Origin of the sequence: Ideonella sp. (genome assembly GCF_041918995.1) — a bacterium.
Lineage (GTDB): Bacteria > Pseudomonadota > Gammaproteobacteria > Burkholderiales > Burkholderiaceae_C > Ideonella.
Map to the genome: position 1 here is coordinate 1 of NZ_JAYRUN010000009.1, position 54,614 is coordinate 54,614.

Sequence of the window (54,614 nt, forward strand, 5' to 3'; positions counted from 1 at the left end):
GCCATTTCGTCGGCGCCTGGACGGTTTCGTCCGCGGCCGCGCCGTTCATCCGCCGCGCATGCGGTTCATCCTGCGGCGGCGACGGCCGGTCGCACGTGCGTGGTGCTGGACAGGGGGGCTGCCTACAGTCCACCCATCGACACACCGCACACGACCCCGAAGGAGCCGCACATGACCACCGACCGCACCCCCCGTTTCGTCACCGCCCTGAACGCCTCGCGCCGCATCGCCGCCGGCCTGTCGGTCGCGCTCACGGTGATGGTGCTGGCCGGCGTGGGCGAGCTGGCCGACCAGCACTACGACGACGCCGTCGCCGCCGCGGCGGACAGCCGGCCGACGCAGGTCGTGCACGTCACGGCCAAGCGCCTGCCGCGCGTCTGAGCCGAACACCGAGTTTCCGCTCCACTCCTCTTGGGCCCCGCGTGGGCCCTTTTTTGCGTCCGGACGATTCGTGTGCCACGTCACGGCCAGCGCCCGCGCGGCCTCCGGGCCTTCCCGCAGTGGCCGCCGCCTGCAAGCTGGCTTTCAGCTGGGCTGCCTAGCCTCGCGCGCCACGCCCACCTGCCGAAAGACGCCGATGAGAACCCGCCTGCTGCTCAGCCTTGCCCTGACCCTCGGCCCCGGCCTGCACGGCGTGTCGCAGGCACAGGCGACCGAGCCGCTGCGCGTCGGCTTCGTGTGCCCGCTGTCCGGCGGCTCGGCCGATTTCGGCCGCAGCGCCCAGATCGGCGCCGAGCTGGCCATCCAGGAGATCAACGAGGTGGGCGGCTACATGGGCCGGCCGCTGGCGCTCGTCTCGCGCGACGACAAGGCCACCCCCGACGAGGGCCGGCGCGCCGCCGAGGACCTGGTGCTCAAGGAGAAGGTGGCCTTCACCGTGGGCTACTGCAACACCGGGGTGGCGCTGAAATCGCTGGACGTCTTCCAGCAGCACCAGCACCTGCTCATGGTGGCGGTGGCCACCGGCTCGGCGGTGACCGCGCAGTTCCCGGCACCGGAGAGCTTCATCTTCCGCCTGTCCCCGCGCGACACGCTGCAGGCCGACTTCCTGGTGCGCGACGCGACGCGGCGGCGCGGCCTGCGGCGCATCGCCGTGTTCGCCGACCGCACCGCATACGGCGAAGGCGGCCTGGCGGACGTGAAGCGTTTCCTGGCCGAGCAGAACCTGCAGCCGGCCTACGTGGCGCGCTTCGACCTGGGCGTGGGCTCCCTGGTGGAGGAGGTGAAGGCGGCGCAGGCCGCGGGCGCCGACGCCATCATCGGCTACAGCGTGGGCCCCGAGCTCGCCACGCTGGCCGCCGCCCGCCAGCAGGCGCGCTTCACCGGCCCGCTGTACGGCCCCTGGCCCATGTCGTTCCGCACCGTGTGGGACAAGTCCGGCGGGGCCGTCGAGGGCGGCATGATGGTGCAGTCCATCGTGCCCGACCTGTCCAACGAGCGGCGCAGCTCGTTCATCGCGCGGCTCAAGCGCCAGGCGGGCAACGCGCCGGTGTCGTCGCTCATGGCCGCTGCGCAGACCTACGACGCGGTGCACCTGATGATGCGCGCGGTGTTCCAGACGCGCGGCGACACACGCGGCCCGGCGCTCAAGGCCGCCCTGGAGAACCTGGCGCAGCCTTACGCCGGCGTGGTCACCACGCACGACCAGCCCTTCAGCGCGCGCGACCACGACGCCTTCACGCTGAACATGATCTGGCTGGCCACCTGGCGCGGCGGCGCCCTGCAGTACGTGTACGCCGACGACGCCAAGAAGGCGGCCGTGATCCGCCGCAAGACGCAGTGAACCACGCCTGACCCCAGCTGGGGCGCGGCGGCGCGCTGCTCAGCCGCGGCCCACGAAGGGCATGGCGGTGGCCATGACGGTGGTGAACAGCACGTTGGCGCCCAGGGGCAGCGAGGCCATGTGCACCACCGTGTCGGCCACATGCTGCACGTCCATGCGCGGCTCGGCGCGCCGGCTGCCATCGGCCTGCGGCATGCCCTCGGCCATGGCCACGGTCATGTCCGTCGCGACATTGCCGATGTCGATCTGGCCCACGGCGATGTCGAAGGCCCGCCCGTCCAGCGCGCAGGCGCGTGTCAGGCCGGTCATCGCATGCTTGGTGGCCGTGTAGGGGGCCGAGTTCGGCCGCGGCGCGTGGGCCGAGATGGAGCCGTTGTTGATGATGCGGCCGCCGCGCGGCTGCTGGGTCTTCATCAGCCGGAACGCCTCGCGCGTGCACAGGAAGGCGCCCGTCAGGTTGGTGTCCACGGCGGCACGCCAGGCGTCCAGCGGCAGCTCGTCGATGGGCACGCCGGCGGTGAACACGCCCGCGTTGTTGAACAGCAGGTCCAGGCGCCCGAAGCGCTCGCGCACCGCAGCGAACAGCGCGGCGACGCTGGCCGGGTCGGTCACGTCGGCCGGCAGCGCCACCGCCCGGGACACCGCCGTCGCGGCGGCGCAGGCGTCTTCCAGCGCGGCGAGCCGCCGGCCCGAGAACACCACCGTCCAGCCGGCCGCCACCAGGGCCAGCGCGCTGGCGCGGCCCACGCCGCTGCCGGCGCCGGTGACCAGGGCGATGCGGGCGGCCGGGGCCGGCGCGGGCGACGGTGCGGCGAAGGGGCGTGGGGTCGTGGCGTCGTTCATGCGCGCAGCTTACGCGGCCACGGCCGCGGGGCGCAGGGGGTCAGCCCGGCCGGCCGTCGGCGCGAGGCGCCAGCATCCAGCGGCCGTAGCGCCAGGCCCAGGCGCCCATGGCGGCCAGCCAGGCCTGCGCGGCCAGCAGCGTGAGCGGCGTGCCGGCCGCCGGCCACAGCGCCGCGGCCACGCGGGCGGCCACGGCCAGCTGCAGCACCCAGAACAGCAGCCACACGGTGCGGTCGGCCACCAGCGCCCGGCCGCCGTGGCCGCACGCCACGCGCGTGGCCATGGCCAGCAGCGTGCTGCCCAGGTAGCCCATGGTGAAGGCATGCAGCGGCGCCAGGCCCAACGTGACGGCGCCGTCGGTCATGCCCTGCAGCACATGCGAGCAGCCCGACAGCGTGAACGCCACCGCCAGCCAGAAGAAGCCCATGTGCAGCATGGCGAGCAGCCGGATGCGCAGGCTCTGGCGCAGGCCCCAGCGCACCGACAGCCAGAACAGCAGCAGGCCGGCCAGCCACTCCAGCGCACCGCGCACCAGCGCGAGCGGCGCGGCCTGGCGCCCCAGCACCTCGGCCACGGAGAACGGCACCTGCAGCAGCACCATGGCGGCCAGCGCCAGCAGCACGGCACGCGGACGCCAGGCGGCATTGCCGGGCAGCGCTGCCGCGGTGAAGAAGGGGATCATGCGGTGCGCCACCGTGACGAACAGCAGGGCGAAGCCGCCCCACAGGCCGGCCCGCGTGGCGGCGCGCGCCGGCGCGTCCGCGCCCAGCGTCACGGCCAGTGCGGCCGCCCACAGCGACAGGGCCGCCACGCCCAGGGCCACCAGGATGAAACGGGCGTGCTCGCGGTCGGTCACGGGGCTGGCGGCCAGCAGCAGACCGAACTGCGCGGTCATCAGCATCAGGCCCAGGCACACCGCCCCCAGGCCCAGCCCCGCCAGCGGCGCGGACAGATGAAAGCCGGCGAGCGCCACGACCCATCCCGCGGCGATGAGGCCCACGCCGGGCAACAGCGCGCGCACGGGCAGCGCCTCCACCCCCAGCCAGCGCGGGCCGGCGGTGAACAGGAAGCCCAGCACGAACAGCGGCATGAAGCCGTGGCCCATCGCCAGGCCATGCGCGACCGCGGGCGAGACGGCCCACGGCACCGCCAGGCCGCCATGGCGGGCCACGAGCATGGCCGCCCACCAGGCCGCCGTGAGCGCCAGCGCCAGGCCACCGGTGAAGAACCCCAGGCGGTGCGGCGCCGCCATCAGCCAGTGCCAGCCCGTGGCCCGGGTGTCGACGCGGCGGCGGGGGCCGCCGAAGCTGCGGGAGGGCAGGCCGGCGGGAGCGGGTTGAAGCGGGATCATGGCGCGGCAGCGGGAAGTCCCCGGGGCCTGGTGGCGGACGGCCGGCCAGGCGGCGGGGTGGGGAACGGGAGGTGGGCGCCGCGCCCGGGGAAACCGATGCGCAGGGCGGTTCGGCAGGCTAGCCACAGCGACGCCCCGCGCCATTGATCGGGGTCAACCCTCGGTCGAATCGCGGGCCCCGCTCCCGCCGTCGGCGCCATGCCGCTGCCGTTGGCGCGTGCCGGGCGCCGTCGGTCGCACGGCGGTGGCCCGGCCCGTCGGGACGGCCGAGCATGGGGCCACTTCGCTTCCCCCTGGAGACTGCCATGACCGGTTCCTTCCTGCGTCCCCGATCCGCCCTGGCTGCCGCGGTGCTGCTGGTGGCGGGCACCGCCCCCGCACTGGCCGCCGACGGGCAGCGGCTGACGATCGAACTCACCTCGCCCGGCGGCGAGGGCGAGCTCATGGTGGCCCTGTTCGACGACCCCACCCGCTGGCTGCGCACGCCGCGCGAAGGCGCACGCCGGCCCCTGCCGCCCGCCGGCGAACCGCTGCGCGTGGAGTTCTCCGGCCTGCCCGACACGCCGGTGGCCGTGTCGGTGTTCATCGACCGAAACGGCAACGGGCGGCTGGACAGCAATGCCCTGGGCATCCCCATTGAACCCTTCGCCTTCTCGAACGACGCCGCCGGCAGCTTCGGGCCGCCGCGCTTCGAGCAGGCCGCCGTGGACCCGCGCACCACCGCGCACATCCGCATCCAGCTGCCCTGAGGCGCCCGGCCATGCACCCCGCTGCCCTGCTCTCTCGCCGCCGGTTCCTCGCGGCCGGCGCCGCGCTCGCTGCCGGCCCGGCCATCCCCTCGTGGGCGGCCAGCCCGGCCTGGCGGGCCGCCGCGCCCTTCGGCGACCACCCGGCGCTCGCGCCCCTGCGCGGCCTGCACGGCCAGGACATGGCCTGCGAGGCGCCGGCCATCGTGGGCCGCTGGCCGGCCGGGCTGCGTGGCACGCTGTACCGCAACGGACCCGGCCTGATGGAGCGCGCCGGCCAGCGCTACCGCCACTGGTTCGACGGCGACGGCCTGGTGCAGGCCTGGCGTTTCGACGGCCAGGGCGGCGCCTCGCACCGCGCGCGCTTCGTGCAGACGGCCAAGTTCCGCGCCGAGCAGGCGGCCGGCGAGTTCCTCGTGCCCGCCTTCGGCACGGCCATCGCCCCGAAACGCCCGCTGCGCGGGCCGGACGACATGAACGTGGCCAACACCAGCGTGCTGGCGCTGCCGGGCCGCCTGCTGGCGCTGTGGGAGGGCGGCTCGGCGCACGACCTCGACCCGGACACGCTGGCCACCCGGGGCCCGGTGGCCTGGGCGCCCGAGCTGACCGGCATGCCGTTCTCCGCCCACCCGAAGGTGGAGCCGGACGGCACGGTGTGGAACTTCGGCACCGCGCACGACAAGCTGGTGCTGTACCAGTTGGACGCCGCGGGCGCACTGCGGCGCCACGCGGTGACGGCCATGCCGCCGTGCGCCATGGTGCACGACTTCGTGGTCACGGCGCGCTTTCTCGTCTTCCTGCTGGCGCCGCTCACGCTGGACATGGCGGCCGTGCGCGGCGGCGCCGCCTTCACCGACGCGATGCGCTGGCAGCCCGCCGGCGGGCCGCAGGCCACCCGCGTGCTGGTGGTGGACAAGGCGGACTTCCAACGCCAGCGTGTGCTGGAGGTCCCCGCCTGCATGGTGTTCCACTTCGCCAACGGCTGGGACGACGGCGACCTGATCACGCTGGACCTGGTGCGCGCCGCCGACTACCCGCGCCTGGATGCGCGGCTGCAGGACGTGGCGCGCGGCGAGTTCCACGGCAGCGAGCCGTCCCGCCCGGCGCTGCTGCAGCTGGACCTGCGCACCAGCGGCCACCGCTGGACCGTGGGCGAGGCCTCGGTCGAGTTCCCGGTGGTGGACCGCCGGGTGGTGGCCCGGCGCCACCGCCACACCTGGTGCCCGGCGGCACTGTCAGCGGGCTACGAACGCCGCTTCGGCTTCGACAGCCTGCTGGCGCTGGACCGTGAGCGCGGCACGCAGCAGGCCTTCACCTTCGGCCCGCAGGCGGTGGTGGAGGAGCATGTGTTCGTGCCGCGCCCCGGCAGCACGGCCGAAGGCGACGGCTGGCTGCTGGGCACCGGCTACGACATCACCCGCCGGCGCAGCTTCGCCAGCGTGTTCGAGGCCCGCGCCCTGGCCGACGGCCCGGTGGCGGTGGCCTGGCTGCCGTACGCGCTGCCGTACGGCTTCCATGGTCAGTTCGTGGCGGGCTGAGCCTGCTGCTCGCCGGGCTCGTCCGGCGGGGCGGCCCGCACGCGCACGGCGCAGTGCTTGAAGCCGGGGATCTTGGCCGTCGGGTCCAGCGCCGGGTGGGTGAGCAGGTTGGCCGCGGCTTCCGCGTACGCGAAGGGGATGAACACCGCGCCGGGCGGCGTGCCGTCGTCGCGCCGGGCGCGCAGGCTCACCTGCCCGCGGCGCGACGCCACCTCGATCCAGCCGCCCGGGGCCACGCCCAGCCGAGCCAGGTCCTGTCCATGCAGGCTGGCCGTGGCCGCCGGCTCCAGCGCGTCGAGCACCTCGCTGCGGCGCGTCATGCTGCCGGTGTGCCAGTGCTCCAGCTGGCGGCCGGTGATCAGCACGAAGGGCCAGTCGGGGTCGGGTGATTCGCCCGGCGGGCGCAGCGCCGCCGGCACCAGGCGCAGGCGGCCGCTGGGCGTGGGGAAGCGCTCGGTGAAGATCACCGGCTGGCCGGGATCGTCCTCGCTCACGCACGGGTAGGTCACCGCGCCGTCGTGCACCAGGCGCTCCCACGGCACGCCATCGAGCACCCCGTGCGCCTGCGGGCCGCGCATGGCCTGGCGCATCTCCTCGTACACCGCCTGCACGCCGGCGTCGGGGCCGGCGTAGTCCCAGCCCAGGCCCAGGCCGCGCGCCATCTGCTGGATGATCCACAGGTCGGGCCGCGCCTGGCCCGGCGGGTCGATGGCGCGCCGGCCGAGCTGCACCGTGCGGTCGGTGTTGGTCACCGTGCCGGTCTTCTCCGGCCAGGCGCCGGCCGGCAGCACCACGTCCGCCAGCCAGGCCGTCTCGGTGAGGAACAGGTCCTGCACCACCAGGTGGTCCAGCGCCGCCAGGCCGGCGCGCGCATGCGCCAGGTCCGGGTCGCTCATGGCCGGGTTCTCGCCCATGATGTACATCCCGCGGATGCGCGCCGGGTCGTCGGCCGGCCGCAGCGCATCGTGCAGGATCTCCACCACCGTGCGCCCGGGCTGCTCGGCCAGCGGCGTGCCCCAGAAGCGGCCGAACCACTCGCGCACGGCCGGCTCCGCCACCCGCTGGTAGCTCGGGAACATCATGGGGATGAGGCCCGCGTCGCTGGCGCCCTGCACGTTGTTCTGGCCCCGCAGCGGGTGCAGGCCGGTGCCGGGGCGGCCGATCTGGCCGGTGATGGCCGCCAGGGCGATGAGGCAGCGTGCGTTGTCGGTGCCGTGCACGTGCTGGCTCACGCCCATGCCCCAGAGGATCATGGACGCCGTGCTCGTGGCATAGGCCCGCGCCACCTCGCGCAGCGTGGCCGCCGGGATGCCGGTGACCGGCTCCATCGCCTCGGGCGAGAAGGCCTGCACCTGCGCGCGCAGCGCCTCGAACTCATCCACCCGCTCGGCGATGAACGCCGGGTCGGTGAGGCCCTCCTCCACGAGGGTGTGCAGCATCGCGTTGAGCAGCGCCACGTCGGCGTCGGGGCGGAAGTTCAGCACCCGCCAGCAGTGCCGCGCCAGGTCCGTGCGGCGGGGGTCGGCCAGCACCACCCGCGTGCCGCGCTCGGCCGCGTTCTTGATCCAGGTGGCGGCCACGGGGTGGTTCTGCGTCGGGTTGGCGCCGATCACCAGCACGAAGGCGGCGTGCTGCACGTCGGCCACGGGGTTGCTCACCGCGCCGGAGCCCACGCCCTCCAGCAGCGCCGCCACGCTGCTGGCATGGCACAGGCGGGTGCAGTGGTCCACGTTGTGGTTGCCGAAGGCCGTGCGCACCAGCTTCTGGAACAGGTAGGCCTCCTCGTTGCTGCCCTTGGCCGAGCCGAAACCGGCCAGGGCCGCCGTGCCGTGCGTGTCGCGCAGGCGCCGCAGGCCGCCCGCCGCCCGGGCCAGGGCCTCGTCCCAGCTGGCCTCGCGGAAGACCTCACGCCAGTCCCGCAGCGGCTGCCCGGGCGGGTGGATAGCGCCGGCGTCCTTGGCCACGCCCTCGCGGCGCACCAGCGGCACGGTCAGCCGCTGCGGGTGCACCACGTAGTCGAAGCCGAAGCGGCCCTTCACGCACAGCCGGCTGGCATTGGCCGGGCCGTCGCGCCCCTGCACGGCGACGATGCGTTCACCGCGGATCTGGTAGGTGAGCTGGCAGCCGACCCCGCAGTAGGGGCAGACCGAATCCACCTCGCGGTCCACCCGCCGGTCGCCCACGAGCGTGCGTGCGCTCAGGGCCCCCGTGGGGCAGGCCTGCACACATTCCCCGCAGGCCACGCAGCTGCTGGCGCCCAGCGGGTCGCCCAGGTCGAACACCACCTGGGTGGCCGCCCCGCGGCCGCGCAGGCCGATGACGTCGTTCACCTGCAACTCGCGGCAGGCGCGCACGCAGCGCGTGCACTGGATGCAGGCGTCCAGCCTCACCTGCATGGCGGGGTGGCTGTCGTCGGGCGCGGGCTGCGGGCGCTGCAGCGCCTGCAGGGCCGGGCGCGGCCGCACGCCCAGGCGCTCGGCCCACTGCGAGAGCTCGCCGTGCGGCCGGGTGGCATCGCCTTCGACCCAGGCCGCACCGTCGGCCGGCAGGTCGGCCAGCAGCAGCTCCACCACCATGCGCTGGCTGCGCCGCGCGCGTTCGCTGTCGGTGTGCACCACCATGCCGGGCTGCACGGCCCGGCAGCAGGAGGCGGCCAGGGTGCGTTCGCCCTGCACCTCCACCACGCACGAGCGGCAGTTGCCGTCGGGCCGCAGCCCGTCCGCATGGCACAGCCGCGGGATGGCGACGCCGGCACGGTCCGCGGCCTGCAGCAGCGTCTCACCGGGCTGCGCCTGGCAGGGCTGGCCGTCGAGCGTGAACGACACGGGTTCGATGAGAGTGTGCGGCGCGTTCATCGGGCCGCCTCCGCGCCGACCGGGTCGGTGCCCAGCTCGTGGGGGAAATGGCGCTGCACGCAGCGCAGCGGGTTGGGCGCCGCCTGGCCCAGGCCGCAGATGGACGCGTCGGCCATCACCTGCGCCAGGTCGTCCAGGGTGGCCAGGTCCCAGGCGGGCTCGGCCATCAGCGCCGCGGCCTTGGCCGTGCCCACGCGGCAGGGCGTGCACTGGCCGCAGCTCTCGTCGGCGAAGAACCGCATGGCGTTCAGGGCGACGTCGCGCGCCCGGTCGTGCTGCGAGAGCACGACGATGGCCGCCGAGCCGATGAAGGCGCCGTGCGGCTGCAGGGTGTCGAAGTCGAGCGGCACATCGGCCAGCGAGGCCGGCAGGATGCCCCCCGAGGCCCCGCCTGGCAGGTAGCCGTACAGGGTGTGGCCCTCGGCCATGCCGCCGCAGAACTCGCCCACCAGCTCGCGCAGGGTGATGCCCGCCGGCGCCAGCTTGACGCCCGGGCGGCGCACCCGGCCGCTCACCGAGAACGCGCGCAAGCCCCGGCGGCCGTGGCGGCCGAAGCCGGCGAACCAGGCGCCGCCGCGCTCGACGATGTCGCGCACCCAGTACAGCGTCTCGAAGTTGTTCTCCAGCGTGGGCCGGCCGAACACGCCGCGCTCGGCGATGTAGGGCGGCCGCAGCCGCGGCTCGCCGCGCCGGCCCTCGATGCTCTCGACCAGGGCGGATTCCTCGCCGCAGATGTAGGCGCCCGCGCCGCGCCGCAGCTCGATGTGCGGCAGCGGACACGGCGGCTCGGCGTGCAGCAGCGCCAGCTCGCGCTGCAGCAGGGCCCGGCAGCCGGCGTACTCGTCGCGCAGGTAGAGGTAGACGGTTTCGGTGCCCACCACCTGCGCCGCGATCAGCACGCCTTCGAGGAAGCGGTGCGGGTCGCGCTCCAGGAAGCTGCGGTCCTTGAAGGTGCCCGGCTCGCCCTCGTCGAGGTTGACGGCCAGCACGCGCGGGGCCGGCTGCTCGCGCACGATGCGCCACTTGCGGCCGGCGGGAAAGCCTGCGCCGCCCAGGCCGCGCAGGCCCGCGGCGTCCAGCTCGGCCAGCACGTCCTCGGCGGCCCGCTCGCCCTGCACCAGCGCGGCGGCCAGCTGGTAGCCACCGGCGGCGCGGTAGGCCGCATAGCCGGTGACGGCCGGGATGATCCCTTCGCCCGCGGGCAGCTCGCCAGGCGCACACGCCACCGGGTCGAAGGGCGTGGCCGCGTCGGGCGGCAGCGGGTGATGCACCTCGCCGGCGCGCACGCCGTCCACCACGGCCGGCACGGTGGCACGCGGCACCGGGCGCTGGCCGACCACCGCCACCGGCGCCTGCTCGCAGCGCCCCACGCAGGGCGCCGCCACCACGCGCACCGACGGGCCCAGCACGCCGCCCGCCAGCTGGCCCCGCAGCGCCGTGCCGCCTGCCTGCGCGCACGAGGGGCTGTCGCACACCCGCACGGTCAGCGTGGGTGCTGCCTCGCCGTCCGGCAGCAGCAGGAAGTGGTGGTAGAAGCTCGCGACCTCCACCACCTCGGCCATGGCCAGTCCCATCTCGGCGGCCAGGGCGACGAGCGTGGCCTCGTGCAGGGCACCGAGCGCGTCCTGCAGCGTATGCAGGTGTTCGATGAGCCGGTCGGCCGCGTGCGGCGCCGCGCCGATCAGCGCACGCACCCGCGCGCGCACGGCGGGGTCGGCCTGGCGGCCCTTGGGCTCGGCCCGCGGGCGTCGGCCCGCGGGGAGGATGGCGATCGGGTCAGGCATGCGGCCGAGTATGCGACATGCCCCGGGCCGGGGCGCCGCGCCGCTGCCGCCCGGTCAGCCGCGCAGGTCGCGCTTGGCGCGCAGGATGGCCGTCACCGTGGCGTTGGACGCCTGGGCGAAGGCCGAGCCGCCGCCCAGCAGGCGCTCCGCGTCCGCGTAGGCCCGCCGGTTCACCGCGTGCGCCACCTGGCCGGCCGCGCGGTGGAAGCCCGCATGCTCGTTCACGAGCGTCACGAACGCGGGGTGGTGCCCCCACCGGCCCCTGCCGCCGCCGTGCAGCCACTGGCCCAGCGGGCAGCGGTCGTCGCGGCACAGGGCGTCGGCGTCGAGCTGGCTGTGCTGGGCGATCGCCGAGCGCAGCTTCACCTTCCAGGCGCGGTGGGCCTCCACCGCGCTGTCGAAATCGAAGGCCTCGGTCGCCGGGGCGGGGGGCACGTCGAGCGTGGCCACGCCATCGGCGTCCGGCAGGCGGAACGCCGCCACGCGCCCGGCCAGGGCCGAGGCGCGGTCGCGCAGCGAGGCCGCCGCGGCGGCGGTCTGCTCCACGAGCGCCGCATTGCTCTGGGTGGTGCGGTCGAGCTCCTGGGCGGCCTGGCCCACCTGCTGCACGCCCGTGGACTGCTCGGCGGTGCCCACGGCGATCTGGCCGATGAGTTCACCCACGCGCTCCGCGCTGCCGACGACCTGGCCGATGGCCCCCTGTGCACGCTGCACCACCTGGCTGCCGTCCTGCACCTGCGCCACGCTGGTCTGGATGAGCGACTTGATCTCGCGTGCGGCCTCGGCCGAACGCTGCGCGAGGCTGCGCACCTCGCCGGCCACCACGGCGAAGCCGCGGCCGGCATCGCCGGCGCGCGCGGCCTCGACCGCCGCGTTGAGCGCGAGGATGTTGGTCTGGAAGGCAATGCCGTCGATCACCGTGATGATCTCGCCGATGCGCGAGGAGGACTGGCCGATGGTCTCCATGGTGCGCACCACCTCGTCCATGGCACGCCCGCCCTGCGTGGCGGCATCGGCGTTCTCGCGCGCGATGGCGGCGGCCTGATTGGCGTGCTTGGCCGTCGCGCGCACCGTGCCGGAGATCTCTTCCATCGACGCCGCGGTCTGCTGCAGGTTGGCGGCCGTCTGCTCGGTGCGCGAGGACAGGTCCATGGCGCCCGAGGCGATCTCGCTGCTGGCGTGCAGGATCTCGTCGCTGCCGCCGCGCACGTCCCGCACGATGGCACGCAGCGCGCGCTGCATGTCGCCCAGCGCCGTCATCAGCTCGGCGGCCTCGTCGCGGCCCCACGGGCGGGGGTGGGTCGTCAGGTCGCCCCGGGTCATGGCCATCAGGTGGCGGCGCGTCTCCTGCAGGCCGCCGTCCATCACGCGGAAGAACGAGGCGAAGAAGTACGCGGCCATCAGCAGGCCCAGCACCAGCACGGCGGCCACGGCGGTGGCCCGTGCGTCCGCACGGGCGACCCGCTCGCCGATCAGCCGGTCCAGCTCGTCCAGCATGCGCTGCTGCGTGACCAGCAGGCTGTCGGACAGCGCCTGGCCCGCCGGCGCCACCGCGGCGGACTGGCGCGCCTGCACCGCCTGCTGCAGCGCCTGCCAGCGCGCGCTGGCGCCGTCCATGGCCAGTGCCGCGCGCATGCCAGGATGGACCGCGTCGACCTTGGCCACCGCCGTCTCGAGCTGGCTGTGCAGCAGCGCAGCATAGGCCTGGGCCCGGGCGACGTCCACGGCGTCGGTCTCGGCGGCGCCCGCGAGCAGGGCCAGCCGGCCGGCGTCGGCCAGGTACTGCGGCACGCGCATGAGCGCACCGTCCATGAGGTAGTAGGTGTCGATGTCCGGGTAGAGCGTCAGGTTGGAGCCGTCGGTGGCCTGCGTCACCAGGGCGATGGCGGCCAGGGCGAGCTGCTCCTGCGCCGCGCGCAGGGCGTCGCCGGTGGCGGGCGGCGCGGACGCGGCCTGCTTCAGCGCCGCCAGGGCCGCCGCCGTGCCGAACTCGTCGGCGCTGGCCTGCTGCGCGGTGTCCAGCCGCGCCAGCAGCGCCTGCCAGGCGGTGGCATCGGGCGCCTGGCCCGCAGCGCGCTCGTGCAGCACCTGCGTCAGCGCCGGCATGGCCTGGCGCGCAAACGCCAGCCCGCGCTGCTCCTTGGTGGAAAAGGCCCGGGACTCGCTGTGCTGGGTGAACCAGGCCAGCGCCAGCACCGCCAGGGGCACCACGAAGCAGGTGCTGACGATCAGCGCCTTGGCCCGGAATCCCAGCCGGCGGAACAGCCGCACGCCGGGGCCCAGAAGCCGTGGTACCCGAAGAAGCTGTCTCGGCCGTCGCTGGCCGGGGTCCCGTCGTTCATGTGTTCCTACCTCGGAGTTTTGACTTGGAATCGCCAAACGCACCACAACAGTGCTTATCTCGGCACATCTAGCGAACTAATTGTTGGGAATTCGCAAGGGACATATCGGTGGATATGCCCCGGGGTTAACCCCCGATTCCCGCCGCCACAATCGCGCCATGGAAGAAACCGATGTGGTGGTGGTGGGTGCCGGCGTCGTGGGCCTGGCGTGCGCCCGCTCGCTGGCCCGCATGGGCCGCGAAGTGATCGTGCTGGAGAGTGAGCCGGCCTTCGGCAGCGCCACGAGCGCCCGCAACAGCGAGGTGATCCACGCCGGGCTGTACTACCCGGCCGGCTCCTGGCGGGCGCGCCTGTGTGTGCAGGGCAGGCAGATGCTCTACGCCTACTGCGCGGAGCGCGGCGTGGCGCACCGTCGCTGCGGCAAGCTGGTGGTGGCCACCGACGCGGCCGAGTTGCCGTGGCTGGACCGGCTGCGCGCGCAGGCCGAGGCCAACGGGGTGCACGACCTGCAGCCGCTCAGCGCCGAGCAGGCCCGGGCGCTGGAGCCGGAACTCGCCTGCCACGGTGCGCTGCTGTCGCCCTCCACGGGCATCGTGGACAGCCACGGCCTGATGCTGGCCCTGCTGGGCGAGGCCGAGTCACACGGGGCCGCGCTGGCGCTGAAGTCGCCTGTGCTGCGCGCCCGCGCGCAGGCCGGCGGCTTCGTGCTGGACGTGGGCGGTGACGCCGCCTGCACCCTGCGTGCGCGCGCCGTGGTGAACGCGGCCGGCCTGCAGGCCTGCACGCTGGCCCGCGCGATCGACGGCCTCGACCCCCGCCAGGTGCCCGTGCCGCACTTCGCCCAGGGTGCCTACTTCGCCCTCAGCGGGCGCGCGCCCTTCTCCCACCTGGTCTACCCGGTGCCCGGGGCCAGCAGCCACCTGGGCGTGCACCTGACGCTGGACCTGGCCGGCCAGGCGCGCTTCGGCCCCAGCTTCCGCTGGGTGGACAGCATCGACTACCGGGTGGACCCGGCCGACGGCGCCCACTTCGCCGCCGAGGTGCAGCGCTACTGGCCGGGGCTGGCCCAGCGTGGGCCGGGCGCCCTGCAGCCGGCCTACGCCGGGGTGCGGCCCAAGATCAGCGGCCCGGGCGAGCCGGCGGCCGACTTCCGCATCGACGGGCCCGCCGAGCATGGCGTGTCCGGGCTGGTGAACCTCTTCGGCATCGAGTCGCCGGGGCTGACCGCCGCGCTGGCGATCGGCGACGAGGTGGCCCGCCGGCTCCCCCGCTGAGCGGGCCGCGGCGGCAGACGGCGCCGCCGTCAGTGCAGGACGAGCAGCGGCAGCTTGCAGCGGCCCAGCACGGCCTTGGTGTGCGAGCCGAACAGCAGCTCGCCCAGGGCGCCGCGCCCGTGCGTGGCCATGACGATCATGTCGCAGCCGTGCTCCTCGGCCGCCTGCACGATGGCGTCGTCGATCTGGGTGGTGCGCACGTAGTGGCCCGAGAAGGCGACGCCGGCGGCCTGGGCCTTGGCGCGGAAGGCGTCGAGGATCTGGCGGGCGTGGCTGGCGGCGGCCGCCTCGGCCTGCTCCTGCTCACGCAGGACCACCGCAGGGTGGCGCCCCACGGCCGGCAGCACGGGGTCGGGTTCGGCAACGAAGCCGGTGATGGCGGCGTCCAGCCGGCGGGCCAGCGCGATGCTCTCGGTCATCGCGCGTTCGCTCAGCTCGCCACCGTCCACCGGCACCAGCAGGTGTTGGTACATGGCGCGTCCTCGGCAGGTGATGCGCGCCCTGCGATCCATGGCGGGGCGTCGCTTGCCGGCAATCTACGCCGGCCGCGCCGCGGCGGCTTGCGTGGCGTCAAGCCGCCATGCATGCGCTCACTGCGAGGCGGCCGAGGCGGCGGGCGCAGCCACCGGCTCCGACGCGGCCGGGGTGGCCGCCGGCGCAGAGGCCGTCTCGGAGGCAGCCGGCGCGTGGCTGTCGATGCCGTGCTTCTCGCCGGACATGTCGATGTCGCCCCCCTTGGAGAGCATGTACACGGCCAGGGCGGCGAAGACGACGAAAGCGAGCAGCAGTTTCCACATGATCGTTGGTTCCTGGTGGGTGGGTCCTTGAGGGGACGATAGGCGGGCAGTCTGACACGGTGCCTACGCAGCGCGGGCCATGCCCTGGCGGCGCGCGGGCACAAAGAAAAGGCGGCCCCGCGGGGCCGCCTGATGCCGGTGACGGCAGGACAGGCGCCGCAGGGCGCCCGGCCGTGCGTCAGTCCTTGGCGTAGATGTCCACGTCCTTGGTTTCCTTCACGAACAGCATGCCGATCACGAAGGTGGCCGCGGCGATGATGATCGGGTACCACAGGCCGTTGTACATGTTGCCGGTGGCCGCCACGATCGCGAACGAGGTGGTGGGCAGCAGGCCGCCGAACCAGCCGTTGCCGATGTGGTACGGCAGGCTCATGGAGGTGTAGCGGATGCGGGTCGGGAACATCTCCACCAGCATCGCGGCGATCGGGCCGTACACCATGGTCACGTAGATGACCAGCAGCGTCAGGATGGCCACGACCTTGACCTTGTCCACCTTGGCCGGGTCGGCCTTGGCGGGGTAGCCGGCGGCCTTCAGGCTGTCGGCCACGTCCTTCTTGAACGCGGCGATGGCCTTGACGCTGTCCTCGTCGAACTTGGAGTTCACCACGTTGCCGACCGGCGAATTGATGACCTTCTCGCCGATGGTGATGGTGGCCGGGCCGGTGCCCACGGCGTTCTCGTAGCTCACCGAGCTCTGCGCCAGGAAGCGCTTGGCGATGTCGCACGAGCTGCGGAAGTCGATCTCACGGGCGATCGGGCTACCCTGGAACGAGCACTCCTTCGGGTCGGCGGTGATCACCACGCGGGTCTTCTCCTGCGCGGCGGCCAGGTCCGGGTTCGCGGCCTTGGTCAGCGCGCCGAACAGCGGGAAGTAGGTCAGCGCGGCCAGCAGGCAGCCCGCCATGATGATGGGCTTGCGGCCGATCCTGTCCGACAGCGTGCCGAACACCACGAAGAACGGGGTGCCGATCAGCAGCGAGACCGCGATCAGGATGTTGGCCGTCGCGGCGTCCACCTTCAGCGCCTGCGTCAGGAAGAACAGCGCGTAGAACTGGCCCGTGTACCAGACCACGGCCTGGCCGGCGGTCAGGCCGACGAGCGCCAGGATCACGATCTTCAGGTTCTTCCACTGGCCGAAGGACTCGGTCAGCGGCGCCTTGGAGGTCTTGCCCTCTTCCTTCATCTTCTTGAAGGCGGGCGACTCGTTCATGGACAGCCGGATCCACACGCTGATCGCCAGCAGGAAGATCGACACCAGGAACGGCACGCGCCAGCCCCAGTCGGCGAAGGCGGCCTCGCCGAGCGCCGTGCGGGTGCCCAGGATCACCATCAGCGACAGGAACAGGCCCAGCGTCGCGGTGGTCTGGATCCAGGAGGTGTACGCGCCGCGCTTGCCGTGCGGGGCGTGCTCGGCCACGTAGGTGGCCGCGCCGCCGTACTCACCGCCGAGCGCCAGGCCCTGCAGCAGGCGCAGCACGATCAGGATGATCGGGGCGGCCACGCCGATGGAGGCGTAGGTGGGCAGCACGCCGACGATGAACGTCGACAGGCCCATGATCAGGATGGTGACCAGGAAGGTGTACTTCCGGCCGATCATGTCGCCGAGGCGGCCGAACACCAGCGCGCCGAAGGGGCGCACCAGGAAGCCGGCGGCGAAGGCCAGCAGCGCGAAGATGAACGCCGAGGTCGGGTCCAGACCCGCGAAGAACTGCTTCGCGATGATCGCCGCGAGGGAGCCGTAGAGGTAGAAGTCGTACCACTCGAACACCGTGCCGAGCGACGAGGCGAAGATGACCTTCTTTTCCTCGCTCGTCATCGGCGTGTTGGCTGCCGCTGTCGTTGCCATGGGGGGAGTCTCCTGAATCCTGAAGCCTGCGCCGCCGCCACCCGGCGACACATGGCGCGACTATTTGGCCCGGCTCTGACCCGTCTCTGACGGCTTGCTGATGCGAGGCTGACAAACTCCGGTGCAACCCTGAGGCATCGTTCCGCCATGCGGGAAATGGGCGGGTGCTACGGGTAAGACCCGAGGGGCCATCCCGCCTGCCCGGCGCGCCGTTGCTACAGTCGCCGGCCATTCCAACCACCTCTTCCGGGGAGCCCATGGCCACTGCATCCACCCACCGTCCGACCGGCGCCTTCATCGGGGCCTCGTGGGCCGCCCTGTGCGTGGGCGCCCTCACCTACCTGGTGGGCCTGTGGAACGCCCAGATGCCGCTGAACGAGAAGGGCTACTACTTCACCGTGCTGATGTACGGCCTGTTCTCCGCCGTGTCGCTGCAGAAGTCGGTGCGCGACCGGCTCGAGGGCATCCGCGTCACCGGCATGTACTTCGGCCTGTGCTGGGTCTCGGTGGGCCTGTGCGTCCTGCTGCTCACCGTGGGCCTGTGGAATGCCACCCTGGCGCCCAGCGAGAAGGGCTTCTACGCCATGTCCTTCCTGCTCAGCCTGTTCGGCGCGGTGGCGGTGCAGAAGAACGTGCGGGACCTGGCGCTGTTCGCCGAGCCGGACGCGCGCGACACCGCCGCCGAGGCCTGAGATGCCCGCCCTCGCCAACCGTCGCCGCTGGCTGGCCCTCGCGGCCATCCTGCCGCTGTCCGTCGCCGCCCAGGGAGCCCCCATGCCGACCACCGCCCGAGGTTCGTTCACCGTCCAGATGACGCCGCAGGGCGAGCCCGTGGCCGCGGACGGCGTCAGCACCGGCCGCATGGCGCTGGCCAAGCGCTTCGAGGGCGACCTGGTCGCCACCGGCCAGGGGGAGATGCTCACGGCGCTCACCCCCGAGAAGGGCTCGGCCGGCTACGTGGCCATCGAGCGCGTCACCGGCACGCTGCACGGGCGCAGCGGCAGCTTCGTGTTCCAGCACAGCGGCACCATGGACCGCGGCGCCCAGCAGCTGTCCATCACCGTGGTGCCCGGGTCGGGCACCGGGGCGCTGGCCGGCATCCAGGGCACGTTCCGGCTGCGCATCGTGGACGGGCAGCACCTGTACGAGTTCGACTACACGCTGCCCTGAGGCCTCCGGCCCGACCATGCGGCTGCAGCCTTTCGAGGCGGTCGACGGCGTGCCGTTCAGCGTGACGCCCGACCAGCTGCGCGCCCGCCATGGACGGCCGGGCCGCGAAGGGCGCAATGCCGTGGACCTGGACGAGCTGGATTACGGCCGGGTGGTCTACCGCTTCCAGGCCAGCGGCCGGCTGGAGGAGGTGACGACGCAGGCGCCCGTGCTGCACCTGGGCGCCGTGGCCGTGCCGTTTGCGGCCCTGGCGGCCTTCGTGCGGGCCGAGGACCCGGCCGCCTTCGAGCGCGCGGGCTTCGTCGTCAGCCCGCGCTTCGGCCTGGCCTTCGACCCGGCGGACCCGGCCTGGGTGACGGCGCTGGCCGCGCACTGCCTGCCGCAGTGGCGGGCGCTGCCGGAGTGAGGGGCGGCCCCGGCGCCGCTCAGTGCGCGCCCGCGGCGCCGCCGGCCTGCGCGGCCAGCAGGTCCTCGCGCAGCATGGGCAGGGCGTCCAGGCCCCAGTAGAGCTCACCCTGCGCCTCCACGGTCGGCACGCCGAACAGGCCGCGGCCGATGGCGGCGTCGGTGAGCGCGCGCAGCTCGGACTTCACCTCGGGGCTGTCCGGGTCGCGCACGGGCTGCAGCGTGGCGCGCAGGGCGGCCAGGCGCTGCGGGTCGTTGGGGTCGGCGCCCCCGGCGCACCAGGCATGGCGGAACAGCGCCTCGACGATGTGCCGGCCGGGCATGCGGCCGGCCGGGCCGCTGGCCAGGCCCAGTCGCAGCAGCGCCAGCGGGTTGAAGGGGTGCGGCTCAGGCCGCTGCCAGCCCGCCACGCCCTGGCGGGCGGCGAGCCAGTCGACCTGGCGGTAGGTCCACTCCCGCTTGCCGGGCACCTCCACCGGCCCCTTGTGCTGGTGGGCCTTGAGCAGCCCGGCGAACAGCACCGGCCGGTACTCCACGGCATGGCTGATGCCGGCCAGCGCCCCGGGCAGCGCCTCGAAGGCGAGGAAGGCGTAGGGCGAGACGACGTCGAAGTGGAAGACGATGGGGGTCATGGTCGCTCCGTATCGGTGGGCGCGGGGCCGGGGGCCCCGGTGCCGGTGGTGGTGGCCCGCCGCTGCGGCAGCAATGCCCAGACGCGGCGCTTGGCGTCGTCGTCCAGGCGGCTCCAGGCCGCGATCTCGTCGAGCGTGCGGGCGCAGCCCGCGCACCAGCCGGTGCGCGGGTCGATGCGGCAGACGCTGGTGCAGGGGCTCGGCACGCCGCCGGCCGCCGACGCGGCGGTGCTCACGCCTGCACCACATCCGCCACGGGGGCGCCGGTCAGCCGCTCCAGGTCCGCCGGGGCGACGCGGAAGACGCCGTTGGGGTGGCCCGCGGCCGCCCACACCTCGTCGAAGCGGAACAGCTCCCGGTCGATCAGCGTGACCGGCGCCGTGGCGTGGGCCACCGGCGAGACGCCGCCGATGGCATAGCCGGTGCGGGCCTTGACGAAGGCGGCGTCGGCGCGGCCGATGGGGCCCACCAGCGCGGCCACCTTGTGCTCGTCCACCCGCTTGTCGCCCGAGGCGATGACCAGCACCGCGGCCTCGTCGGCGCGGCGGCGGAAGATGACGCTCTTGGCGATCTGGCCCGTGGCCAGGCCCAGGGCCTCGGCGGCCTCCTGGCAGGTGCGGGCGGGCACCTCCAGCCAGCGCGGCGCGTGCGGGTGGCCCAGGTCGGCCAGGGCCCGGGTGACGCGGTTGAAGCCCTCGTGGGCCACATCGGGCGCCGCCGCGGCGGCAGGAACGGCAGGGGGTGCGGAATCGACCATGCCGGCATTGTCACCGCGCGACAATGCCCCGATGAACCCCACCGATCCGCCCACCGCGTCCCCCGGGGACGCCCCCGCCGACGACCCCGTGGCGGCCACCTGGCACTGGCTGGACGCGGCCGTGATCGGCCTGAACCTGTGCCCGTTCGCCAAGGCGCCGCGTGCCAAGGGCCAGGTGCGCGTGGCGCTGAGCACGGCCACCACGCCCGAGGACCTGCTGGCCGACCTGCACCGCGAGCTGCTCGACCTGTCCGCCGTCGACGAGGCGCAGACCGAGACCACCCTGCTGGTGCACCCGCACGTGCTGCAGGACTTCCTGGACTACAACGATTTCCTCGGCGTGGCAGAGGCCCTGCTGGCCGAACTCGGCCTGGAAGGCACGCTGCAGATCGCGTCCTTCCACCCCGATTTCCAGTTCGCCGACACCCCGTCCGACGACATCACCAACGCCACCAACCGCTCGCCGTTCCCCACGCTGCACCTCATCCGCGAATCGAGCATCGACCGCGCGGTGGAGGCCTTCCCCGAGGCGGAAACCATCTACGAGCGCAACATGGACGTCATGCGCCGGCTGGGGCCCGAGGGCTGGGCGGCGCTGATGCGGCGGCCGCGCACGCCCTGACGCGTCGGCGTCACTTCGCCGCCATGGCCACCGGCGCCACGTAGGCCTGGCGCGCGGTGCGCACCTGCTCGTGGTGGTCCCCGGCCCAGCGGATCAGCCCGTGGACCGGCGCCATGAACGACTGACCCAGCGGGGTCAGCGTGTAGTCCACCCGGGGCGGCACCGTGGCATGGACGGTGCGCGACACCAGCCCGTCCTGCTCCAGCCGGCGCAGCGTCTGCGCCAGCATGCGCTGGGAGATGTCCTCGATGCGGGCCTTGAGCTGCGAGAAACGCAGCGTGCCCCCTTCTTCCAGCGTCAGCAGCACCAGCGTCGTCCACCGGTCGCCCAGCCGGTCGAGCACATCGCGGATGGGGCAGCGGTCGGCAAAGTGCGCCGTGGACTTGTGCAGCGACATGGCGGGGTGACTTCCGGGTAACTGACTGACGCCCGGCTCCCTGCTTGTGGGCCGGTGTCCGGGTGGGCATCATGCCGCACACGGTTTCAAAAAGGAAGTGAGTACCGAAATGGAAGCATCGACCCCCCTGCTGCGCGGTCCCCTGCTCGTCACCGGCGCCGCCGGCCAGCTGGGCCAGCGCGTCCTGCACCACCTGCTGGACACGCTGCAGGCGCCGGCGCACCAGCTGATCGCCACCACCCGCGAACCGGCCCGCCTGGCCGCCTGGGCGGCCCGCGGCGTGGCGGTGCGCGCCGCCGACTTCGACCGGCCCGAGGGCCTGGCCGCCGCCTTCGCGGGCGCCCACCGCCTGCTGCTGATCAGCACCGACACGCTGGCCGGGCCGGGCCAGCGCCTGCAGCAGCACGTCGCCGCCGTGCGGGCCGCCGAAGCGGCCGGCGTGGACCACGTGGTCTACACGTCCATGCCGCAGCCCGATCGATCGGCCGTGCTCTTCGCCCCCGACCACGCCGGGACGGAGGCCGCGCTGGCCGCGAGCCGCCTGCCGGGCTGGACCGTCCTGCGCCACCACTGGTATTTCGAGAACCTGCTGGCCAGCCTGCCGCCGGCCCTGGCCAGCGGCCGGTGGGTCAGCGCGGCGGGCGACGGGCGCATCGCCCACATCGCCCGCGACGACCTGGCCCTCGCGGCGGCCACCGCGCTGGCATCCGGGCGCACCGGCCGCACCACCCTCACCCTCGGCGGCGCCCGGGCCCACAGCACGGCGGAGATCGCCGCCCTCGTCAGCCAGGCCACGGGACGGCCGCTGCAGGTGGTGCCGGTGGCCGTCGACGCCCTGGTGCAGGGCATGGTGGCAGCCGGCTTGCCGGAGCCGGTGGCGCAGGTCTACGCGTCCATCGACGTCAACACGGCCCAGGGCGGCCTGGCCGAGGTGACCGGCGACTTCGCCGCGCTCGTCGGCCGCCCGCCCCGCGCCTTCGAGGACTGGCTGGCCGAGCACGCGGCGGAGTTCGCCGGCGCGCCGGCGCAGGCCTCCTAGAATCGCCCGCCTCTCCACCGAGAAAGCCTGTTGCCGTGTCCGACCGCCTGCGTGTGCTGCCCCAGTACCTCCTGCCCAAGCAGGCCCTCACGCAGCTGATGGGCGCGCTCGCGCGGCGGGAATCGGGCGGCGCCACCACCTGGACCATCCAGCGCTTCATCGCCCGCTACGGCGTGAACATGGACGAAGCCGCCGAGCCCGACCCGGCCGCCTACAAGAGCTTCAACGAGTTCTTCACCCGGCCGCTGAAGCCCGGCGCCCGGCCGCTGGCCGATGCACCGCTGGTGTGCCCGGTGGACGGCGCCATCAGCCAGTTCGGGCCGGTGCAGGGTGACCAGGTGGTGCAGGCCAAGGGCCACTTCTACGGCACCACCGCGCTCGTGGGGGGCGACGCCGACCTGGCGCGCCGCTTCCAGGACGGCCAGTTCGCCACCATCTACCTCAGCCCGCGCGACTACCACCGCATCCACATGCCCTGCGCCGGACGGCTCACCCGCATGGTCTACGTGCCCGGCGAGCTGTTCTCGGTGAACCCCACCACCGCGCGCGGCGTCCCCGGCCTGTTCGCGCGCAACGAGCGGGTGGTGTGCGTGTTCGAGGGCACGGGCGCCGTGCGCGGCCCGTTCGTGCTGGTGCTGGTGGGCGCCACCATCGTGGGCAGCATGGCCACCGTGTGGCACGGCGTGGTCAACCCGCCGCGCTCGGGCCAGGTGCGCGAGTGGACCTACGCCGACCGCGACATCACCCTGGCCCAGGGCGAGGAGATGGGCCGCTTCCTGCTGGGATCCACCGTGGTGCTGCTGTTCCCGCGCGATGCGGTGGACGGCCGCGCGCCGGCGTTCGACGCCGGCTGGGCCCCGGGCAAGCCGGTGCGCCTGGGCCAGCGCATGGCGGGCTGAGCCCGCCGGCGCCGGCTCAGCGGCCGGCGGCGCCCGCCCGCGCCAGGAAGCCGTCCACCCAGGCGAAGTGCTCGGGCACGTTGAGCGCCGGCGCGTGGCCGCAGCCCGGCACCTCGATCACCTGCGCGCGCGGGCCGCGCTCGCGCATGGCCTGCGCCGTCTCGGGCTCCAGCAGGTCGCTCGCCTGCCCGCGCAGGCACAGCACCGGCAGGTCCAGCGTGTCCCAGGCCTCCCACTGGTCGTAGTCGGCCGGGTGGTGCACGAACTGCTGCACCATCGCGGGGTCGTAGTGCGGGGTCACGCGGCCGTCGGGCAGCCGGCGCGTCGAGGTCTCGGTGAGCCGGCGCCATTGGGTGTTGCTGAGCCAGCCATAGGGCGCGTAGACGGTGCGGAAGTAGGTCTCCAGTTCGCCGACGGTGGCAAAGGCCGGCGGCTGGCCGGCATAGGCGCGGATGCGCGCCACCGCGGGCGCCGCCAGCCGCGGGCCGATGTCGTTGAGCAGCAGCGAGCGCATGTGCCCGCGCAGCGGCCCGGCCGCGGCACGCAGCCCGATGGCGCCGCCCATGGACGTGCCCACCCAGTGGAAGCGGTCCAGGCCGAGCTGGCCCACCAGCGCCACCGCCAGCTTCACGTAGAAGGCCAGGCAGTACTCCTCGGCCGGCCGCGGGCTCCATTGCGAGAGCCCGCGGCCCAGCGTGTCCGGGCAGATCACCCGCCAGCGTGGCGCGAGGTGGGCCGCCAGGTCGTCCATGTCGCGGCCGGTGCGCGCCAGGCCGTGCCAGGCGACGACGGCCGGGGCGTCGGCCGCGCCCCACTCGGTGAAGTGGATCTCCCGGCCTTCGCAGACCAGGTAGCGGGAGCGGGGCTCGGCCACGGGCGGGTCTCCTTCGGGCGCGTCGTCAGTCCGGGATCTCCAGGGCACCGCCGCTGACGGTGATCAGGTCACCCGCGGCCGGCGCCATGGCGATGGGCGGCACGTTGGCGGCCGTCAGCGCGGGCGCCGCGCCGGCGACGCCGCCGCGCGGCACCGTGCGCACCACCTGGCTGGGCGGCAGCGGGGTGCCTTGCGTCAGGTGGTCCCACATCGCGTCCATGGCGCGGTTGAAGTACACGTGCAGCGGGATGTAGCGCGTGTCGTAGCCCAGGAACAGGCCGAGGGCGATGAACGAGTCGAAGTGCTGGCCGTTCGTCACCTCGATGTAGCGCACGTTGGCCGCCTTGTCGCTGCCTGCCGCGTCGGCCTGGTTCTTGGCGAACCAGGCACGCGAGGCGTGGTTGATGGGCAGCAGCGCGTCGCTGCGGCCGGCCACCACCAGGGTGGGCTTGCCATGCACGCGCGCGCCGAGCTGGGCCTCCTTGACGCCGGCGCGCACGCGGTCGGACATGGCCTTCATCGTGCCGGTGAGCCGCTGGCCCGTGACCACGTCGCGCCCGGTGACCAGCGCACGCTGGCACAGTGCGCCGTCGAGCGCGAAGTCGGCCAGCGCGGTGCTGGGGGACGTGGCGAGGAAGTCCAGCCGCGCGCCGCCCACCGAGTCGTTGTAGACGATGTTCACGCCCGTGGTGGGCGGCACGCCGTTGCCGGTGGAGAACAGACCGGCCTGCAAGGCGGCCAGCTGCGGCACCACGTTGCCCAGGGCGTCGGTGTTGGCCATGCTGAAGCCGCACAGGTTGTCCAGCACGCTGAACCGGCCGATCGTGTTGGTGTAGGTGACGGCGATGGCGTTGGTGGCGAAGCGGAAGTGCGACTGGTGCAGGAAGTTCGCCTCGGGCAGCCAGCCGTAGGCCTGCATCTTCGCCAGCGCCTCGTCGGCCTGCTCGGCCAGCGTGGCACCCTGCAGCAGGCCCTTGGCGGCCAGGGCGGCGCAGCGGTTCTGCGCCGAGGCGGTGTAGGCCGGCGGCCAGAACGCCGCATGCACCGCCAGGCCGCCCCCGGCCGCGGCCGACAGCGCGGCACACGGCTGGTACAGGTTGGCGAAGGTGAAGTAGTCCACCAGTGGCTTGCCCACGGCGGCCTGGGGGCGGCCGCCCTGGCGGATCACGATGTCCTTGGCGCCGCGTGGCTGCACGTGCGGTTCGGTCACGGCCACGCCGTCGATCAGCCCCTCGGTGTCGGCCTCGGCCGCCGCGAGTGCGGCACCGGCGCCGTTGGACACGCTGCTGGCGATGACCAGCGTGTTCTTCGCGTGCAGCGTGGCGCGGCGCACGCCCTTGCCGTCCACCTTGCCGAAGCGCTCGTTGAGCACGTAGAAGGCGAAGCGCACGGCGTCCAGCGTGTGGCGGCCCCAGTCCTTCTCGGGGTGCTGCTGCGAGTGGGCATGCTTGTAGGCCACGCGGTGCGGCGTGGCGGCATTGAACGCGGCGCGCTGCTCGTCCGACACGTCCGCGCGGAACTGCGCCTCGGTGCCCAGCGCATCGGCGTCCGCCAGCGTGCCGTTGCGCGCGGTGACCAGATCGGCCATGAGGTCGTGCACGCCGTTGCCGGAGCCCTTGTCGGCATAGGCCACCGCGCAGCCGCGCTTGAGGCCCCAGTCGCCCGCCGTGCCGATGGCGCCGTAGATGCCGCGCGAGCCGGAGGAGGTGGCGGTGACGATGCACGGGGCCGCCGGATTGAAGCTGTCGGGCACCTGCACCATCAGCGTCACGTTCTGCCGGCCGCTGCCGTCATCGTCCCAGGCGATGTACTCGCGGCCGGGCACCTTGCCTTCGCCGAGCGTGTCGTGCCCGTGGGCGTCGATGTTGGGACCGTAGAACACCGTGAAGCCGCCCGCGACGGTGTAGTCCACCAGCGCGCGGTAGTTGGTGTGGATGGCGTTGCGGCGCAGCTCCGCCGGCGTGGGCGCGAGCGGGTTCACGAACGCCGGGGCGGCGCCCAGCAGGCCGGTCTTGCCCAGGCCCGCGGTGAGCAGGTCGTCGCTCACGCCGTCGTACACGGCTTCGGCGATGGGTCCGCGCAGGAAGGCCGGGCGCACGTTGGGCGGCGCGGCCTGGGCCAGCAGCGGAGCGCCGGCCAGTAGCGCGGCGGTGGCCACGCAGGTCAGGGAACGGGTCACGGGAAGTCTCCTCAGGCCGGTTCGTTGGGGTTCCGCGCGCGCAGCCGGCCGACCACGCCACTCGGGAAGAAATACACGCACAGCACGAAGCCCAGGCCCAGCCAGAGCAGCCAGCGGTCGGGCGTGACGAGCGCGCCCAGCACCGGCACGCCGGCCAGCGCGCCGCCATCGCCGCCCACCCAGCGCAGGGCGTCCTGCAGGTAGTTCTGCGCGAAGACGAACAGCACCGTGCCGATGACGGCGCCGTAGAGCGTGCCCATGCCGCCGATGACCACGATGAGCAGCACGTCGAGCATGACCTCGAAGCTCAGCGTGGTCTCGGGGCCGGTGTAGCGCAGCCACAGCGCGAGCAGCGCCCCGGCCAGCGTGGCGAACCCGGCCGCCAGCACGTTGCCCAGCGTGCGGTAGGCCACGGTGCGGTAGCCGATGGCCTCGGCCCGGAAGTCGTTCTCGCGGATGGCCTGCAGCACCCGGCCGAAGGGCGAGTTCACGATGCGCAGCAGCGCCAGGAAGGCCAGCACGACCACCCCATACAGGCCCCAGTAGGCCAGGGTGCGGCCGTCGATCACCAGGCCGAACACCGGGGATTCGAAGGGCTCGAACGACGGTGACAGCGCCGCCGGCACACGGAAGCTGAGGCCGTCTTCGCCGCCGGTCAGCTCGGACAGCTGCGAGGCCAGGGTCTGGAAGGCCGCGGCGACCGCCAGCGTGATCATGGCGAAGAAGATCGCCTTCACCCGCAGGCTGAACAGCCCGATCACCAGGCTCAAGCCCAGCGACACCGCCAGCGCGCCGCCCAGGCCCAGGAGCACCGCGCCGAAGCCCGGGCCGTCCTCCCCGGCCAGGCGCGTGCAGGCGATGGCCACCCCGTAGGCGCCGATGCCGAAGAACATGGTGTGCGCGAAGCTGACGATGCCCGTGTAGCCCAGCAGCAGGTCGTAGCTGGCCACCAGCAGCACGAACACCAGCATGCGCGCCGCCACGTTCAGCGCCTTGGCACCCGGGAAGAGAAAGGGCTGCAGCAACAGCAGCAGCGCGATGGCCAGCAGCGCGGCGGCCAGCCAGCGGCTGCGCGGCAGGTCGTGGGACAGCAGGCGGTTCAGCATGGCCACGCGCCCCTCACCGGCTGGCCACCGGGTACAGGCCCTGCGGCCGCCACAGCAGCACCGCGACCATCAGCCCGATGGTGGAGAACAGCGCCACCTTGGGCGCGAGAAAGCCGGTGTAGTTGGCCACCAGCCCCACCGCCAGCGCGCCGACGAAGCAGCCCAGCGTGGAGCCCAGGCCGCCGATGATGATGACGATGAAGATGAGCGTGTTCACCTGCGCACCGATCTGCGGCACCACGCTCTGCTGGTACAGGCCCCACAGCACGCCGCCCAGGCCGGCCAGCGCCGAGCCGGCCACGAACACGCCCACGAACAGGCGCCGCACGCGGTAGCCCAGCGACTCGACCATCTCGCGGTCCTGCACGCCGGCACGCACGAGCAGGCCCACCTTGGTGCGGTTGAGCACGAGCAGCAGCGCGATGAAGACCAGCGCGCCGATGCCCACGGCGAACAGGCGGTACACCTCGATGGCCGCGTCGCCCCACAGCCAGGCGCCCTGCAGCGCGGCGGGCAGCGGCAGCGGGATCTGCGCCGGCCCCCAGATGACCTTGATCAGCTCCTCGCCGACGATCATGCCGCCCATGGTGATGAGGATCTGCTTGAGGTGCTGGCCGTACACCGGGCGCACCACCACGCGCTCGAAGGCCCAGCCCAGTGCCCCGGCCACCGCCATGGCGGCCAGCATCGCCGCGAACACCGCGCCCAGGTGGGCCAGCGCCGAGGCGCTGCCCGTCCAGTCGGCCATGCCGGCCATGACGCTGGTGGCCACGAACGCCCCCACGGCGATGAACACGCCGTGGCCGAAGTTCAGCACGTCCATCAGGCCGAACACCAGCGTGAGGCCCGAGGCAATGACGAAGATGATGAGCCCCATGGCCAGGCCGGCCACCGTCAGCGTGAGCCAGGTGGACCCCGAGCCGACCAGCGGCCATGCCAGCGCCGCCAGGGCCACCAGGCCCCACAGCGGGCGCGTGTCCAGGCGCTGGCGCGGCACGGCCGCTCCGGCGCTGGGGGCGGGCGACGCGGCGGCCGTCATTGGTGCGCCCCCAGCGACAGGCCGAGCAGCCGCTGCTGCAGCGCCTCGTCCTCGGCCAGCTCGGCCATGGCGCCGGTGTGCACCACGCGGCCGTCGTCCATCACCGCCACGCGGTCGCCCAGCGCCCGTGCCACCATGAAGTTCTGCTCCACCAGCAGCACGGTCGTGCGCTGCCGCTTCAGTTCGGCCAGCGCGCTGACCAGGTTGTGCACGATGGCCGGCGCCAGGCCCTTGCTGGGCTCGTCGATGAGCAGCAGCTCGCGCGGCTCGATCAGGGCGCGCGCCACCGCCAGCATCTGCTTCTGGCCGCCGCTCAGCTTGCCGGCCGGGTAGAGCCAGAACCGGTGCAGCGCCGGGAACAGGCCGAACAGCCAGTCCAGGCGCGCGCGATCCAGTTCCGCCTCGCGGCGGGCCGAGCGGGCCGCCAGCAGCAGGTTGTCGCGCACCGTCAGGTCGCTGAAGATGCCCATGCTCTCGGGCACGTAGGCGATGCCGCGGCGCGCGATCTCCGGCGTGTCGGCGCGCACGCCGGGGCCGCCGATGGCCTGGCCGTCGAAGCGCAGCTCGCCCTGGCTCGCGGGCCACAGGCCCATCACCGTGCGCAGCGTCGTCGTCTTGCCGGCGCCGTTGCGGCCCAGCAGCATGGTCACCTCGCCGCGCGGCACCACCAGGTCCACGCCGTGCAGGATGTGGTACGCCCCGATGTGGGTGTGCACGCCCCGCAGCTCCAGCAGCGGCGCGGCCGTCATGCGGGCTGCTCCACCGGCGCCGTGCCCAGGTAGGCCTGCTGCACCACGTCGGACGCCATCACCTCGGCCGGGTCGCCCTGCGCCACCAGCCGGCCCTGGTGCAGCACCACCACGCGGTCGGCCAGCTCGCGCACCACGTCCATCTTGTGCTCGACCAGCAGGATGGTGGCGTCGCGCCGCGCCTTGAGTGCGCGGATCAGGTCCAGCACCACGGGCACCTCGTCCACGCTCATGCCGGCCGTGGGCTCGTCGAACATGTACACGCGCGGCTCCAGCGCCATCAGCAGCGCCACCTCCAGCTTGCGCTGGTCGCCGTGGGGCAGGCTGGCCGCGGGGGCGTCCAGGCGCTCCAGCAGCCGCACCGTGGACAGGATTTCGCGCGCCTCTTCGATCCAGTCCTGCCGGTCCAGCCAGACACGCCACAGGTTCATGCCGCCGCCATGGCGCGCCTGCACCGCCAGGCGCACGTTCTCCAGCACCGACAGGCGCGGGAACAGCTGGGTGAGCTGGAAGGCGCGGCCCAGCCCGCGCGCCGTGCGCAGCGGCGCGGGCAGGCGCGTCACGTCCATGCCGTCCAGCCACACCTGCCCGGCCGTCGCGGCCAGCTGGCCCGACACCAGGTTGAAGTACGTGGTCTTGCCCGCCCCGTTGGGGCCCACGATGGCCGTGAGCGTGCCGGGCGCGAAGGCGCAGGACACGCGGTCGACGGCCACGTGGCCGCCGAAGTTCACGGTGAGTTCCCGGGTCTCGAGCATGGTGCGCCGGTGAATGTCGCGCCCGCTGCGTTCAGCGGCGGTTGCGGATCGGCACGTTCATTTCCTCGGGCTTGATCTCGCGCACCAGCTCCGGCACGCCCCAGGCGAAGGCGGGGTCCACCTTGATGCGGAAGTGGTACATCGCCTGCATCGCCTGGTGGTCCTCCTTGCGGAAGTGCATGCGGCCCTTGGGCGAGTCGAAGGCCATGCCTTCCATGGCGGCGATGAGCTTGTTCGTGGTCGTGTCGCCCGCGGTCTTCTTCAGCGCCTCCACCACCGCGATGGCCGCGGTCATGCCGCCGGCGGTGAAGAAGTCGGGCGGCGCCTTGAACTGCTGGTAGTGGTTGGCCACCAGCCATTCGTTCACCGGGTTCTTGGGGATGCCGAAGTAGTAGTAGGTGGCGCCCTCCATGCCGGGGAAGGCCTTGTAGGCGGCCATGGCGGGCAGGATGTTGCCGCCGCTGGCCACCTCGATGCCGTGGCGCTTGCCCAGCTCCTGCGCAGCCAGCGCCGCGTAGGGTGGCGTGCCGCCGGCCCAGATCACCTCCACCACCTTGCGGCCGGGCTGGTTCTTCAGCGCGTCCACCACGCGCTGGATGCCGGCGGTGAAGTCGGTGGTGTTCTGCGGCAGGTACTCCTCGTGGACGATCTTCGCGGTCTTGAGCGCGTCCTTGAAGGCCTTCACGCCATCACGGCCGAAGGCATAGTCCTGCGCCAGCGTGGCGATCACGGTGTTCGACTTGTCCAGGGCCACCGCGTTGCTGATCGCGTCCTGCGAGCTGTTGCGGCCGGTGCGGAAGATGTACTTGTTCCACTTCTCGCCGGTGATCGAATCCGCCACCGCCGGCTCCACCAGCAGGATCTTCTTGTACTCCTCGGCCACCGGCAGCATGGCCAGCGCCACGCCGGACGACGTGGGCCCCACGGCGATGTCCACCTTGTCGTCGCCGTAGGCGGCGGCCAGCAGGCTCTTGCCCTGGTCCGGCTTGCCCTGGTCGTCCTTCTCGATGACCACCAGCTTCCTGCCGGCCACGGTCATGGTGCCACCGGTGGCGTACTGCAGGCCCATCTGGAAGCCCAGCGCGGTCTGCTTGCCATAGGCCTCCAGCGGCCCGGTCTTGCTGTAGATGTGGGCGATGCGGATCTCGCCCGGCGCGGCCTGCACGGGGGCGGCGGCCAGCACGGCCATCGCGGCCGCCAGCGGCACGGCCAGGCCCAGGGCACGGCGGGTGAGGGACACGGGGCGAACGGCGGTGCGACGCGGCATGGGCGATGTCTCCGGGTGGGGAAGCCGGCGCCCGACGGCGCGGCGGCGATGGGCGACAGGGAGCGCAAGGCCCATGCCGCCGTCGGGGCGCTACGGGAAAGTCCGGAGAAACGTGCACCAGAGGCGGGCAGCCGACCGGCTGCATGGCGCCCGGTGGGGCAGGCGCGGGCCCATGGCCGCCGTCCGCACCGAACGGATGTTCAACTTCCGGACAGCGCGACGCGCCCGCGTCCGACTTTCAGACAGCCGATGCGCGGCCGCTTGTCAGCTTTTCGTACAGCGTCGCGCGGGAGATGCCCAGCAGCCGGGCCGCGGCCAGCTTGTTGCCGCCCGTGGCTGCGAGGGCCGCGCGGATGGACTCGGCCTCCAGCGCGGCCACGGCCACGGGCAACGGGGTGATGGCCGGCGGCGCCACGGCCGCCGCGGAGGTGCCGGCCGACCTCACCGGCGACGCCAGGCCGGCGTCGAGGCCGGTGCCGGCCCTGGCGCCCGGGTGCGACGGCACGGGCCCGTCCGCGGCCGGCACCCGGCCGCCCGCCGCCGCCAGCAGCGGCGCCACCTGCGCGGCGCCGATCACCAGCTCGTCGCCGAGCAGGCAGGCCTGCTCCAGCAGGTTGCGCAGCTCGCGGATGTTGCCCGGCCAGGCGTGCGCGGCCAGGCATTCCAGCGCGTCGGCGCCCAGGCTGCGGTGGGTGAGGCCACTGCGCCGGCCGATGTCGTCCAGCAGGTGGTCGGCCAGCGCATCCAGGTCGGACAGGCGCTCGCGCAGCGCCGGCAGGCGCAGCGGCAGCACATTGAGGCGGTAGAACAGGTCGGCGCGGAACTGGCCCTCGGCGACCATGCGCGGCAGGTCCCGGCTGGTGGCCGCGATCACCCGCACGTCCACCGGCTGCACGCGCTGGCTGCCGAGCGGCTCCACCTCCTGCTCCTGCAGCACCCGCAGCAGCTTGGCCTGCAGCGCCAGCGGCATGTCGCCGATCTCGTCGAGGAACAGCGTGCCGCCATCGGCCAGCTGGAACTTGCCGGGGCGCGCCTTGCGGTCCGCCCCGGTGAACGCGCCCGGGGCCACCCCGAAGAACTCGGCCTCCAGCAGGGTGTCGGGCACGGCGGCGATGTTCACGCCCACGAAGGGCCCGGCCGCGCGGTGGCTGCCCGCGTGGATGGCCTGCGCCATGAGCTCCTTGCCGGTGCCCGTCTCGCCCAGCAGCAGCACCGTGGAGTCGGTGCCCGCCACGCGCCGCGCCTGGCGCTTGAGCTCCACCACGCTGGGGTGGCTGCCCACGAAGCTGGCGATGGTGTACTTGGGCCGGCGCTCCGCGGCCAGGGCGCGCCGGGTGTCGTCCAGCTCCTTCTGCAGCCGGCTGAACTTGGCCATGAGCGGCTGCATGGTGCCGCCGCGGTGGTCGGGCGATTCGTTCAGCCACACCATGCCCACCGCGCCGATCACCTCGCCGGCGGCATCGCGCAGGGGCAGCCGGCTGACGAGGAAGGTGCCGGCCCGGTTGGTGAGCAGGTCCAGCACGATGGGCCGGCCCGCCTCGATGACCTGGTTCATCATCGTGTTCGGCACCACCTGCTCGACCGGGCGGCCGACGAAGTCCTCCTCGCGGGCGAAGCCGAGCGCCGGCAGGAAGGCCTTGTAGCCCTCGCTGATCCAGACCACCCGGTGGTCGCGGTCCACCACCATCATGCCCAGCGCGGCCTCGGCGAACACGCCGAACAGGCTGTGCGCCGCCAGCTGCAGCACCTGCTGGGCGTCCTGCGGCAAGGCAGCGGTGGGGGACAGGTGGGGGGCGGGCATGGCGGCGGTCCGCCCGCACTGTAGCGGCCGCCGCCGGCCCGCGGCACCCGTGCCATCCCGCCTGCCGCGCCGCGCACACCGATTGCCCGGGCCCCCGGGTCGCCTGCCCAGGCGTGAACTGCCGCACGGCGGACGCCACTGCGTGGCTCAACTTCATGGGGTGGCGCCCGGGCGGGGCCTTGGTTGTAATGGCGGTGACGATGTGTGTCCCCGCACGTCGTCTCGGACGGGATGCACACAGGAGAGGTCAGGATGGCCTGGACACGGATCGTTGGGGCGGCCTCGGTCGCCATGGTGCTGGCCGCGGCCAGCGCAGGTGCAGACGCGGCGCTCGTGAAGTACCGCATGACGGGCCTGGTCACCCAGAGCGGCGTCTTCGACGACGGCACCACCGTGCCCGAGGGCTCCCGCGTGACGGTGCAGCTGAGCTACGAGTCGCGCCAGCCGGCCTTCGAGATGCAACGCAACGAGGACGGCTCGGGCCGCGCGGCCTACGCGTTCGGCGCCCCCTTCCGCTTCCGCGTCACCGTCGAGGGCCACCAGGCCCGCGCGGCGGACTTCCAGGTGGTCCTGCACAACGACCTGAACCAGCCCTTCGGCGACGTGTTCGAGGTGCAGGCCCAGGGCGGCGCCTGGGTGGACGGGGTGTGGCAGGCCGGCACCCAGTTCTCCGTGTCGCTCATGAGCCAGGGCGGCCGGATCGACGCCCTGCGTTCGCTGTCGCTGCCCAAGCGGCTGAACGAGTGGTCGTTCGATGCCTTTCGGGCCGGCCGGCTGGCCGCGTCCGGCGACCGCACCCTGCTGATGTTCGACATCCTCCAGGTGAAGTCCACCGTCTGCACCGAGGCGCAGCCCGGCACCGACCTCTGCGCCGACTGAATCGGGCGCCGGCAGTGGTCAAATCGTCGGCATCCCGCCGACGATCTGCCGCCCCATGCCCGGCCACGTGCTCCTGACCGCCCCCGATGCCCTGGGCATCGCCCGACTGCAGTTCTCCCACCCCGGCAAGCTCAACGCCCTGTCGGTGCAGATGTGGCGCGACCTGCGCGACCTGCTCGACCGGCTGAATGCCACCCCGCCCGAACAGGCACCACGCGTGGTCGTCGTCCAGGGCGACGGCGGCCAGTTCGTCGCCGGTGCCGACATCGAGGAGTTCCCCGATTTCCGCTTCGACGCCGCCACCCTGGCGCACTACCACGAGGAGGTGGTGGCCCCGGCGCTGAACGCCCTGCTGGACTGCGAGCTGCCCCTGGTGGCCGAGATCCAGGGCGCCTGCGTCGGCGGCGGGCTGGAGATCGCCGCCTGCTGCGACATCCGGGTCTGCGGCCAGGGCAGCCGCTTCGGCGTGCCGATCGCCCGGCTCGGCTTCCCCATGGCCCCGCTCGAGGTGGAGATCGTCGCCCGCGTCGTCGGCGAGGCCGTGCTGCGCGAGCTGCTGCTCGAGGCCAGGGTGCTGGCCGCCGAAGAGGCGCAACGCCTCGGCCTCGTCAACCGCGTCGTGCCGGACGGGCAGGTGGCCGACGAGGCGCGCCGCACCGCCGAGCGCATGGCCGCGCTGTCGCCGCAGGCGCTGCGCCTGAACAAGCGCGCGCTGCGCGAGTTCGGCCGCGCCCAGGGCAGCCGCTGGGAGCAGCGTGCGCCGCACTACGCCTACGCCCCCACCGACGAGCACCGAGAGGGCCTGGCCGCGTTCAACGAGCGGCGCCCCGCCCGCTTCGCCGCCCCCTCCCCCACGCCGGCCACGGCCCCTGACGGCGACACCCCGCCGGCGCCGTCACCTGCCCCTGCCCCATGAACCTGTTCACCGCCCTGCGGGCCGCCTTCCCGGCCGACCTGGACAGCCGTGCGATCGAGCTGGCCGATGGCCCCGACGCCGGCCGCTTCCACACCTGGCGCGACCTGGACCGCGCCAGCGCCCGCATCGCCAACCTGCTGGACGCGCTGGGCCTGCCGCCGGCCAGCCGCGTGGCCGTGCAGGTGGACAAGTCGGTGGAGGCGCTGGTGCTGTACCTGGCGGTGCTGCGCGCCGGCCACGTGTTCCTGCCGCTGAACACGGCCTACCAGGAAGCCGAGATCGCGTACTTCATCGGCAATGCCGAGCCCGCCGTCGTGGTGTGCGCCCGGCGGCACTTCACCTGGGTCAGCCGGCTCGCCTTCCCGCTGGGCACGCGCCACGTCTTCACGCTGGACGACGACCGCACCGGCACGCTGCTGGAGCGCGCGGCCTTCCACGCCGACACGCACGACCCCGTCGACCGCGCCGACGACGACCTGGCCGCCATCCTCTACACCAGCGGCACCACGGGCCGCAGCAAGGGAGCCATGCTGTCGCACGGCAACCTGCTGTCGAATGCGCGCACGCTGAAGGACGTCTGGGACTGGCGCCCCGGTGACGTGCTCATCCATGCGCTGCCGGTGTTCCACGTGCACGGCCTGTTCGTCGCCACGCACGGCGCCTGGCTCAACGGCAGCCCGATGCTGTGGTTCTCGCGCTTCGACGCCCGTGCGGTGGTGGACCGCCTGCCGGACGCCACGGTGTTCATGGGCGTGCCCACGCTGTACGTGCGCATGCTGGCCGAGCCGGGGCTCACGCGCGAGGCGTGCCGGCACATGCGCCTGTTCATCAGCGGCTCGGCGCCGCTGCTCATCGAGACCTTTCGCGACTGGGCCTCCCGCACGGGCCACACCATCCTCGAGCGCTACGGCATGAGCGAGACCGTGATGCTCACGTCCAACCCCTGCCGGCCCGAGGACGGCGAGCGCCGCGGGGGCACCGTGGGCCGGCCGCTGCCGGGCGTGGGCCTGCGCATCCACGACGACCAGGGCCGCCCCGTGGCCACGGGGGAGATCGGTGGCATCGAGGTGCGCGGGCCGAACGTCTTCCGCGGCTACTGGCGCATGCCCGAGAAGACGCGCGAGGAGTTCACCGCCGACGGCTGGTTCCGTACCGGCGACGTGGGCCGGCATGACGCCGATGGCTACGTCACCATCGTCGGGCGCAGCAAGGACCTCGTCATCAGCGGGGGCTTCAACGTCTACCCCGCCGAGGTGGAGGGCTACCTCAACGAGCTGCCCGGCGTGGCCGAGAGTGCCGTCATCGGCGTGCCGCACCCCGACTTCGGCGAGGGCGTGGTGGCGGTGGTCGTGCCGCGTGCCGGCACCGTGCCGCCCGAGCCGGCCGCGCTGATCGCCACATTGAGGGGACGCATCGCGGCCTTCAAGGTGCCCAAGCAGGTGCTCGTCGTCGACGAGCTGCCGCGCAACACCATGGGCAAGGTGCAGAAGAACCTGCTGCGCGAGCGGCTCGCCGGCTGCTTCACGACACCGTCATGACGAAGCTTGACGGTTCGCACCCCTAGAACCGGCGGCAGCGGTGGCGGGGCGGCGAAGCGGCTCCCACAATGGCCAGCCCCAGGCATCGCCCACCGGCGACCGCCTTGACGACCACGCCACAGGAGACCCTCGTGATGCCCCGCGTGACCCGCCCCTTCCTCCGCACTCCCCTGGCCGCCGCCCTGGCCGCCACCGCGCTCTGCACCCTGCCCGCCGTCGCCCACGAGGCGAGCGCCTCGGCCGAGGGCGTGCAACTGCTGGCCCAGCAGGAGCAGGCCGACAACTTCTACCGCGCCTACTTCCCCGACGCCGCCACCGGCCGCCGCGCCGCCGTCACCTTCCACGGCCAGCTGCTGGAATCCAACTGGAAGGGCGGCTACCTCGTGCTGCAGCTCAGCGACGCCGACATCGCCACCCTGAAGGGCTTCCGCTTCCGCGTCGAGAAGGACGCGGCCTTCGCCGCCCGGCATGCCGAGATGACGCGCCGCCTGCGTGCCGCCGGTGCCCCCACCATCCTCGGCCAGGCCGGCGCACGCGCCGCGATGCAGGCCGCCGAGTCGGGCGAAGCCATCCCCAACTACCCCTGCTACGAGACGGTGGAGGAGACCTTCACCGAGGCCCAGGGCTTCACCACCACCTACCCGCAGCTGGCGGCATGGACGCCCATCGGCGAGAGCTGGCAGAAGACGCAGGGCCTGGGCGGCTACGACATCGCCGTGCTGAAGCTCACCAACAAGAACACCTCGGGCCCGAATGGCGAGCCCAAGCCCAAGCTGTTCGTCAACGCGGCCATCCACGCCCGCGAGTACGTGACGGCGCCGGTGGTGCTGGCCTTCGCGCGCGAGCTGCTCACCGGCTACGGCAAGAACGCCGACGCCACCTGGATCCTCGACCACCATGAGGTGCACCTGCTGCTGCAGCTCAACCCCGACGGCCGCAAGAAGGCCGAGACGGGGCTGCTCTGGCGCAAGAACACCAACCAGGCCTACTGCGGCGCCAACAGCAACAGCCGCGGCGCCGACCTGAACCGCAACTTCACCTTCAGCTGGAACAAGACCAACGGCCAGGGCTCCAGCGGCAACCCCTGCGCCGAGACCTACCGCGGCCCGTCGGCGGCCTCGGAGCCCGAGACCCAGTCCATCGAGGGCTATGTGCGCAGCCTGTGGCCCGACCGCCGCGGCCCCAACCAGGGCGACGCCGCCCCGGCGGACACCAGCGGCATCCACCTGGACATGCACAGCTACAGCCAGCTCGTGCTGTGGCCGTGGGGCTTCACCAACCAGACCGCGCCGAACGGCACGGCGCTGCAGACGCTGGGCCGCAAGTTCGCCTGGTTCAACAACTACACGCCCGAGCAGTCCATCGGCCTGTACCCCACCGACGGCACGTCCGACAGCATCAGCTACGGCGAGCTCGGCGTGGCGGCCTACACCTTCGAGATGGGCACCTCGTTCTTCCAGAGCTGCACCAGCTACGAGAGCACGATCAAGCCGAACAACCTGAAGGCGCTGTGGTACGCCGCCCGCGTGGTGCGCACGCCCTATCTCACGCCTGCCGGTCCCGACGTCACCACGCTCAAGCTCAGCGCCAAGGCCGTGAGCGCCGGCACGCCGGTCACCCTCACGGCCACGCTGGACGACACCAAGTTCAACCAGAGCAACGGCACGGAGCCCACCCAGGCCATCGCCGCCGGCGAGGTGTACATCGACACGCCGCCGTGGATGCCGGGCGCCACGCCCATCGCCCTGGGCGCCAAGGACGGGGCCTTCAATGCCAAGACCGAGAAGGCGACCACCACGCTGGCCACGGGCAGCCTGTCCAAGGGCAAGCACCTGCTGTACGTGCGGGGCCGCGACGCGGCGGGCAACTGGGGGCCGGTGAGCGCCGCCTACCTGAAGATCCAGTGAGGGCGGCCGGCGCTGCGTGACAATGCAGCGCCATGATGCCCGCCCGGTCGTTGCCGCCTTGCCGGGCCCCGCACGCCGGGGCCCGGTGGACGGCGCGCCTGGCCCTGGCAGGGCTGGCATGGGCCGGCATCGCCGCGGCGCCCGCCCAGGAGCCTGCCCGCGCCCCGGCCCCCGAGCGTGTGGCACGCTGCGGCGACGACACGGCTTGCCTGGCCGGCCTGGAGCGCGACGCCCTGCGCCAGGCCGGCGCCGCCGCCCAACGCCAGGGTGCGGAGCTGCGCCTGCAGTTCGGGGCCCACGCCCCGGCCCGCTTCGTCGACCAGCCCCCGGTCACCCACCTGTACCTCGGCCGCCTGGACGGGCTGGCGCTGCACCTGGTGCGCGCGGCCCAGCCCGGGCGCCTGCCGGCCTGGTGGCTGGTGGGCGAAGGGGCGCAGCCCCCGTTGCGCGTGGACGCGCTGCCCGTGGCCGGCCCGCTGGGCCGCCACTTCATCGTGGCCAGCGGCGCCATGCTGGCCCTGTACGAGCGGGCGGGCGACCGTTGGTCCATGCCCTACCGCTTCGAGGCCCCGGCGGGCCTGACCTGGGAGGTGCGCGGCTGGCGCGCCGACGAGGCGGCGGTGCGCCTCGGCTGGACCTGGCCGGACGGGCCGTCGGCCTGTGCGGGCCAGGGGGCGCAAGGCGCACTGCAACTGCGCGACGGGCCCTATGGCTGGGACCTCGTGCCCGAGGCGCCTCGGCGCTGCGCCCCGCAGGCCGTGCCGCCCGGCGCGTCGGAGCCTCAGCGCCGGCGCGACCGTGCGTGAGCCTGGCGGGGTGGCCCGGTGGGGACGTCGCCTGGGGGCGCCTGACCGCGGCGGCGGGCTGGCCTACTCTTCTTCGCCTTCGCCGGCGTCTTCCTCGTCGGCCATGTCGGCGCGCTGCACCGGCTGCGCACCGGGGCCGGACACCACCCCTCGGCCGGGCACGCCGCCGGGCGCCATGCCGGGCCGCGGCACGCCGCCCACGCGCGTGGGCGCCGAGACCGGGGTCGGCTCGGGCAGGGTGAGCTCGGTCGTGGCCGGCCCGCCGCGGGGACCGAGCTGCACCGAGCGCGGGCCCACCGACAGCAGCACCGTCTCGCCCTCGATCACGCTGCCGGTGCGCCAGGCCTTGGGCGGCTCGTCCCCCACGGCGATGAGCGCGACGCCCTGCGGCGAATGGCCGGCCCCTCGCGGCGCCACCACGCCCAGCAGCTGGAAGCGGCCGGATTCGTCGATGAGCTCGGACTCGCCGTCGTCCTCGAGCAGCGGCTGGCCGAGCAGGCGGTGCCAGTCGCCGCCCAGCGCCACGCCGCGTGCGGGCAGCTGCGCCTGAGCCGGCAGGGCCGTGCGCGGGGCAAGGATCTTCATTGCCCAGAACACGGTGCTTGCCGCGAGCAGCGCCCACACGGCCAAGGTCATCAAGCGCGAAGCCATGCGACGATTATGATTCATGCCACCTCATCGGCCGCACCCGCGTCATGCACCGTGCGGCTCGCCACGACCAGGACTGTCATGCCACGCCTTTCCGCTTCTGTCCGCCGCCGGGCCCAGGCCGGTTTCACGCTGATCGAGATCATGGTGGTCGTCGTGATCATCGGCGTGCTCGCCGCGCTGATCGGCCCCGCGGTGCTGGACCGCGCCGACGACGCCAAGGCCACCGCCGCCAAGGCCGACGTGGGCAACCTCATGCAGGCGCTCAAGCTCTACAAGCTCGACAACGGCCGTTATCCCACGGCGGAGCAGGGCCTGGACGCCCTCGTGCGGCGCCCCACGGTGGGCACCATTCCGCCGAACTGGCGCCCCTACGTGGAGAAGCTGCCGGCCGACCCCTGGGGCCACCCCTACCAGTACGCCAACCCCGGCGTGAAGGGTGAGATCGATGTCTTCAGCCTGGGCGCCGACGGGCAGGCCGGCGGCGAAGGCCGCGACGCGGACATCGGCTCCTGGCAGTGACGCCCGCGCCGGCGCGTCCGACCGGTCCCTGATGCGCGCCGTCATGGCCTCGCGCGCCGCGCGCGGCTTCACCCTGCTCGAGCTGATGGTCGTGACCGCCATCGTGGCGATCAGCGTCGGCATGGCGACGCTGGCCCTGCGGGACGCCAACGCCAGCAAGCTCGAGGAGGAAGGCGCGCGGCTGGCCGCGCTGTTCGAGGGCGCCCGGGCCCGCGCGCGGGTCGAGGGCACCGAGGTGCTCTGGCAGCCCGACCGCGAGACCGGCCTGGGCTTCCGCTTCACCGCGCTGCCACCCGACGCCCAGATCCCCACCCGCTTCCTCGACGAGCGCACCCGAGCCGAGGTCATCGGCGCGCCGGTGCTGCGCCTGGGGCCCGAGCCGGTGATCGGCGCGCAGCGCGTGGTGCTGCGCCTGGAGGACCGGCAGCTGGTGCTGGCCACGGACGGGCTGGGGCCGTTCGTCGTGGTCGCACCCGAGCCGGAGCGGCCATGAGGCGCCTGCGTCACCCGGGTGCCGCGCGGCGCCCTGTCTCGCCCGTTGGGCAGCAGGCGCTGGGCTTCACGCTCGTGGAGGTGCTGGTGGCGGTGGCCATCGTGGCCATCACGCTGGCGGCCGGCAGCCGCGCCGCGGGCACGCTGATCGACAACTCCCAGCGCCTGTCCGACGTCACGCTCGCCCAGTGGTGCGCCGACAACCGGCTGGTCAACATGAAGCTGGCCAAGCAGTTCCCCGACGTGGGGGAAACCCGCTTCGACTGCATGGAACTGAACCAGACCTTCAAGGTCACGCTCGTCGTGCGTGCCTCGTTCAACCCCAACTTCCGCATCGTGGACACGCGCGTGGAAGACAGCCGCGGCTACCCGCTCGTGCGGCTCAACGTCATCCTGCCGCGTTACTGATGCGCCAGCACCCCGCCGCCCGTCCGCCCCGCCCTGCCGCCGGCTTCACGCTGGTGGAGGTGATGGTGGCCCTCGTCATCATGGCGGTGCTGGCCACCATGGCCTGGCAGGGCGTGGACGGCATGGCGCGGGCGCGCGAAGGCGCCCAGCGGGCCAGCGAGGGCGCCTTGCGCCTGGGCACGGTGCTGAGCCAGTTCGAGCAGGACCTGCAGCAGATCCAGCAGAGCGCGGCGGCGCCGGGGCTCAAGTTCGACGGCGCCTCGCTGCGCATGACGCGGCGCAGCCCGGGCGGCATCCAGATGGTGGTGTGGACGCTGCAGGACCGCACCTGGTACCGCTGGGCCGGGCCCAGCGTGACCCGCATCCAGGACCTGCAGGACTGGTGGGTGCGCAGCTTCCAGTGGTCCGCCATCCGCGCCGACGCCCTGCCCATGCTCACCGAGGTGGACACCCAGCAGGTGTACTTCTTCCGCGGCACCAGCTGGAGCAACGCGCAGTCCACGGGCGACTTCGCCGAAGCCCCGGCGCCCAACGCCTCCTCCCCCATCGGGGGCGAGAACGAGCTGCTGCCCACCGGCGTGCGCGTGGTGCTCGTGCTGCCGGGCGGCACGCTGACGCGCGACGTGATGGTGAGGCCGTCGCAATGAGCCCCCACCGCCAGGGCTCGATCGACCGCCAGGGCGAGCGGGGGGCCGCACCCCGCCGGGCGCCGGGCCGCCCCAAGCCCGGCGGACACCCCCTCGGGGGGTCGATCGCCCGCGAGGGCGAGCGGGGGGCCGCACTCCTGCTGGCCATGCTCATCGTCACGCTCGTGGCCACGATGGCCGCGGCCATGGTCTGGCAGCAATGGCGGGGCATCGAGGTGGAAGGCGCCGAACGCGCCCGGGCGCAGGCGGCCTGGCTGATCGAGGGCGCCACCGACTGGGCGCGCCTGATCCTGCGCACCGACGCCCAGGACAAGGAGCGGCCCGGCGTGGATTCCCTCAACGAGCCGTGGAACACGCCGCTGAAGGAAGTGAAGCTGTCGGACTTCCTCGCCGCCGACAAGAACAACACCGAGGACACCGGCCTGGAGGCCTTCCTCTCCGGCCAGATCACCGATGCCCAGGCGCGCTACAACCTGGTGAACTTGATCAATGATGAAGAAGAGGCGGCGCTGAAGGAGCTGGCCACGCTGCGCCGCCTGTGCGACGCCCTGGGCCTGTCGGCCGAGACCGCCGTGCGCATCGCGGAAGGCATGAAGGGCGCCAGCCTGGCCGAGGAGCAGCTGAGCGACGAGGAGCGGGTGGCCCCCGGCGCGCCGCTGCCGCCGCAGCGCGTGGCCCAGCTCGCGTGGTTCGGCCTGGACGCGGAGGCGGTGCGCCGCCTGGAGCCCTACGTGACGATCCTGCCGGCCCCCACGCCGGTGAACCTGCTCACCGCGCCGCCCGAGGTGCTGAGTGCCGTGCTGGAGGGCCTGGACCGTGGCAGCGCAGAGCGCTTCGCGCAGCGCCGGGTCACGCTGGACGTGCGTGCCATCGCCGACGTCGAGACGCTGCTTCCGGAGCGCGTCCACGCCCAGCTGGACGACACGAATCGCGTGGGCATCAGGTCCGAGTACTTCGAGATCCTCGGCGAGCTGCGCTACCAGAACTACCTGCTGCGTGAACTCACCCTGGTCCGGCGTCAGAACCTGGAGGTGGTTGTCCTGAGGCGCCAGCGGCTCCCCCATGAATCACAATCGCCGCCCACGGGCGTGCCATGACCACACGCCACAATAAGCCTTCCCCTGCCGGACACGCCTGCCCATGTCGCTGCTGATCGTCGCCCTGCCCGTGCCGCCCCGCCTGTCGTCGCAACAGGCGGCGGGCGATGCGCAGCCGCCGGCCGAGTACGACTACGTCTTCAGCGCCGATGGCGGCCCGCGGCTGCAGGCCGGGCGTGCGCCCGCATCGGCACTGCCCAAGGCACAGGCGGTGGCTGCGGTGCTGCCGCCACATGGCGTGGGCTGGCACCGCGTCACCCTGCCCAAGGCGCCGGCAGCCAAGCTGCGTGCCGCCCTGGGCGGCGTGCTGGAAGACCAGCTGCTGGAGGACGACAGCGAGCTGCACCTGGCCCTGGCGCCCCAGGCCAAGGCCGGCGAGCCGGTGTGGGTGGCGGCCATCAACCGCGGCTGGCTGAAGGCGCAGATCGACGCGCTGGAGTCCGGCGGCCAGCCGGTGGACCGCGTGGTGCCCGCCTGGCCCCCCGAGGACGCGCCGGCCGGCCATTTCTTCCCCGGCAGTCCGTTGCCCGACGGCACCGACCCCGGTGCCCAGCTGGCCTGGCGGGATGCGGACGGCCCCCTGGTGCTGCCGGCCCAGAGCGATGCCGCCCGCGCCCTGCTGGCGCGCGACACCGGCGGCCTGCCCGTGCGGCTGACGGCCGAGCCCGAATGCGCGGCCGAGGCCACGCGCCTGGCCGGTGGCAGCGTGGCGGCGCTGTCGGGCCACGAGTTCATCTACGCCGCCGCGCGCGGCGAGTGGAACCTGCGCCAGTTCGACCTCGTGCCCAGCCGCCGGGGCAGCCGCGCGGCGCGCGAGGCGCTCACCCGCGTGTGGACGTCCCCCACCTGGCGTCCGGCGCGTTATGGCGTGGCCGCCCTGCTGGTGCTCAACCTGGTGGGCGCCAATGTCTGGGCGTGGCAGCAGCGCCAGGCCGTGGTGAAGCAGAAGGCGGCCATGGCCACGCTGCTGCAGCAGACCTTCCCGCAGGTGCGCGTCGTCACCGATTCCCCCGCCCTGCAGATGCAGCGGGAGATGGACCTGCTGCGCGCCAGCGCCGGCCGCCCCGGCGAAGGCGACCTGGAGCCGCTGCTGGCCGCGGCCGATGCGGCCTGGCCGCCGTCCCGCGCCGCGGCCGACGGCCTGAAGTACGAGCCGGGCCGGCTCACCATCACGAGCGCCGGCTGGAGCCCACAGGAGATCGACGGCTTCCGTGCGCGGCTGCGCCCCCTGGGCTACGACGCCGAGGCCGCCGCCGGCCGCCTGAGCATCGTGCCCGGCGCATCCCCCGCACTGGACGGCGCGCCGGCGGCCGCGCCGGCCCGCCCCGCCGCCCCGTCGCCTGGCAATGCCACGCTGCCGGCGGGCGCCCGCGCGGTGCCCCCGCTGCCCGCCGCGCCGCCCACGTCCCCCGCGCCCACCGGTGCGCCCACCCAGGCCCCGGCCGGTGCACGGCCCGTGCCGCCCCTGGAGCCGGGCATGGCCTCGCCTCCCCCACCGCGGCCCGCGGGCGCCGAGGGCGAACAGCCGCACCAGCTGGGCGCGCCCGGCCGCGTGAACCCACCGGTGGAGCAGTGACCCTGCCGCGCCGGCCCCCTTCCCGTCCTTCTGCTTGCACGCCCTGATGGCCACCCGTCTCGACACCCAGGATCTGCAGCGGCGCTGGGCCGCGATGAGCCCGCGCGAGCGCGGGCTCGTGGCGCTGGCCGGCGTGGCCGTGGCCGCGCTGCTGCTCTGGTACGTGGCCCTGCGGCCGGCGTGGGCCACCTGGCGCACCGCCCCGGCCCAGGTGCGCACGCTGGAAGCCGACCGCCTGCGCATGCAGCGCCTGGCCGCGGAAGCGCGCGAACTCAAGGCGCAGCCGCCGGTCAGTGCCGCGCAGGCCACCGAGGCCCTGAAGGCCGCCACCGAGCGCCTGGGCGCCAACGCCAAGCTCAGCCAGCTGGGCGAGCGCGCCACCCTCACGCTCACCGGCGTCACCGCCGAGCAGCTGCGCAGCTGGCTGGCCGACGCGCGCAGCGGCGCGCGTGCCCGGCCCCTGGACATGCAGCTGACGCGCGGCGAGAACGGCCTGTCCGGCCAGATCGTCGTCGCGCTCGGCGGCGCCTCTTGAGAAGCCCGCACCCCATGGCCCTCCGCCCCAAGCCGTCCGCCCGCTGGAGCCTGTCAACCTTCGACGACAGCATCCTGCTGGGCATGCGTCGCGCGGTGCGCGGTGCACCGGCGGCCCGCACGCCCGCGGCGGCGTCGGGCCGGCGCGGCCGCTGGGCATGGGCCGGCGCCCTGGCCGGCGCGCTGCTGGCCGGGGTGGCCTTCGCGCCCGCGGCGTGGCTCGCACAGGCCGTGGCCAGCGCCAGCGGCGACCGCCTTCTGCTGGCCGAGGCCCAGGGCAGCTTCTGGCAGGGCAGTGCCCTGCCGGTGCTGGCCGGCGGGCCAGGCAGCCAGGACGCTGCCGTGCTGCCCTCGCGCCTGGACTGGTCCGTGCGGCCCTTCCTGGGCGGCTTGCGGCTGTCGCTGGCGCAGGATTGCTGCATCGAGCCAGGGCTGACGCTGGAGTGGCGGCCGGGCTGGGGTGGCATGTCGCTGCGCGTGGTGCCGGCCGCCGGTGGGGTGGGCCACTGGCCCGCCGCCTGGCTCGAGGGCCTGGGCGCACCATGGAACACGCTGCGCCCCGGCGGGCGGCTGAACCTGCGCACCGACGGACTGGAGCTGCGCGCCCAGGGCGGCGCCTGGTCGCTGGCCGGGCAGGCCGAGCTCGACTGGCTGCAGGCGTCCTCGCGGCTGTCCACGCTGGAGTCGCTGGGCAGCTACCGCATCACGCTCTCGGCACCCGCCGAGGGCGGCAGCGCCGCCGCGCCGCAGCTGGGCCTGCAGACGCTCGACGGCGCGCTGCAGCTGTCGGGCAGCGGCCAGTGGGGGCCGCGCGGGCTGCGCTTCCGGGGCCAGGCGCAGGCGGCGCCCGGCTTCGAGCCGGCCTTGAACAACTTGCTGAACATCATCGGACGCCGCGCCGGCGCGGCGTCCGTCATTTCGATCGGGTGACCATGACCTTGCACCAACGCCCCCGCCAGACCCCCGACCGCCGCTGGGCGCCCCTGGCCCTGGCCGCGCTGATCGCCATCACCCCGGTGGCCCATGGCCAGTCCGACGACCCGCCCATGCCCGCCACGCGCGCGCGCGCCCCGGTGACGCTGAACTTCGTCAACGCCGAGATCGAGGCCGTCTCGCGCGCCATCGGCACCATGCTCGACCGGCAGATCGTGGTGGACCCGCGCGTGAAGGGCCAGATCAACGTGGTCAGCGAGAAACCGCAGCCGCCGCAGGAGGCCTGGCGCAGCTACCTCGCCGCGCTGCGCGGCATGGGCTTCACGGTGGTGGAGAACGCCGGCCTGCTGAAGGTGGTGCCCGAGGCCGAGGCCAAGCTGCAGGCCGGCACGGTGTCCATCGGCCAGCCCACGGTGCGGGGCGACCAGATCCTCACCCAGATCTTCCGCCTCAACCATGAGAACCCGAACAACCTCGTGGCCGTGCTGCGGCCGCTGATCAGCGCCAACAACACCATCAACGCCAACCCGGCGAATGGCACGCTGATCATCACCGACTACGCCGACAACCTGCAGCGCCTGGCCAAGATCATCAGCGCGCTGGACCAGCCCGCGGCCAGCGAGATCGAGGTCATCCCGATCAAGCACGCGCTGGCGGCCGACCTGGCGCCGCTGCTGCAGCGCATGACCGAAGGCGGCGCCGCGCCCAACGTGCCCGGCGGTGCCAACACCGCGGCGTCGGCCACGTCCATCGTGGTGGAGCCGCGCACCAACTCGCTGCTGGTGCGCACCGCCAACCCGGTGCGGATGAATGCGGTGAAGTCCCTCATCGACAAGCTCGACCGGCCCGTGCCGGGCGGCGGCCCGGCCGGCAACATCTGGGTGGTCTACCTGAAGAACGCCGACGCGGTGCGCCTGGCCGAGGTGCTGCGCGCGGCCATCGCCAGCGGCACCGCCGCCACCAGCAGCGCCGGCACGGGTTCGTCGTCTGCGGGCAGCTTCAGCGGCAGCAGCGGCGGCGCCTCCCCGCGCCCGGCCACCAACGTGGCGGGCACGAGCCCCTCGGCCCCGGGCAGCACGTCCTCGGGCATGGGCAGCGTGGCCACCACGCCGGTGTCCGCCACCGCCAGCCCGTCCACGGGCGGCCAGATCCAGGCCGACCCGGCGACCAACTCGCTCATCATCTCGGCGCCCGAGCCGGTGTACCGGCAGATGCGCCAGGTGATCGACCAGCTCGACACGCGCCGCGCCCAGGTGTACGTGGAGACGCTGATCGTCAAGATCGACGCGACCAAGGCCGCCGAGTTCGGCTTCCAGTGGCAGAGCGTGCTGGGCAACCCCAGCACCGAGCAGTCGGTGGTGCCGGTGGCCGGCACCAACTTCGGCTCGGTGGGCAACATCATCGACCTGTCGCTCTCCGGCGCCGGCACCGGCGGCACGACCGGCACCACCGGCACCGGCGGCAGCAGCCTGCTGGGCAACGGCCTGAACATCGGCGTGTTCCGCAAGATCGCCGGCATCTACACGCTCGGTGCGCTGGCCCGTTTCCTGGAGACCAACACCGGCGCCAACGTGCTGTCCACGCCCAACCTCGTGGCGCTGGACAACGAGGAGGCCAAGATCGTGGTCGGCTCGAACGTGCCCTTCACCACCGGCTCGTTCACCAACACCGGCACGGGCAACGGCGCGGTGAACCCGTTCCAGACCATCGAGCGCAAGGACGTCGGCATCACGCTCAAGATCAAGAGCCAGATCGGCGAAGGCGGCACGGTGCGCATGACGATCTACCAGGAGAACAGCTCGCTGCGCGACCGGGTGAGCCAGATCACCGACAAGAGCTCCATCGAGACCACCGTGGTGGTGGACGACGGCAGCATGATGGTGCTGGGCGGCCTGCTGAAGGACGAGTACGGCGACAACGAGAGCCAGGTGCCCATCCTGGGCAGCATTCCCATCGTGGGCAACCTGTTCAAGAGCGAGGGCCGCAGCCGCAGCAAGAGCAACCTGATGCTGTTCCTGCGCCCGGTGGTGCTGCGCACGCCGCAGGCCGCCGAGCAGATGATGGTGGACCGCTACGACGCCATCCGCGCGGTGCAGCAGAGCATCCAGCGCGAGCCCACCACGCTGCTGCCGGTGGACGGCTCGCTGGTGCTGCCCGAGCGCCCGCCGGGCGCCATGCCGGCGCAGCAGGTGATCGTGCCGCCCGCGGCCGCCTCCGGCGTGCCCGCCACCACCCCGGCGCCCACGCCGGGCCAGTGAGCGACCGCCCCCGGGAGCCCGACCGACATGGGACAACGCCACCCCCTGCCCTACGCCTTCGCGAAGGCCAATTCGCTGCTGCTGGAGGATGATGGCCGACAGCTCGTGCTGCACCACGCCGAGACGACGCCGCGCAGCGCCCTGACCGAGGTGCTGCGCCGCTACGCCGTGGACCGCATGGAGCCCGAGCCCGCGTCCACGCTGGACAAGCGCCTGGCCGAGGCCTACGCCGGCGGCGAGGCCAGCGCCGCGGCGGTGGTGGGCGAGGTGGAGAGCGCGGTGGACCTCTCCCGCATGATGCAGGAGCTGCCGGCGGTGGAGGACCTGCTGGAGGCCGCCAACGATGCGCCCATCATCCGCATGCTCAACGCCCTGCTCACGCAGGCGGCCAAGGACGGCGCGAGCGACATCCACATCGAGCCCTACGAGCGCAACTCCAGCGTGCGCTTCCGCGTCGACGGCACGCTGCGCCAGGTGGTGCAGCCCAACAAGGCGCTGCATGCGGCACTGATCTCGCGCCTGAAGATCATGGCCGAGCTGGACATCGCCGAGAAGCGCCTGCCGCAGGACGGCCGCATCTCGCTGCGCATCGGCGGCCGTGCCATCGATGTGCGCGTGTCCACCCTGCCCTCGGCCCACGGTGAACGCGCCGTGCTGCGCCTGCTGGACAAGACCGAGGCCAAGTTCAGCCTGGAGAGCCTGGGCATGAGCGGCGACGTGCTCACCGCCTTCCACAAGCTGGTGCAGCAGCCGCACGGCATCGTGCTGGTCACCGGCCCCACCGGCTCGGGCAAGACGACCACGCTGTATGCCTCGATGGCGCGGCTGGACACCTCCACCACCAACGTGCTGACGGTGGAGAACCCGGTGGAGTACGAGCTGCCCGGCATCGGCCAGACGCAGGTGAACCCGGCCATCGACCTCACCTTCGCCACCGCGCTGCGCGCCATCCTGCGCCAGGACCCCGACGTCATCATGATCGGCGAGATCCGCGACTTCGAGACCGCGCAGATCGCCATCCAGGCCTCGCTCACCGGCCACCTGGTGCTGGCCACGCTGCACACCAACGACGCGCTGTCGGCCGTCACCCGCCTGACCGACATGGGCGTGGAGCCCTTCCTGCTCAGCTCCAGCCTGCTGGGCGTGCTGGCGCAGCGCCTGGTGCGCAAGCTGTGCCCCGTGTGCCGGCGCGCCGACGAGCAGGGCCGCTGGCATCCCGTGGGCTGCCCCGCGTGCGCGCAGACCGGCTACAAGGGCCGCACCGGCGTGTACGAGCTGATGGTGGTGGACGACACGCTGCGCGCGCTGATCCACAACCGCGCGGCCGAGAGCCAGCTGTACGTGGCCGCCGAGGGCACCGGCTTCCGCACCATGCGCGACGATGGCCAGCGCCTCATCGATGCGGGCATCACCTCGCAGGAAGAGGTGTTGCGCGTGACCCGCGAATGAACCTGCGTCCCACCGCCTGATGCCTGCCTTCAAGTACGAAGCCCTGGACACCGCCGGCAAGACGGCCACCGGCGTGGTGGACGCCGACAACGCCAAGGCCGCGCGTGCGCAGGTGCGCGGCCAGGGGCTGGTGCCGCTGTCCGTGAGCGCCGTGATGGGCCAGGGCGACGCCGCCGGCGTGGGCGCCTCGGGCGGCGCCCGCACCGGCCTGGCCTTCGGCCGGCGGGCCTTCAGCACCAGCGGCCTCACCGTGTGGACGCGGCAGCTCGCGGGCCTGGTCGCCTCGGGCCTGCCGCTGGAGCGCGCCCTCACCGCCCTGGCCGACGAGGCCGAGGAGCCGCGCCAGCGGGAGCTGCTGGCCCACCTGCGCAGCGAGGTGAACGCCGGCAGCGCGTTCGCCCGCGCGCTGGCCACCAGCCCGCGCGAGTTCGACGATGTCTACCGGGCCGTGGTGGCGGCCGGCGAGCAGAGCGGTGCGCTCGGCGCCGTGTTGGAAAAGCTGGCCGACGACCTGGAGGAGCGCCAGGCGCTCAAGGCCAAGGTCTTCGGCGCCATGCTCTACCCGGCCATCGTGTCGGTGATCGCCATCGTCATCGTCACCTTTCTGGTCACCTACGTGGTGCCGCAGGTCGCCTCGGTGTTCGCCAGCAGCAAGCGGGCGCTGCCGGTGCTCACCGTGGTGATGCTGGCGATCAGCGCCTTCGTGCGCAGCTACGGCTGGGTCGTGCTGGTGGCGCTCGTGGGCGGCGGCGTGATGCTTGGCATGTCGCTGCGCAACGAAGCCTTCCGCGAGCGCTTCGACGCGGGCGTGCTGAAGCTGCCGCTGTTCGGGCGCCTGGCGCGCGGCTACAACGCGGCGCGCTTCGCCGGCACGCTCGCCATGCTGGCGGGCGCCGGCGTGCCCATCCTCAAGGCGCTGCAGGCAGCGGCCGAGACGCTGGGCAACCGGGCCATGCGCGCCGACGCCATGGCGGCGCTGGTGCAGGTGCGCGAGGGCGCCCCGCTGGCCTCGGCCATGGCCGCCAAGAAGCGCTTCCCCGGCCTGCTGTCCATGTTCGCCCGCCTGGGCGAGCAGACGGGCAAGCTGCCGGTGATGCTCGACCGCGCCGCCCGCCAGCTGGGCAGCGAGGTGCAGCGCCGCGCGCTCGCCATCGCCACCATCCTGGAGCCCCTGCTCATCGTGGTCATGGGCGTGGTGGTGATGCTCATCGTGCTGTCGGTGATGCTGCCCATCATCCAATTGAACACGTGGGTGAAGTAACCCCCTGGGGTTTTCTCGGGGAGCAGGGTTAGCCCACGGTGGCGCGGAGGGTGGGGCTCACTAAAGTGGTGGCTGGTTTATCGAACGGTCGTGCTTTTTTTGCGTGGCCGTGCCCTTCGATCCAGGAGACTGCATGCGACCTCCCCTCGCCCGACGATTCGCCTACGCCAGCCTGGCGCTGGCTGCCCTGCTGGCCGCCTGTGGCGGCGGTGAAGAAGCCGATACCACCCCGCGGGTCCAGGTGAGCAGCCTGCGCGTGATGGGCGACAGCCTGGCCGACGTGGGCACCTTCGGCATCCGCTTCACCATCCAGCCGAGCGCCGACAACCCCAACCTCACCTACCCCGAGCGCATCTCCGGCCTGTACGGCCTGGGCGCGGGCTGCAACTTCTTCGTCTTCACCGGCACCACGTTCGCGGCCAACCCGACCCCGGGCTGCACCAACTACGCCATCGGCGGCGGCGTCATCAACCCCGCCAGCGGCGGCCTGACCGCGGGTGACCCGCGCGCGATCGGCGTGCAGCTGGCCACGGCCACCGCTGCCGGCAACTTCGCCGCCGACGAGCTGCTGCTCGTGGACGGCGGCGGCAACGATGCCGCCTCGCTGGTGGGCGCCTACCTGGCCGCGGGCCAGGGCGACATCGCCGCCTACACCACGCTGCTCGGCTCCCTGCTGAGCGCCGAGGAGATCAACGCCGCGCTGGCCAACGGGGCCGAGGGCCTGGCGGCCATCGGGGGCACCTACATGGTGGCCCTGGCCGACCAGTTCAGCGCCACGCTGACCACCGGCGCGCTGGACAAGGGCGCGCAGCGCCTGGCCGTGCTGAACGCCCCCGACATCACGCTCACGCCGCGCTTCCAGGCCGTGCTCGACGGCATCGCCCTGGCCAATGGCGGCGGGGACGCCGGTGCCGCCGCACGCGCCCAGGCGCAGGCGCTGTTCTCGGGCTGGGTGGCCGCCTTCAACGCCCAGCTGGCCGCCAACTTCGCTGGCGACTCCCGCGTGGTGGTGGTGGACTTCTACACCGAGTTCCAGCGCCAGGTGGCCAACCCCGCACAGTACGGGCTGACCAACGCGAGCGACACGGCCTGCCCGGCCGTGGGCATCGGCGACGACGGCCTGCCGGTGTACAGCTTCCCCACCTGCACCGACGCCAACCTGCAGGCGAACCCGCCGGACGGCGTCAGCGGCACCCGCTGGTACGACACCTGGGCCTTCTCGGACGGCTTCCACCCCACCCCGTACGGCCACCAGCTGCTCTCGCAGCTGATCTCGCGCTCGCTGGCCCAGGCCGGCTGGCTCTGACGATGGACGACGCCACCACCCCGAAGGATTCCCGCATGGCATTCCGTCACACCGCCCTGGCCGCCGCTGCCGCCGCCCTGCTGCTCGCCGCCCCGCTGGCCCACGCCCAGCGTGCCGGCGACCTGATCGGCCGCGTCTCGGTCACCCAGATCAGCCCCGAGGTCGACAGCGGCGACCTGAGCCCGCCCGCCTTCACCGGCACCAAGGCCGACATCGGCAGCGACACCCAGCCCACCGCCGGCATCACCTGGATGATGACCGACCACTTCAGCGTGGACCTGCCGCTGGCGGCGGGCTTCACCCACGAGATCACCGGCGACGGCGCCATCGCCGGCGTCGGCAAGATCGGCGAGGTGAAGGCGCTGCCGGTCACGCTGCTGCTGCAGTACCGCTTCATGGAGCCGACCTCCACGTTCCGGCCCTACGTGGGCATCGGCCCCACCTACGCGAAGTTCTACGACTCGCGCGCCACGGCCGCGCTGTCGGGGCTGACGGGCGGCTCGCCCGACAACCCCACCACGCTGGAGGTGGAGTCCAAGTGGGCCGTCACGGCCCAGCTGGGCATGACCTACGCCTTCACCGACCGGTGGTCGATCGACGCGGCGGTGCTGAAGACCAAGCTGAAGACGCGCACCACGCTGTCCACCGGCCAGACACTGGACGCCACGCTGGACCCCTGGAGCTATTCGGTGGGCGTGGCCTACAAGTTCTGAGCAGGCGGCCGCCGCGGCGCGCGGCACCGTCCTCGGCCCGCCGACCTGGCGGGCTTTTTTTCGCCCGCTCCGGCGCGGCGCGGCATGATGGCCGCATGCAATTCGTCTACCTCGCGCTGGCCATCGTGGCCGAAGTCACGGCCACCACCGCGCTGAAGTCCACCCAGGGCTTCCGCGTGCTCGCCCCCTCCATCGTGGTGGTGCTGGGCTATGCGGTGTCGTTCTACTTCCTGTCGCTCACGCTGCGCACCCTGTCCATCGGCATCGCCTACGCCATCTGGTCGGGCGTGGGGCTGGTGCTCATCTCGCTGGCCGCCTGGTGGGTGCACGGCCAGAAGCTGGATGGGCCGGCACTGGCCGGCATGGCGCTCATCGCCGCCGGGGTGGCGGTGATCCACCTGTTCTCCAAGTCGGTGCAGGCCTAGCGGCCCGCCATGGCCGCCTGGGCCCGCAGGTACGCGTCGAAGGTGGTGGATCCGCGCCAGGGATCGTCGGGCGCATCGAACCCTTGCTCGATCATCGTGCGCGTCATCCGTGCGTAGGACCGCGCGGCTGCCGCGGAGAAGCCAATGGATTCGAAGGTCGCTTCGAGTCGTTGTGACGGCGTCACCTCGAGACGGACACGCCGCCCCAGCACCTCCTCGAAGCACTGCGCCACCTCGGCGGAGGTGAGCCGCGCCGGGCCTTCGACCGAGACGATGCCCACATCGTCCAGGCCCGACACCAGCCGCTGCGCGGCGGCGATGCCCAGGTCGTGTGGGGCGACCATCGGGATGGGCAGGTCGGCAGGGAACACGCTCAGCAGTTGGCCCGTCTCCCGGGCGCTGGCGATCTGGTCGTCCCAGTTGCTGTAGTAGTACGCGCCGCGGTTGATGGCGGCCGGCACGGCCTGGCTGGCGAGCCCCTGCTCCAGTTCCCACAGCACATTGAGATCGCCCAGATGGTCTCCCGGCTGGGCGCCGCCCGTGGAGGCGGCGACCACCTTCTCCAGGCCGGAGCCGTCGAGGGCCTCGAGGATGTTGCGCACCGAGTCGCGCTCGATCCGGTCACTGTCCAGGCGGACGTCGCCCGGCGGATTGAGCAGGAATGCGCGCTGGCCCAGCCTGAAGGCCGATCGCAGGGACTCGACGCTCCTGACATCGGCGTGGGCGCGCCCCGACCCACCCGGTGCAGACCGGTGGCTCAGCCCCAGCACGGGCTGTCCGAGCGCACGCAGCGCGTTCGCCACCGAGGCACCCACATGACCCGTCACGCCCATGACAATGTGCACCGCTGCTCCTTTGCGCCAAGCCGACCCCAGCGGGCAAGCGGCCTGCCAGGTGCCGGCTGCGACGTGTCGAAGGGCCGCGGCGGCGGGCGTGGCTCATCGCCGGTGGCGCGCACTCGCCGCCGCACGCGCGGACGCGTCCGCGCCATCGCGAACGCGCCCCGCCCCTGCCATCCTCACGACGGCAGGAAGTCGATCGGGTAGGTGGTGACCAGCGTGTCCACGTCCTTGGCGCCGAAGTCGAACTGGCGGATGCGCGCCAGCAGCTTCTGCTCCAGCTCGGGGGCCTTGAGCTCGCTGCTGCGCAGGTGCACGTCCAGCACCTGGCCGCTGGGGGCGATCTTCAGCTCCACCACCACCTTGCCCTGCAGCGAGGGGTCCTCGCGCAGCGCGCGGTTGTAGATGGCGTAGATGGCGCCCTTGTTGCGCTCGAAGACGAGGCGGATGTCCTCGATGGAGCGCGAGGCCTTGCCGCTGCCGCCCTTGGTGAGCGTGCCGCCCGCACCGCCGGGGCCCGCGCCGGTGCCCGTGCCGCCGGTGCCCTTGCCACCGCCGCCCCCCGGCCCGCCGCCGCCACCGCCGCCGGCCACGCCCTGCACCAGCGTGG

General features: G+C 73.2%; 53 protein-coding genes (1 of these 53 running past the window's edge). 30 read left to right on the forward strand and 23 right to left on the reverse strand.

Annotation, left to right across the window (positions count from 1 at the left end; translation table 11 throughout):
* Positions 1–171 precede the first annotated feature (171 nt).
* The gene (locus tag ACE3UN_RS09580) at positions 172–381 is read left to right on the forward strand and encodes a hypothetical protein (protein WP_374674707.1); all 210 of its coding nucleotides are present in this window, start codon (positions 172–174) and stop codon (positions 379–381) included.
* 196 nt (positions 382–577) lie between these two features.
* Positions 578–1,783, forward strand: coding sequence for an ABC transporter substrate-binding protein (locus tag ACE3UN_RS09585; protein WP_374674708.1), 1,206 nt, complete (start codon positions 578–580; stop codon positions 1,781–1,783).
* A 39-nt stretch (positions 1,784–1,822) separates the two neighbouring features.
* Here the strand turns inward: ACE3UN_RS09585 and ACE3UN_RS09590 are convergent, their stop codons facing one another.
* On the reverse strand, positions 1,823–2,626 hold the full coding sequence (locus ACE3UN_RS09590; RefSeq protein WP_374674709.1) for an SDR family oxidoreductase: 804 nt from the start codon (positions 2,624–2,626) through the stop codon (positions 1,823–1,825).
* Between the two features lie 40 nt (positions 2,627–2,666).
* Positions 2,667–3,977: an NnrS family protein gene (locus ACE3UN_RS09595; protein WP_374674710.1), complete on the reverse strand. Its 1,311-nt coding sequence runs from the start codon at positions 3,975–3,977 to the stop codon at positions 2,667–2,669.
* Positions 3,978–4,282: 305 nt separating this feature from the next.
* On the opposite strand from ACE3UN_RS09595, the gene ACE3UN_RS09600 reads away from it, so the two are divergent.
* Together ACE3UN_RS09600 and ACE3UN_RS09605 are read left to right on the forward strand one after the other, a co-directional pair.
* Positions 4,283–4,726, forward strand: coding sequence for a DUF2141 domain-containing protein (locus tag ACE3UN_RS09600; RefSeq protein WP_374674711.1), 444 nt, complete (start codon positions 4,283–4,285; stop codon positions 4,724–4,726).
* Between the two features lie 11 nt (positions 4,727–4,737).
* Positions 4,738–6,261 (forward strand): carotenoid oxygenase family protein, encoded by a 1,524-nt coding sequence (locus ACE3UN_RS09605; protein WP_374674712.1) that lies wholly within the window; start codon positions 4,738–4,740, stop codon positions 6,259–6,261.
* Here ACE3UN_RS09605 and fdhF read toward each other — a convergent pair.
* The 3 genes from fdhF to ACE3UN_RS09620 are packed head-to-tail and all read right to left on the reverse strand — an operon-like array spanning position 6,243 to position 13,171.
* Positions 6,243–9,116 carry a formate dehydrogenase subunit alpha gene (gene fdhF / locus ACE3UN_RS09610; protein ID WP_374674713.1) on the reverse strand — a complete coding sequence of 958 codons (2,874 nt, stop codon included), beginning with the start codon at positions 9,114–9,116 and terminating at the stop codon, positions 6,243–6,245. The two genes, ACE3UN_RS09605 and fdhF, sit on opposite strands and share 19 nt — an antisense overlap.
* Complete coding sequence (locus tag ACE3UN_RS09615) at positions 9,113–10,900, reverse strand: NADH-ubiquinone oxidoreductase-F iron-sulfur binding region domain-containing protein (RefSeq protein ID WP_374674714.1); 1,788 nt, start codon at positions 10,898–10,900, stop codon at positions 9,113–9,115. Before ACE3UN_RS09615 ends, fdhF begins: the two co-directional genes overlap by 4 nt.
* 54 nt (positions 10,901–10,954) lie before the next feature.
* Positions 10,955–13,171, reverse strand: a complete 2,217-nt coding sequence (locus tag ACE3UN_RS09620; RefSeq protein ID WP_374674715.1) for a methyl-accepting chemotaxis protein — start codon at positions 13,169–13,171, stop codon at positions 10,955–10,957.
* A 229-nt stretch (positions 13,172–13,400) separates the two neighbouring features.
* On the opposite strand from ACE3UN_RS09620, the gene ACE3UN_RS09625 reads away from it, so the two are divergent.
* Positions 13,401–14,516 (forward strand): NAD(P)/FAD-dependent oxidoreductase, encoded by a 1,116-nt coding sequence (locus tag ACE3UN_RS09625; RefSeq protein ID WP_374674716.1) that lies wholly within the window; start codon positions 13,401–13,403, stop codon positions 14,514–14,516.
* 29 nt (positions 14,517–14,545) lie between these two features.
* Here ACE3UN_RS09625 and ACE3UN_RS09630 read toward each other — a convergent pair whose 3' ends face one another.
* The 3 genes from ACE3UN_RS09630 to ACE3UN_RS09640 form a co-directional block, all read right to left on the reverse strand.
* Positions 14,546–14,989, reverse strand: coding sequence for a universal stress protein (locus ACE3UN_RS09630; RefSeq protein WP_374674717.1), 444 nt, complete (start codon positions 14,987–14,989; stop codon positions 14,546–14,548).
* A 117-nt stretch (positions 14,990–15,106) separates the two neighbouring features.
* On the reverse strand, positions 15,107–15,313 hold the full coding sequence (locus tag ACE3UN_RS09635; protein ID WP_374674718.1) for a hypothetical protein: 207 nt from the start codon (positions 15,311–15,313) through the stop codon (positions 15,107–15,109).
* A gap of 178 nt (positions 15,314–15,491) precedes the next feature.
* A complete protein-coding gene (locus ACE3UN_RS09640; RefSeq protein WP_374674719.1) occupies positions 15,492–17,159 on the reverse strand; it encodes an MFS transporter in 1,668 nt (555 codons plus the stop codon).
* Between the two features lie 257 nt (positions 17,160–17,416).
* Here ACE3UN_RS09640 and yiaA point away from each other — a divergent pair, with 257 nt between their 5' ends.
* Genes yiaA through ACE3UN_RS09655 form a run of 3 tightly spaced genes read left to right on the forward strand, consistent with a single transcriptional unit; the run spans position 17,417 to position 18,735 of the window.
* Positions 17,417–17,851, forward strand: a complete 435-nt coding sequence (gene yiaA / locus ACE3UN_RS09645) for an inner membrane protein YiaA (RefSeq protein ID WP_374674720.1) — start codon at positions 17,417–17,419, stop codon at positions 17,849–17,851.
* A 1-nt stretch (position 17,852) separates the two neighbouring features.
* Positions 17,853–18,329, forward strand: a complete 477-nt coding sequence (locus ACE3UN_RS09650) for a DUF3224 domain-containing protein (RefSeq protein WP_374674721.1) — start codon at positions 17,853–17,855, stop codon at positions 18,327–18,329.
* A gap of 16 nt (positions 18,330–18,345) precedes the next feature.
* Positions 18,346–18,735, forward strand: a complete 390-nt coding sequence (locus ACE3UN_RS09655; protein WP_374674722.1) for a hypothetical protein — start codon at positions 18,346–18,348, stop codon at positions 18,733–18,735.
* Positions 18,736–18,754: 19 nt separating this feature from the next.
* Here ACE3UN_RS09655 and ACE3UN_RS09660 read toward each other — a convergent pair whose 3' ends face one another.
* The 3 genes from ACE3UN_RS09660 to ACE3UN_RS09670 are packed head-to-tail and all read right to left on the reverse strand — an operon-like array spanning position 18,755 to position 20,123.
* Positions 18,755–19,366: a 2-hydroxychromene-2-carboxylate isomerase gene (locus ACE3UN_RS09660; RefSeq protein ID WP_374674723.1), complete on the reverse strand. Its 612-nt coding sequence runs from the start codon at positions 19,364–19,366 to the stop codon at positions 18,755–18,757.
* Entirely contained in the window at positions 19,363–19,602 is a 240-nt protein-coding gene (locus ACE3UN_RS09665; protein ID WP_374674724.1) for a DUF1289 domain-containing protein, read from the reverse strand. The genes ACE3UN_RS09660 and ACE3UN_RS09665 overlap by 4 nt, the downstream gene beginning before the upstream one ends.
* On the reverse strand, positions 19,599–20,123 hold the full coding sequence (locus ACE3UN_RS09670) for a YbaK/EbsC family protein (RefSeq protein WP_374674725.1): 525 nt from the start codon (positions 20,121–20,123) through the stop codon (positions 19,599–19,601). Before ACE3UN_RS09670 ends, ACE3UN_RS09665 begins: the two co-directional genes overlap by 4 nt.
* A 31-nt stretch (positions 20,124–20,154) precedes the next feature.
* On the opposite strand from ACE3UN_RS09670, the gene ACE3UN_RS09675 reads away from it, so the two are divergent.
* Complete coding sequence (locus tag ACE3UN_RS09675) at positions 20,155–20,745, forward strand: DUF1415 domain-containing protein (RefSeq protein ID WP_374674726.1); 591 nt, start codon at positions 20,155–20,157, stop codon at positions 20,743–20,745.
* A gap of 10 nt (positions 20,746–20,755) precedes the next feature.
* On the opposite strand, the gene ACE3UN_RS09680 is transcribed toward ACE3UN_RS09675, so the two are convergent.
* Complete coding sequence (locus ACE3UN_RS09680) at positions 20,756–21,142, reverse strand: winged helix-turn-helix transcriptional regulator (RefSeq protein WP_374674727.1); 387 nt, start codon at positions 21,140–21,142, stop codon at positions 20,756–20,758.
* Positions 21,143–21,251: 109 nt separating this feature from the next.
* On the opposite strand from ACE3UN_RS09680, the gene ACE3UN_RS09685 reads away from it, so the two are divergent.
* Both ACE3UN_RS09685 and asd read left to right on the forward strand, forming a co-directional pair.
* The gene (locus ACE3UN_RS09685) at positions 21,252–22,181 is read left to right on the forward strand and encodes an NmrA family NAD(P)-binding protein (protein WP_374674728.1); all 930 of its coding nucleotides are present in this window, start codon (positions 21,252–21,254) and stop codon (positions 22,179–22,181) included.
* Between the two features lie 35 nt (positions 22,182–22,216).
* Positions 22,217–23,080, forward strand: coding sequence for an archaetidylserine decarboxylase (gene asd, locus ACE3UN_RS09690; RefSeq protein WP_374674729.1), 864 nt, complete (start codon positions 22,217–22,219; stop codon positions 23,078–23,080).
* A 16-nt stretch (positions 23,081–23,096) separates the two neighbouring features.
* On the opposite strand, the gene ACE3UN_RS09695 is transcribed toward asd, so the two are convergent.
* The 8 genes from ACE3UN_RS09695 to ACE3UN_RS09730 all read right to left on the reverse strand — a co-directional run bounded on the left by ACE3UN_RS09695 (position 23,097) and on the right by ACE3UN_RS09730 (position 32,850).
* Positions 23,097–23,954, reverse strand: a complete 858-nt coding sequence (locus ACE3UN_RS09695; protein ID WP_374674730.1) for an alpha/beta fold hydrolase — start codon at positions 23,952–23,954, stop codon at positions 23,097–23,099.
* A gap of 25 nt (positions 23,955–23,979) precedes the next feature.
* Positions 23,980–26,133 (reverse strand): D-(-)-3-hydroxybutyrate oligomer hydrolase, encoded by a 2,154-nt coding sequence (locus ACE3UN_RS09700; RefSeq protein ID WP_374674731.1) that lies wholly within the window; start codon positions 26,131–26,133, stop codon positions 23,980–23,982.
* An 11-nt stretch (positions 26,134–26,144) separates the two neighbouring features.
* On the reverse strand, positions 26,145–27,239 hold the full coding sequence (locus ACE3UN_RS09705; RefSeq protein WP_374674879.1) for a branched-chain amino acid ABC transporter permease: 1,095 nt from the start codon (positions 27,237–27,239) through the stop codon (positions 26,145–26,147).
* A gap of 13 nt (positions 27,240–27,252) precedes the next feature.
* On the reverse strand, positions 27,253–28,278 hold the full coding sequence (locus tag ACE3UN_RS09710) for a branched-chain amino acid ABC transporter permease (protein ID WP_374674732.1): 1,026 nt from the start codon (positions 28,276–28,278) through the stop codon (positions 27,253–27,255).
* On the reverse strand, positions 28,275–29,027 hold the full coding sequence (locus tag ACE3UN_RS09715; RefSeq protein WP_374674733.1) for an ABC transporter ATP-binding protein: 753 nt from the start codon (positions 29,025–29,027) through the stop codon (positions 28,275–28,277). The genes ACE3UN_RS09710 and ACE3UN_RS09715 overlap by 4 nt, the downstream gene beginning before the upstream one ends.
* Positions 29,024–29,782 carry an ABC transporter ATP-binding protein gene (locus tag ACE3UN_RS09720; protein WP_374674734.1) on the reverse strand — a complete coding sequence of 253 codons (759 nt, stop codon included), beginning with the start codon at positions 29,780–29,782 and terminating at the stop codon, positions 29,024–29,026. Before ACE3UN_RS09720 ends, ACE3UN_RS09715 begins: the two co-directional genes overlap by 4 nt.
* A gap of 31 nt (positions 29,783–29,813) precedes the next feature.
* On the reverse strand, positions 29,814–31,049 hold the full coding sequence (locus tag ACE3UN_RS09725; RefSeq protein ID WP_374674735.1) for a substrate-binding domain-containing protein: 1,236 nt from the start codon (positions 31,047–31,049) through the stop codon (positions 29,814–29,816).
* A 238-nt stretch (positions 31,050–31,287) separates the two neighbouring features.
* Positions 31,288–32,850 (reverse strand): sigma-54 interaction domain-containing protein, encoded by a 1,563-nt coding sequence (locus tag ACE3UN_RS09730; protein WP_374674736.1) that lies wholly within the window; start codon positions 32,848–32,850, stop codon positions 31,288–31,290.
* A 252-nt stretch (positions 32,851–33,102) separates the two neighbouring features.
* Here ACE3UN_RS09730 and ACE3UN_RS09735 point away from each other — a divergent pair, with 252 nt between their 5' ends.
* The 5 genes from ACE3UN_RS09735 (at position 33,103) to ACE3UN_RS09755 (ending at position 38,896) form a co-directional block, all read left to right on the forward strand.
* On the forward strand, positions 33,103–33,729 hold the full coding sequence (locus ACE3UN_RS09735) for a hypothetical protein (RefSeq protein WP_374674737.1): 627 nt from the start codon (positions 33,103–33,105) through the stop codon (positions 33,727–33,729).
* Between the two features lie 55 nt (positions 33,730–33,784).
* Positions 33,785–34,645, forward strand: a complete 861-nt coding sequence (locus tag ACE3UN_RS09740; protein ID WP_374674738.1) for an enoyl-CoA hydratase/isomerase family protein — start codon at positions 33,785–33,787, stop codon at positions 34,643–34,645.
* A complete protein-coding gene (locus ACE3UN_RS09745; RefSeq protein ID WP_374674739.1) occupies positions 34,642–36,183 on the forward strand; it encodes a malonyl-CoA synthase in 1,542 nt (513 codons plus the stop codon). The genes ACE3UN_RS09740 and ACE3UN_RS09745 overlap by 4 nt, the downstream gene beginning before the upstream one ends.
* A gap of 134 nt (positions 36,184–36,317) precedes the next feature.
* Positions 36,318–38,090, forward strand: coding sequence for a M14 family metallopeptidase (locus ACE3UN_RS09750; protein WP_374674880.1), 1,773 nt, complete (start codon positions 36,318–36,320; stop codon positions 38,088–38,090).
* A gap of 32 nt (positions 38,091–38,122) precedes the next feature.
* A complete protein-coding gene (locus ACE3UN_RS09755) occupies positions 38,123–38,896 on the forward strand; it encodes a hypothetical protein (RefSeq protein ID WP_374674740.1) in 774 nt (257 codons plus the stop codon).
* Positions 38,897–38,959: 63 nt separating this feature from the next.
* Here the strand turns inward: ACE3UN_RS09755 and ACE3UN_RS09760 are convergent, their stop codons facing one another.
* A complete protein-coding gene (locus tag ACE3UN_RS09760) occupies positions 38,960–39,547 on the reverse strand; it encodes a hypothetical protein (RefSeq protein ID WP_374674741.1) in 588 nt (195 codons plus the stop codon).
* 78 nt (positions 39,548–39,625) lie between these two features.
* Between ACE3UN_RS09760 and gspG the strand changes: the two genes are divergently transcribed.
* The 14 genes from gspG (at position 39,626) to ACE3UN_RS09830 (ending at position 53,165) form a co-directional block, all read left to right on the forward strand.
* On the forward strand, positions 39,626–40,066 hold the full coding sequence (gspG, locus tag ACE3UN_RS09765) for a type II secretion system major pseudopilin GspG (protein WP_374674742.1): 441 nt from the start codon (positions 39,626–39,628) through the stop codon (positions 40,064–40,066).
* A 31-nt stretch (positions 40,067–40,097) separates the two neighbouring features.
* On the forward strand, positions 40,098–40,559 hold the full coding sequence (locus tag ACE3UN_RS09770; RefSeq protein ID WP_374674743.1) for a Tfp pilus assembly protein FimT/FimU: 462 nt from the start codon (positions 40,098–40,100) through the stop codon (positions 40,557–40,559).
* Positions 40,556–40,966, forward strand: a complete 411-nt coding sequence (gspI, locus tag ACE3UN_RS09775) for a type II secretion system minor pseudopilin GspI (RefSeq protein ID WP_374674744.1) — start codon at positions 40,556–40,558, stop codon at positions 40,964–40,966. Before ACE3UN_RS09770 ends, gspI begins: the two co-directional genes overlap by 4 nt.
* The gene (locus ACE3UN_RS09780) at positions 40,966–41,613 is read left to right on the forward strand and encodes a prepilin-type N-terminal cleavage/methylation domain-containing protein (RefSeq protein ID WP_374674745.1); all 648 of its coding nucleotides are present in this window, start codon (positions 40,966–40,968) and stop codon (positions 41,611–41,613) included. Before gspI ends, ACE3UN_RS09780 begins: the two co-directional genes overlap by 1 nt.
* On the forward strand, positions 41,610–42,710 hold the full coding sequence (gene gspK / locus ACE3UN_RS09785; protein ID WP_374674746.1) for a type II secretion system minor pseudopilin GspK: 1,101 nt from the start codon (positions 41,610–41,612) through the stop codon (positions 42,708–42,710). The genes ACE3UN_RS09780 and gspK overlap by 4 nt, the downstream gene beginning before the upstream one ends.
* Before the next feature lie 43 nt (positions 42,711–42,753).
* The gene (gene gspL, locus ACE3UN_RS09790; protein WP_374674747.1) at positions 42,754–44,286 is read left to right on the forward strand and encodes a type II secretion system protein GspL; all 1,533 of its coding nucleotides are present in this window, start codon (positions 42,754–42,756) and stop codon (positions 44,284–44,286) included.
* 46 nt (positions 44,287–44,332) lie between these two features.
* Positions 44,333–44,821: a type II secretion system protein GspM gene (gene gspM / locus ACE3UN_RS09795; RefSeq protein ID WP_374674748.1), complete on the forward strand. Its 489-nt coding sequence runs from the start codon at positions 44,333–44,335 to the stop codon at positions 44,819–44,821.
* A 14-nt stretch (positions 44,822–44,835) separates the two neighbouring features.
* The gene (gene gspN, locus ACE3UN_RS09800) at positions 44,836–45,750 is read left to right on the forward strand and encodes a type II secretion system protein N (RefSeq protein WP_374674749.1); all 915 of its coding nucleotides are present in this window, start codon (positions 44,836–44,838) and stop codon (positions 45,748–45,750) included.
* 2 nt (positions 45,751–45,752) lie between these two features.
* Positions 45,753–48,011 (forward strand): type II secretion system secretin GspD, encoded by a 2,259-nt coding sequence (gspD, locus tag ACE3UN_RS09805; RefSeq protein WP_374674750.1) that lies wholly within the window; start codon positions 45,753–45,755, stop codon positions 48,009–48,011.
* A 27-nt stretch (positions 48,012–48,038) separates the two neighbouring features.
* Positions 48,039–49,460 (forward strand): type II secretion system ATPase GspE, encoded by a 1,422-nt coding sequence (gspE, locus tag ACE3UN_RS09810; RefSeq protein WP_374674751.1) that lies wholly within the window; start codon positions 48,039–48,041, stop codon positions 49,458–49,460.
* A gap of 19 nt (positions 49,461–49,479) precedes the next feature.
* Positions 49,480–50,721 (forward strand): type II secretion system inner membrane protein GspF, encoded by a 1,242-nt coding sequence (gspF, locus tag ACE3UN_RS09815; protein WP_374674752.1) that lies wholly within the window; start codon positions 49,480–49,482, stop codon positions 50,719–50,721.
* Positions 50,722–50,854: 133 nt separating this feature from the next.
* A complete protein-coding gene (locus ACE3UN_RS09820; protein WP_374674753.1) occupies positions 50,855–52,027 on the forward strand; it encodes an SGNH/GDSL hydrolase family protein in 1,173 nt (390 codons plus the stop codon).
* Between the two features lie 35 nt (positions 52,028–52,062).
* On the forward strand, positions 52,063–52,740 hold the full coding sequence (locus ACE3UN_RS09825; RefSeq protein ID WP_374674754.1) for an OmpW family protein: 678 nt from the start codon (positions 52,063–52,065) through the stop codon (positions 52,738–52,740).
* Between the two features lie 95 nt (positions 52,741–52,835).
* On the forward strand, positions 52,836–53,165 hold the full coding sequence (locus tag ACE3UN_RS09830) for a multidrug efflux SMR transporter (protein WP_374674755.1): 330 nt from the start codon (positions 52,836–52,838) through the stop codon (positions 53,163–53,165).
* Here the strand turns inward: ACE3UN_RS09830 and ACE3UN_RS09835 are convergent.
* Both ACE3UN_RS09835 and ACE3UN_RS09840 read right to left on the reverse strand, forming a co-directional pair.
* Positions 53,162–54,010: an NmrA family transcriptional regulator gene (locus ACE3UN_RS09835; protein WP_374674756.1), complete on the reverse strand. Its 849-nt coding sequence runs from the start codon at positions 54,008–54,010 to the stop codon at positions 53,162–53,164. The two genes, ACE3UN_RS09830 and ACE3UN_RS09835, sit on opposite strands and share 4 nt — an antisense overlap.
* Before the next feature lie 173 nt (positions 54,011–54,183).
* Positions 54,184–54,614, reverse strand: the 3' end of a protein-coding gene (locus tag ACE3UN_RS09840) for an AgmX/PglI C-terminal domain-containing protein (RefSeq protein WP_374674757.1). The gene runs 679 nt beyond the window's last position; 431 of the gene's 1,110 nt are visible here — the last part of the coding sequence; the start codon falls outside the window, past its right edge; the stop codon is at positions 54,184–54,186.

Bases quoted from the DNA above. Each gene is read 5' to 3' on its own strand.
- ACE3UN_RS09580 (WP_374674707.1), top strand. From the start codon at position 172: ATGACCACCGACCGCACCCCCCGTTTCGTCACCGCCCTGAACGCCTCG.
- ACE3UN_RS09585 (WP_374674708.1), top strand. From the start codon at position 578: ATGAGAACCCGCCTGCTGCTCAGCCTTGCCCTGACCCTCGGCCCCGGC.
- ACE3UN_RS09590 (WP_374674709.1), bottom strand. From the start codon at position 2,626: ATGAACGACGCCACGACCCCACGCCCCTTCGCCGCACCGTCGCCCGCG.
- ACE3UN_RS09595 (WP_374674710.1), bottom strand. From the start codon at position 3,977: ATGATCCCGCTTCAACCCGCTCCCGCCGGCCTGCCCTCCCGCAGCTTC.
- ACE3UN_RS09600 (WP_374674711.1), top strand. From the start codon at position 4,283: ATGACCGGTTCCTTCCTGCGTCCCCGATCCGCCCTGGCTGCCGCGGTG.
- ACE3UN_RS09605 (WP_374674712.1), top strand. From the start codon at position 4,738: ATGCACCCCGCTGCCCTGCTCTCTCGCCGCCGGTTCCTCGCGGCCGGC.
- fdhF (WP_374674713.1), bottom strand. From the start codon at position 9,116: ATGAACGCGCCGCACACTCTCATCGAACCCGTGTCGTTCACGCTCGAC.
- ACE3UN_RS09615 (WP_374674714.1), bottom strand. From the start codon at position 10,900: ATGCCTGACCCGATCGCCATCCTCCCCGCGGGCCGACGCCCGCGGGCC.
- ACE3UN_RS09625 (WP_374674716.1), top strand. From the start codon at position 13,401: ATGGAAGAAACCGATGTGGTGGTGGTGGGTGCCGGCGTCGTGGGCCTG.
- ACE3UN_RS09630 (WP_374674717.1), bottom strand. From the start codon at position 14,989: ATGTACCAACACCTGCTGGTGCCGGTGGACGGTGGCGAGCTGAGCGAA.
- ACE3UN_RS09635 (WP_374674718.1), bottom strand. From the start codon at position 15,313: ATGTGGAAACTGCTGCTCGCTTTCGTCGTCTTCGCCGCCCTGGCCGTG.
- ACE3UN_RS09640 (WP_374674719.1), bottom strand. From the start codon at position 17,159: ATGGCAACGACAGCGGCAGCCAACACGCCGATGACGAGCGAGGAAAAG.
- yiaA (WP_374674720.1), top strand. From the start codon at position 17,417: ATGGCCACTGCATCCACCCACCGTCCGACCGGCGCCTTCATCGGGGCC.
- ACE3UN_RS09650 (WP_374674721.1), top strand. From the start codon at position 17,853: ATGCCCGCCCTCGCCAACCGTCGCCGCTGGCTGGCCCTCGCGGCCATC.
- ACE3UN_RS09655 (WP_374674722.1), top strand. From the start codon at position 18,346: ATGCGGCTGCAGCCTTTCGAGGCGGTCGACGGCGTGCCGTTCAGCGTG.
- ACE3UN_RS09660 (WP_374674723.1), bottom strand. From the start codon at position 19,366: ATGACCCCCATCGTCTTCCACTTCGACGTCGTCTCGCCCTACGCCTTC.
- ACE3UN_RS09670 (WP_374674725.1), bottom strand. From the start codon at position 20,123: ATGGTCGATTCCGCACCCCCTGCCGTTCCTGCCGCCGCGGCGGCGCCC.
- ACE3UN_RS09675 (WP_374674726.1), top strand. From the start codon at position 20,155: ATGAACCCCACCGATCCGCCCACCGCGTCCCCCGGGGACGCCCCCGCC.
- ACE3UN_RS09680 (WP_374674727.1), bottom strand. From the start codon at position 21,142: ATGTCGCTGCACAAGTCCACGGCGCACTTTGCCGACCGCTGCCCCATC.
- ACE3UN_RS09685 (WP_374674728.1), top strand. From the start codon at position 21,252: ATGGAAGCATCGACCCCCCTGCTGCGCGGTCCCCTGCTCGTCACCGGC.
- ACE3UN_RS09705 (WP_374674879.1), bottom strand. From the start codon at position 27,239: ATGCTGAACCGCCTGCTGTCCCACGACCTGCCGCGCAGCCGCTGGCTG.
- ACE3UN_RS09710 (WP_374674732.1), bottom strand. From the start codon at position 28,278: ATGACGGCCGCCGCGTCGCCCGCCCCCAGCGCCGGAGCGGCCGTGCCG.
- ACE3UN_RS09715 (WP_374674733.1), bottom strand. From the start codon at position 29,027: ATGACGGCCGCGCCGCTGCTGGAGCTGCGGGGCGTGCACACCCACATC.
- ACE3UN_RS09720 (WP_374674734.1), bottom strand. From the start codon at position 29,782: ATGCTCGAGACCCGGGAACTCACCGTGAACTTCGGCGGCCACGTGGCC.
- ACE3UN_RS09725 (WP_374674735.1), bottom strand. From the start codon at position 31,049: ATGCCGCGTCGCACCGCCGTTCGCCCCGTGTCCCTCACCCGCCGTGCC.
- ACE3UN_RS09730 (WP_374674736.1), bottom strand. From the start codon at position 32,850: ATGCCCGCCCCCCACCTGTCCCCCACCGCTGCCTTGCCGCAGGACGCC.
- ACE3UN_RS09735 (WP_374674737.1), top strand. From the start codon at position 33,103: ATGGCCTGGACACGGATCGTTGGGGCGGCCTCGGTCGCCATGGTGCTG.
- ACE3UN_RS09740 (WP_374674738.1), top strand. From the start codon at position 33,785: ATGCCCGGCCACGTGCTCCTGACCGCCCCCGATGCCCTGGGCATCGCC.
- ACE3UN_RS09745 (WP_374674739.1), top strand. From the start codon at position 34,642: ATGAACCTGTTCACCGCCCTGCGGGCCGCCTTCCCGGCCGACCTGGAC.
- ACE3UN_RS09750 (WP_374674880.1), top strand. From the start codon at position 36,318: ATGCCCCGCGTGACCCGCCCCTTCCTCCGCACTCCCCTGGCCGCCGCC.
- ACE3UN_RS09755 (WP_374674740.1), top strand. From the start codon at position 38,123: ATGATGCCCGCCCGGTCGTTGCCGCCTTGCCGGGCCCCGCACGCCGGG.
- ACE3UN_RS09760 (WP_374674741.1), bottom strand. From the start codon at position 39,547: ATGGCTTCGCGCTTGATGACCTTGGCCGTGTGGGCGCTGCTCGCGGCA.
- gspG (WP_374674742.1), top strand. From the start codon at position 39,626: ATGCCACGCCTTTCCGCTTCTGTCCGCCGCCGGGCCCAGGCCGGTTTC.
- ACE3UN_RS09770 (WP_374674743.1), top strand. From the start codon at position 40,098: ATGCGCGCCGTCATGGCCTCGCGCGCCGCGCGCGGCTTCACCCTGCTC.
- gspI (WP_374674744.1), top strand. From the start codon at position 40,556: ATGAGGCGCCTGCGTCACCCGGGTGCCGCGCGGCGCCCTGTCTCGCCC.
- ACE3UN_RS09780 (WP_374674745.1), top strand. From the start codon at position 40,966: ATGCGCCAGCACCCCGCCGCCCGTCCGCCCCGCCCTGCCGCCGGCTTC.
- gspK (WP_374674746.1), top strand. From the start codon at position 41,610: ATGAGCCCCCACCGCCAGGGCTCGATCGACCGCCAGGGCGAGCGGGGG.
- gspL (WP_374674747.1), top strand. From the start codon at position 42,754: ATGTCGCTGCTGATCGTCGCCCTGCCCGTGCCGCCCCGCCTGTCGTCG.
- gspM (WP_374674748.1), top strand. From the start codon at position 44,333: ATGGCCACCCGTCTCGACACCCAGGATCTGCAGCGGCGCTGGGCCGCG.
- gspN (WP_374674749.1), top strand. From the start codon at position 44,836: ATGGCCCTCCGCCCCAAGCCGTCCGCCCGCTGGAGCCTGTCAACCTTC.
- gspD (WP_374674750.1), top strand. From the start codon at position 45,753: ATGACCTTGCACCAACGCCCCCGCCAGACCCCCGACCGCCGCTGGGCG.
- gspE (WP_374674751.1), top strand. From the start codon at position 48,039: ATGGGACAACGCCACCCCCTGCCCTACGCCTTCGCGAAGGCCAATTCG.
- gspF (WP_374674752.1), top strand. From the start codon at position 49,480: ATGCCTGCCTTCAAGTACGAAGCCCTGGACACCGCCGGCAAGACGGCC.
- ACE3UN_RS09820 (WP_374674753.1), top strand. From the start codon at position 50,855: ATGCGACCTCCCCTCGCCCGACGATTCGCCTACGCCAGCCTGGCGCTG.
- ACE3UN_RS09825 (WP_374674754.1), top strand. From the start codon at position 52,063: ATGGCATTCCGTCACACCGCCCTGGCCGCCGCTGCCGCCGCCCTGCTG.
- ACE3UN_RS09830 (WP_374674755.1), top strand. From the start codon at position 52,836: ATGCAATTCGTCTACCTCGCGCTGGCCATCGTGGCCGAAGTCACGGCC.